Source organism: Ramlibacter montanisoli (assembly GCF_013087525.1).
Classification (GTDB): Bacteria; Pseudomonadota; Gammaproteobacteria; order Burkholderiales; family Burkholderiaceae_C; genus Ramlibacter; species Ramlibacter montanisoli.
The window spans coordinates 55,768-111,992 of the sequence record NZ_JABFCS010000002.1 but is presented as its reverse complement, the minus strand read 5'-3'; the positions used below and the strand labels follow the sequence as shown (position 1 = coordinate 111,992).

48 protein-coding genes and 10 pseudogenes (2 of these 58 only partly in view) are annotated in these 56,225 nt (G+C 69.4%); 36 read left to right on the top strand and 22 right to left on the bottom strand.

Annotated elements, in window-relative coordinates; genetic code table 11:
- The 5 genes and pseudogenes from HK415_RS22785 to HK415_RS22770 all read left to right on the top strand — a co-directional run.
- On the top strand, positions 1-394 hold the 3' end of the coding sequence (locus HK415_RS22785) for an ABC transporter permease (RefSeq protein WP_171563686.1). It extends 686 nt beyond the left edge of the window; the window shows 394 of its 1,080 coding nt (coding positions 687-1,080); its start codon lies beyond the left edge, outside the window; its stop codon occupies positions 392-394.
- Position 395: 1 nt separating this feature from the next.
- A pseudogene (locus HK415_RS22780) lies at positions 396-1,317 on the top strand (ABC transporter permease).
- A 37-nt stretch (positions 1,318-1,354) separates the two neighbouring features.
- Positions 1,355-2,523 (top strand): annotated as a pseudogene (locus HK415_RS22775) (BMP family ABC transporter substrate-binding protein).
- Between the two features lie 145 nt (positions 2,524-2,668).
- Positions 2,669-2,869, top strand: a complete 201-nt coding sequence (locus HK415_RS25760; protein WP_253262379.1) for a hypothetical protein — start codon at positions 2,669-2,671, stop codon at positions 2,867-2,869.
- A 58-nt stretch (positions 2,870-2,927) separates the two neighbouring features.
- Positions 2,928-3,962, top strand: a complete 1,035-nt coding sequence (locus HK415_RS22770) for an adenosine deaminase (protein ID WP_171563685.1) — start codon at positions 2,928-2,930, stop codon at positions 3,960-3,962.
- Positions 3,963-3,968: 6 nt separating this feature from the next.
- On the opposite strand, the pseudogene HK415_RS22765 reads toward HK415_RS22770, so the two are convergent.
- The 3 genes and pseudogenes from HK415_RS22765 to HK415_RS22755 form a co-directional block, all read right to left on the bottom strand.
- A pseudogene (locus HK415_RS22765) lies at positions 3,969-4,606 on the bottom strand (VOC family protein); the annotation flags it as partial.
- 14 nt (positions 4,607-4,620) lie between these two features.
- Positions 4,621-5,595: a tripartite tricarboxylate transporter substrate binding protein gene (locus tag HK415_RS22760; protein WP_171563684.1), complete on the bottom strand. Its 975-nt coding sequence runs from the start codon at positions 5,593-5,595 to the stop codon at positions 4,621-4,623.
- 38 nt (positions 5,596-5,633) lie between these two features.
- Positions 5,634-7,328 (bottom strand): thiamine pyrophosphate-binding protein, encoded by a 1,695-nt coding sequence (locus tag HK415_RS22755; RefSeq protein WP_171563683.1) that lies wholly within the window; start codon positions 7,326-7,328, stop codon positions 5,634-5,636.
- Between the two features lie 207 nt (positions 7,329-7,535).
- Here HK415_RS22755 and HK415_RS22750 point away from each other — a divergent pair, with 207 nt between their 5' ends.
- The 5 genes from HK415_RS22750 to dcd all read left to right on the top strand — a co-directional run bounded on the left by HK415_RS22750 (position 7,536) and on the right by dcd (position 12,706).
- Positions 7,536-8,552 (top strand): hypothetical protein, encoded by a 1,017-nt coding sequence (locus HK415_RS22750; protein WP_171563682.1) that lies wholly within the window; start codon positions 7,536-7,538, stop codon positions 8,550-8,552.
- A 113-nt stretch (positions 8,553-8,665) separates the two neighbouring features.
- Complete coding sequence (locus HK415_RS22745) at positions 8,666-9,739, top strand: BMP family ABC transporter substrate-binding protein (protein WP_171563681.1); 1,074 nt, start codon at positions 8,666-8,668, stop codon at positions 9,737-9,739.
- A gap of 5 nt (positions 9,740-9,744) precedes the next feature.
- Positions 9,745-11,055 (top strand): guanine deaminase, encoded by a 1,311-nt coding sequence (gene guaD, locus HK415_RS22740; protein WP_171563680.1) that lies wholly within the window; start codon positions 9,745-9,747, stop codon positions 11,053-11,055.
- 25 nt (positions 11,056-11,080) lie between these two features.
- Positions 11,081-12,067: a tripartite tricarboxylate transporter substrate-binding protein gene (locus HK415_RS22735; protein ID WP_171563679.1), complete on the top strand. Its 987-nt coding sequence runs from the start codon at positions 11,081-11,083 to the stop codon at positions 12,065-12,067.
- A 72-nt stretch (positions 12,068-12,139) separates the two neighbouring features.
- Positions 12,140-12,706, top strand: a complete 567-nt coding sequence (gene dcd / locus HK415_RS22730) for a dCTP deaminase (protein ID WP_171563678.1) — start codon at positions 12,140-12,142, stop codon at positions 12,704-12,706.
- Positions 12,707-12,709: 3 nt separating this feature from the next.
- On the opposite strand, the pseudogene HK415_RS22725 reads toward dcd, so the two are convergent.
- Positions 12,710-13,612 (bottom strand): annotated as a pseudogene (locus HK415_RS22725) (delta(1)-pyrroline-2-carboxylate reductase family protein).
- A gap of 116 nt (positions 13,613-13,728) precedes the next feature.
- Between HK415_RS22725 and HK415_RS22720 the strand changes: the two are divergent.
- Complete coding sequence (locus tag HK415_RS22720; protein WP_171563677.1) at positions 13,729-14,037, top strand: hypothetical protein; 309 nt, start codon at positions 13,729-13,731, stop codon at positions 14,035-14,037.
- 8 nt (positions 14,038-14,045) lie between these two features.
- A complete protein-coding gene (locus HK415_RS22715) occupies positions 14,046-14,372 on the top strand; it encodes a hypothetical protein (protein ID WP_171563676.1) in 327 nt (108 codons plus the stop codon).
- A gap of 109 nt (positions 14,373-14,481) precedes the next feature.
- On the opposite strand, the gene recJ is transcribed toward HK415_RS22715, so the two are convergent.
- Both recJ and HK415_RS22705 read right to left on the bottom strand, forming a co-directional pair.
- Positions 14,482-16,191: a single-stranded-DNA-specific exonuclease RecJ gene (gene recJ / locus HK415_RS22710; protein WP_171563675.1), complete on the bottom strand. Its 1,710-nt coding sequence runs from the start codon at positions 16,189-16,191 to the stop codon at positions 14,482-14,484.
- Positions 16,188-16,967 (bottom strand): phosphoglycerate mutase, encoded by a 780-nt coding sequence (locus HK415_RS22705; protein ID WP_216370079.1) that lies wholly within the window; start codon positions 16,965-16,967, stop codon positions 16,188-16,190. Before HK415_RS22705 ends, recJ begins: the two co-directional genes overlap by 4 nt.
- A gap of 234 nt (positions 16,968-17,201) precedes the next feature.
- Between HK415_RS22705 and HK415_RS22700 the strand changes: the two genes are divergently transcribed.
- Positions 17,202-18,455, top strand: a complete 1,254-nt coding sequence (locus HK415_RS22700; protein WP_171563674.1) for a lipoprotein-releasing ABC transporter permease subunit — start codon at positions 17,202-17,204, stop codon at positions 18,453-18,455.
- Positions 18,448-19,146, top strand: coding sequence for a lipoprotein-releasing ABC transporter ATP-binding protein LolD (gene lolD / locus HK415_RS22695; protein WP_171563673.1), 699 nt, complete (start codon positions 18,448-18,450; stop codon positions 19,144-19,146). Before HK415_RS22700 ends, lolD begins: the two co-directional genes overlap by 8 nt.
- A gap of 72 nt (positions 19,147-19,218) precedes the next feature.
- Here lolD and HK415_RS27365 read toward each other — a convergent pair whose 3' ends face one another.
- The 5 genes from HK415_RS27365 to HK415_RS27490 are packed head-to-tail and all read right to left on the bottom strand — an operon-like array spanning position 19,219 to position 22,833.
- Complete coding sequence (locus HK415_RS27365) at positions 19,219-19,452, bottom strand: hypothetical protein (RefSeq protein WP_373684671.1); 234 nt, start codon at positions 19,450-19,452, stop codon at positions 19,219-19,221.
- The gene (locus HK415_RS22690; protein WP_373684670.1) at positions 19,362-20,258 is read right to left on the bottom strand and encodes a VWA domain-containing protein; all 897 of its coding nucleotides are present in this window, start codon (positions 20,256-20,258) and stop codon (positions 19,362-19,364) included. Before HK415_RS22690 ends, HK415_RS27365 begins: the two co-directional genes overlap by 91 nt.
- Before the next feature lie 17 nt (positions 20,259-20,275).
- Positions 20,276-21,283 (bottom strand): DUF58 domain-containing protein, encoded by a 1,008-nt coding sequence (locus HK415_RS22685; protein WP_171563672.1) that lies wholly within the window; start codon positions 21,281-21,283, stop codon positions 20,276-20,278.
- Positions 21,264-22,271: an AAA family ATPase gene (locus tag HK415_RS22680; RefSeq protein ID WP_171563671.1), complete on the bottom strand. Its 1,008-nt coding sequence runs from the start codon at positions 22,269-22,271 to the stop codon at positions 21,264-21,266. Before HK415_RS22680 ends, HK415_RS22685 begins: the two co-directional genes overlap by 20 nt.
- A 34-nt stretch (positions 22,272-22,305) precedes the next feature.
- Positions 22,306-22,833, bottom strand: coding sequence for a S1C family serine protease (locus tag HK415_RS27490; protein ID WP_444965412.1), 528 nt, complete (start codon positions 22,831-22,833; stop codon positions 22,306-22,308).
- Positions 22,834-23,433: 600 nt separating this feature from the next.
- On the opposite strand from HK415_RS27490, the pseudogene HK415_RS22670 reads away from it, so the two are divergent.
- Positions 23,434-24,251 (top strand): annotated as a pseudogene (locus HK415_RS22670) (TatD family hydrolase).
- Here HK415_RS22670 and HK415_RS22665 read toward each other — a convergent pair.
- Positions 24,248-25,216, bottom strand: coding sequence for a hypothetical protein (locus HK415_RS22665; RefSeq protein ID WP_171563670.1), 969 nt, complete (start codon positions 25,214-25,216; stop codon positions 24,248-24,250). The pseudogene HK415_RS22670 and the gene HK415_RS22665 sit on opposite strands and share 4 nt — an antisense overlap.
- Positions 25,217-25,427: 211 nt before the next feature.
- On the opposite strand from HK415_RS22665, the gene HK415_RS22660 reads away from it, so the two are divergent.
- The 8 genes and pseudogenes from HK415_RS22660 to HK415_RS22625 all read left to right on the top strand — a co-directional run bounded on the left by HK415_RS22660 (position 25,428) and on the right by HK415_RS22625 (position 34,381).
- Entirely contained in the window at positions 25,428-26,180 is a 753-nt protein-coding gene (locus tag HK415_RS22660) for a spermine/spermidine synthase domain-containing protein (RefSeq protein WP_171563669.1), read from the top strand.
- Positions 26,181-26,193: 13 nt separating this feature from the next.
- Positions 26,194-27,984, top strand: coding sequence for a type IV pilus assembly ATPase TfpB (gene tfpB / locus HK415_RS22655; RefSeq protein WP_171563668.1), 1,791 nt, complete (start codon positions 26,194-26,196; stop codon positions 27,982-27,984).
- Between the two features lie 122 nt (positions 27,985-28,106).
- Positions 28,107-28,595: a tripartite tricarboxylate transporter TctB family protein gene (locus HK415_RS22650; protein ID WP_171563667.1), complete on the top strand. Its 489-nt coding sequence runs from the start codon at positions 28,107-28,109 to the stop codon at positions 28,593-28,595.
- Between the two features lie 15 nt (positions 28,596-28,610).
- The gene (locus tag HK415_RS22645) at positions 28,611-30,122 is read left to right on the top strand and encodes a tripartite tricarboxylate transporter permease (protein WP_171563666.1); all 1,512 of its coding nucleotides are present in this window, start codon (positions 28,611-28,613) and stop codon (positions 30,120-30,122) included.
- 72 nt (positions 30,123-30,194) lie between these two features.
- Positions 30,195-31,480 (top strand): annotated as a pseudogene (locus HK415_RS22640) (DUF3422 family protein).
- A gap of 38 nt (positions 31,481-31,518) precedes the next feature.
- Positions 31,519-32,394 carry a DMT family transporter gene (locus tag HK415_RS22635; protein WP_253262398.1) on the top strand — a complete coding sequence of 292 codons (876 nt, stop codon included), beginning with the start codon at positions 31,519-31,521 and terminating at the stop codon, positions 32,392-32,394.
- A 185-nt stretch (positions 32,395-32,579) separates the two neighbouring features.
- Positions 32,580-33,346, top strand: a pseudogene (locus HK415_RS22630) (fumarylacetoacetate hydrolase family protein).
- 27 nt (positions 33,347-33,373) lie between these two features.
- On the top strand, positions 33,374-34,381 hold the full coding sequence (locus HK415_RS22625) for a 2-dehydropantoate 2-reductase (protein ID WP_171563665.1): 1,008 nt from the start codon (positions 33,374-33,376) through the stop codon (positions 34,379-34,381).
- A 90-nt stretch (positions 34,382-34,471) separates the two neighbouring features.
- Here the strand turns inward: HK415_RS22625 and HK415_RS22620 are convergent, their stop codons facing one another.
- Positions 34,472-35,383, bottom strand: a complete 912-nt coding sequence (locus tag HK415_RS22620; RefSeq protein WP_171563664.1) for a M48 family metalloprotease — start codon at positions 35,381-35,383, stop codon at positions 34,472-34,474.
- Positions 35,380-35,979 carry an SH3 domain-containing protein gene (locus HK415_RS22615; RefSeq protein WP_171563663.1) on the bottom strand — a complete coding sequence of 200 codons (600 nt, stop codon included), beginning with the start codon at positions 35,977-35,979 and terminating at the stop codon, positions 35,380-35,382. Before HK415_RS22615 ends, HK415_RS22620 begins: the two co-directional genes overlap by 4 nt.
- A gap of 34 nt (positions 35,980-36,013) precedes the next feature.
- Here HK415_RS22615 and HK415_RS22610 point away from each other — a divergent pair, with 34 nt between their 5' ends.
- Positions 36,014-36,811 (top strand): SDR family oxidoreductase, encoded by a 798-nt coding sequence (locus HK415_RS22610; RefSeq protein ID WP_171563662.1) that lies wholly within the window; start codon positions 36,014-36,016, stop codon positions 36,809-36,811.
- 31 nt (positions 36,812-36,842) lie between these two features.
- Here HK415_RS22610 and HK415_RS22605 read toward each other — a convergent pair whose 3' ends face one another.
- Positions 36,843-37,493, bottom strand: coding sequence for a GntR family transcriptional regulator (locus HK415_RS22605; RefSeq protein WP_171563661.1), 651 nt, complete (start codon positions 37,491-37,493; stop codon positions 36,843-36,845).
- Between the two features lie 83 nt (positions 37,494-37,576).
- Between HK415_RS22605 and HK415_RS22600 the strand changes: the two genes are divergently transcribed.
- The 8 genes from HK415_RS22600 to HK415_RS22565 are packed head-to-tail and all read left to right on the top strand — an operon-like array spanning position 37,577 to position 44,300.
- A complete protein-coding gene (locus HK415_RS22600) occupies positions 37,577-38,110 on the top strand; it encodes a TRAP transporter small permease (protein WP_171563660.1) in 534 nt (177 codons plus the stop codon).
- Between the two features lie 13 nt (positions 38,111-38,123).
- Positions 38,124-39,413, top strand: a complete 1,290-nt coding sequence (locus HK415_RS22595; RefSeq protein WP_171563659.1) for a TRAP transporter large permease — start codon at positions 38,124-38,126, stop codon at positions 39,411-39,413.
- A 29-nt stretch (positions 39,414-39,442) separates the two neighbouring features.
- The gene (locus HK415_RS22590) at positions 39,443-40,459 is read left to right on the top strand and encodes a TRAP transporter substrate-binding protein (protein ID WP_171563658.1); all 1,017 of its coding nucleotides are present in this window, start codon (positions 39,443-39,445) and stop codon (positions 40,457-40,459) included.
- Positions 40,460-40,461: 2 nt separating this feature from the next.
- Positions 40,462-41,424, top strand: a complete 963-nt coding sequence (locus tag HK415_RS22585) for a C-terminal binding protein (RefSeq protein ID WP_171563657.1) — start codon at positions 40,462-40,464, stop codon at positions 41,422-41,424.
- Between the two features lie 34 nt (positions 41,425-41,458).
- Positions 41,459-42,106 carry an RraA family protein gene (locus tag HK415_RS22580; protein WP_171563656.1) on the top strand — a complete coding sequence of 216 codons (648 nt, stop codon included), beginning with the start codon at positions 41,459-41,461 and terminating at the stop codon, positions 42,104-42,106.
- Positions 42,107-42,120: 14 nt separating this feature from the next.
- The gene (locus HK415_RS22575; protein ID WP_171563655.1) at positions 42,121-43,050 is read left to right on the top strand and encodes a sugar kinase; all 930 of its coding nucleotides are present in this window, start codon (positions 42,121-42,123) and stop codon (positions 43,048-43,050) included.
- Complete coding sequence (locus HK415_RS22570) at positions 43,047-43,799, top strand: SDR family NAD(P)-dependent oxidoreductase (protein ID WP_171563654.1); 753 nt, start codon at positions 43,047-43,049, stop codon at positions 43,797-43,799. The genes HK415_RS22575 and HK415_RS22570 overlap by 4 nt, the downstream gene beginning before the upstream one ends.
- Before the next feature lie 12 nt (positions 43,800-43,811).
- Complete coding sequence (locus HK415_RS22565) at positions 43,812-44,300, top strand: 2,4'-dihydroxyacetophenone dioxygenase family protein (RefSeq protein WP_171563653.1); 489 nt, start codon at positions 43,812-43,814, stop codon at positions 44,298-44,300.
- 47 nt (positions 44,301-44,347) lie between these two features.
- On the opposite strand, the pseudogene HK415_RS22560 reads toward HK415_RS22565, so the two are convergent.
- A pseudogene (locus HK415_RS22560) lies at positions 44,348-45,246 on the bottom strand (DMT family transporter).
- 112 nt (positions 45,247-45,358) lie between these two features.
- Between HK415_RS22560 and HK415_RS22555 the strand changes: the two are divergent.
- The 3 genes from HK415_RS22555 to HK415_RS22545 all read left to right on the top strand — a co-directional run bounded on the left by HK415_RS22555 (position 45,359) and on the right by HK415_RS22545 (position 47,703).
- Entirely contained in the window at positions 45,359-46,342 is a 984-nt protein-coding gene (locus tag HK415_RS22555) for a quinone oxidoreductase family protein (protein ID WP_171563652.1), read from the top strand.
- Entirely contained in the window at positions 46,339-47,133 is a 795-nt protein-coding gene (locus tag HK415_RS22550; protein WP_171563651.1) for an NUDIX hydrolase, read from the top strand. The genes HK415_RS22555 and HK415_RS22550 overlap by 4 nt, the downstream gene beginning before the upstream one ends.
- A gap of 132 nt (positions 47,134-47,265) precedes the next feature.
- A complete protein-coding gene (locus HK415_RS22545; RefSeq protein ID WP_171563650.1) occupies positions 47,266-47,703 on the top strand; it encodes a response regulator in 438 nt (145 codons plus the stop codon).
- Here the strand turns inward: HK415_RS22545 and HK415_RS22540 are convergent.
- The 4 genes and pseudogenes from HK415_RS22540 to HK415_RS22525 all read right to left on the bottom strand — a co-directional run bounded on the left by HK415_RS22540 (position 47,663) and on the right by HK415_RS22525 (position 53,936).
- Entirely contained in the window at positions 47,663-49,330 is a 1,668-nt protein-coding gene (locus tag HK415_RS22540) for a Na/Pi cotransporter family protein (RefSeq protein ID WP_171563649.1), read from the bottom strand. The genes HK415_RS22545 and HK415_RS22540 overlap by 41 nt on opposite strands.
- Positions 49,331-49,425: 95 nt before the next feature.
- Positions 49,426-49,938 carry a signal peptidase II gene (lspA, locus tag HK415_RS22535; RefSeq protein WP_171563648.1) on the bottom strand — a complete coding sequence of 171 codons (513 nt, stop codon included), beginning with the start codon at positions 49,936-49,938 and terminating at the stop codon, positions 49,426-49,428.
- A pseudogene (ileS, locus tag HK415_RS22530) lies at positions 49,938-52,817 on the bottom strand (isoleucine--tRNA ligase). Before ileS ends, lspA begins: the two are co-directional and overlap by 1 nt.
- Before the next feature lie 105 nt (positions 52,818-52,922).
- On the bottom strand, positions 52,923-53,936 hold the full coding sequence (locus HK415_RS22525; protein WP_171563647.1) for a bifunctional riboflavin kinase/FAD synthetase: 1,014 nt from the start codon (positions 53,934-53,936) through the stop codon (positions 52,923-52,925).
- Between the two features lie 155 nt (positions 53,937-54,091).
- Here HK415_RS22525 and HK415_RS22520 point away from each other — a divergent pair, with 155 nt between their 5' ends.
- Positions 54,092-54,652, top strand: a complete 561-nt coding sequence (locus HK415_RS22520; protein WP_171563646.1) for an HNH endonuclease — start codon at positions 54,092-54,094, stop codon at positions 54,650-54,652.
- Between the two features lie 14 nt (positions 54,653-54,666).
- Here HK415_RS22520 and HK415_RS22515 read toward each other — a convergent pair whose 3' ends face one another.
- Complete coding sequence (locus HK415_RS22515; RefSeq protein WP_373684672.1) at positions 54,667-55,884, bottom strand: twin-arginine translocation pathway signal; 1,218 nt, start codon at positions 55,882-55,884, stop codon at positions 54,667-54,669.
- Positions 55,885-56,089: 205 nt separating this feature from the next.
- Positions 56,090-56,225: pseudogene (locus HK415_RS22510) on the bottom strand (acyl-CoA dehydrogenase family protein) (it continues 979 nt past the right edge of the window).

Here is a 56,225-nt window from a genome sequence, read left to right as displayed (position 1 = left end):
GGCACCGGCCGCCGCGCGCTATGCCGGTTTCTCCTCGCGCAAGGCGCTGTGGACCGCGCTGCTGGTGTCGGGCGGCGCCGCCGGACTCGCCGGCGGGCTGGAAGTCGCGGGGCCGATCGGCCAGCTCACGCCCTATGTCCCCGCGGGCTATGGTTTCGCCGCGATCATCGTCGCCTTCGTCGGCCGGCTGCATCCGGTGGGCATGGTGTTCTCCGCCATCCTCATGAGCATGTTCTACATCGGCGGCGAACTCGCGCAGTCGCGCCTGGGCCTGCCGAAGTCGCTCACCGGCGTGTTCCAGGGCCTGCTGCTGTTCACGCTGCTGGCCTGCGACACGCTGATGGCCTACCGCATCCGCCTGTTCCCCGAGTCCGCCACCGCGAAGGCCGCCTGACATGGACAGCTACGCACTCCTGTTCGCCTCCATGCTCAACGCCGGCACCGTGCTGGCGATCGCCGCGCTGGGGCTGTTGATCAACGAGAAGGCCGGCATCGTCAACCTCGGCGCCGAGGGCATGATGCTGTGCGCCGCGATCGCCGGATTCGCCGCGGTGGTGCACACGGGCAGCGACTGGTTCGGCTTCCTCGCCGGCATGGGCGCGGGTGCGCTGCTCGCTGCGGCCTTTGGCCTGCTGGTGATCTGGATGAACACCAACCAGTACGCCACGGGCCTGGCGCTCAGCCTGTTCGGGGCGGGCTTCTCCGCCTTCGCCGGCATCGCCTACGTGCAGGAGAAAAGCGCCCGAGCGGCCGCACTTCTCGCTGCCGCTGCTGGGCGACATCCCGGTGCTGGGGCCCGCGCTGTTCCGCCAGCACCCGATCGTCTATCTCGCCATCGCGCTGGTGGCCTGGCTGGTGTGGTTCCTCTACAAGTCGCGCTCGGGACTGGTGCTGCGCTCGGTGGGCGAGTCGCCCGAATCGGCGCATTCGCTCGGTTATCCGGTGCGCCGCATCCGGCTGATGGCGGTGGTGGCCGGTGGCGCGCTGTGCGGCCTGTCGGGCGCCTACATCTCCATCGTCTACACGCCGCTGTGGGTCGAAGGCATGGTGGCGGGCAAGGGCTGGATCGCCTTGGCGCTCACCACCTTCGCCACCTGGCGTCCGGCACGCGTGTTGCTTGGAGCCTACCTGTTCGGTGGCGTCACCATGCTGCAGTTCCACCTGCAGGGCAGCGGCGTGGAGCTTCCGAGCGAATTCCTCAACATGCTTCCCTACGTGGCCACCATCGTGGTGCTGGCGCTGATCTCCCGCAACCCCGCGTGGATTCGGGTCAACATGCCGGCCTCCCTTGGAAAGCCTTTCTATCCCGGCTCATAATCGCCGTTTCCCCAAAACCGTCCCGCAAGGAACTGGAATGACCGACCTGAAGAAACGTACCCTGCTGCAGGCCGCCGCCCTGGTGGCCGCCGTCGCGGGCCTGTCCGCCTGCAGCAAGCAGGAAACGCCCGCCCCGGCGCCGGCACCCGCGCCCACCGCTGCAGCCCCGGCCGCCGCACCGGCGCCCGCCGCCGCGCCGCTGAAGATCGCCTTCGCCTACGTTGGCCCCGTCGGCGACGGCGGCTGGACCTTCGCGCACGACAACGGCCGCAAGGCGGTGGAGAAGGAGTTCGGCAGCAAGGTCGTCACCAGCTTCGTGGAGAAGGTGCCCGAGTCCGCCGACGCCGAGCGGGTGATCCGCGACATGGTCGGCCAGGGCAACAAGCTGATCTTCGGCACCACCTTCGGCTACATGGAGCCGATGCTCAAGGTCGCCGCCGACCACAAGGACGTGAAGTTCGAGCATGCCACAGGCTACAAGACGGCCGACAACATGCGCACCTACGACAGCCGCACCTACGAAGGCGCGTACATGGCCGGGGTGATCGCGGGCGCCATGACCAAGACCAACACGCTGGGCGTGGTCGGCTCGATCCCCATCCCCGAAGTGGTGCGCAACATCAACAACTTCACCCTCGGCGCGCAGTCGGTGAACCCCAGGGTCAAGACCAAGGTCGTGTGGGTCGGCGACTGGTTCAACCCGCCGAAGGAAACCGAAGCGGCCACCGCGCTGATCAACGGCGGCGCCGACGTGCTGATGCAGAACACCGACTCGTCGGCCGTGCTGCAGACGGCGGAGAAGATGGGCAAGCGCGCCTTCGGCTGGGACAGCGACATGACGGCCTACGGCCCGAAGGCACACCTGGGTTCGGCGGTCATCAACTGGGCGCCGTACTACATCAAGGCCGTGCGTGACGCGCTGGACAACAAGTGGGCGACCGGCCAGACCTGGTGGGGCGTCAAGGAAGGCGCGATCGACATGGTGTCCATCGCGGCCGACGTGCCGGAAGACACCAAGAAGAAGATCGAGACCATCAAGGCCGGCCTGAAGGACGGCAGCTTCCAGATCTGGAAGGGCCCGATCGCCGACAACACCGGCAAGGAAATGCTGGCCAAGGACGCCGCCGCGGACGACAAGTTCCTGGGCGGCATCAACTTCTACGTCAAGGGCGTGAAGGCAAGGTGCCGGGCGGCGACAAGAAGTAAGCGCCTCCTGCCCCCGAAAGGCCGCCGCGTGCGGCCTTTTTCACGTCCGCCCCAGGGGTGCTTCGACCTACGCAAGGGACTGATTGCCGAGCGAGCCCTCACTGCCTATAGTTGGGCTGTATCCATGGGACAAAGGGAGGATCACATGTCCCCTACCCCACCGAAGAGCGAGGACAGGACCCGGGGCGAGCGCAGTGGCGAAGGCTCCGGCACCGCCTTGCGCGCGCTGCGCCGCGACGAGCGACGCAGGAGCAACCAGAACCTCTGGAGCGACAGCGTCATGCCCTCGGAACTGCCGCCGCTGATTCCCGAAGATCCCGCCCCGATCCCTCCCGGCAAGCGCTGAAGCCGGCGCATCACCGCGCTGCTATCGTGCGTGGCTGGATCCTTGCTCGTCCCACGCCATGCACCCTGTTCCCCCCGTCCCCGCCGAAAGGCTGCCGGCCCTGCTGGCCGCGATGCCCAAGGCCGAACTGCACATCCACATCGAGGGCTCCCTCGAACCGGAGCTGATCTTCGCGCTGGCGCGCCGCAACGGCGTGGCGCTGCCCTACGCCGGCGTGGAGGACCTCAGGCGCGCCTACGCCTTCACCAACCTGCAAAGCTTCCTGGACATCTACTACGCCGGCGCCAGCGTGCTGCTGCAGTCGCAGGACTTCTACGACATGGCGTGGGCCTACCTGGAGCGCGCGGCCGCCGACCAGGTGCGGCGCGCCGAGATCTTCTTCGACCCGCAGACGCACACCGCGCGCGGCGTGGCGATGGAAACGGTCATCGACGGCCTCTCGCGGGCCTGCCGCGATGCGAAGCGCATCGGCGTCGACGCTGAACTGATCCTGTGCTTCCTGCGCCACCTGAGCGAGGAAGAGGCCTTCGACACCCTGGAGCAGGCGCTGCCCTTCCGCGACCGGTTCATCGGCGTGGGGCTCGATTCGAGCGAGGTCGGCCATCCGCCGGAGAAGTTCGCGCGCGTGTTCGCCAAGTGCCGCCAGCAGGGCCTGCACCTCGTCGCGCACGCCGGGGAAGAAGGACCGCCGGCCTACGTGTGGGCTGCCCTGGACGTGCTGAAGGTGGAACGCATCGACCACGGCGTGCAGTCGGCCCAGGACCCGGCGCTGATGAAGCGCCTGGCGCAGGACCGCATCCCGCTGACGGTGTGCCCGCTGTCCAACCTGAAGCTGTGCGTGTTCCCGGACCTGGCGCAGCACAACATCCGCCAGCTGCTCGACGCGGGCCTGTGCGCCACGATCAATTCCGACGACCCCGCCTACTTCGGCGGCTACATGAACGCGAACTTCCTGCAGACCTTCGCCGCCACCGGGCTGGACGCGCAGCATGCCTACCGGCTCGCGCGCAACAGCTTCGAAGGCAGCTTCGCGGAGGCTTCAGCGAAGAAACGGTACGTCGAGGAACTGGACGCCGTCTTTGCCGCCGCCTGACGCGTAGCGCAGTTCGACCTCGCACGGGCCTTCACCGCGCGGCCGGGCGGCGTCCTCGGCCAGTTCGATGCGAAAGCCGGCGAACTGCACCTCACGGCCTTGCACCGCCGCTTCGCCGAGGTAGTTGCGATAGCGCGCGACGCTCGCCTGCAGGTCCGCCACCGCGACCTTCACCCGCGCGATGCCGGTCGCGCCGTTGGCATGCTGGCGCACCTCGCCTTCCGGCACGCGCAGCGCGCGCGCGGCGTGAGGTCCGCGCAGAGGAAGGGCAGGTCGCTGGTGGCCGGGCGCGCGCTCTGCCACGCGATCTGCACGCCGTCGGGCCGTGCGCGGCTGCCGGGACGCTCTTCCAGTCCGGAAAGCCCGCGCGCACGGGCGCCAGCCACGGCAGCGTCGATGTCGCGCGGCAGCAGCGCGAAATCGACCAGCCCTTCGCCATGCGCGTCCAGCACGCGCCACCAGCGCTCCTGGGAGGGCGCGTCGTACGCGATCAGCTCGATGTAGGCGCCGTCCGCGAAGACGACCAGCGCGTTGCGTGTGCCGCGCCCGGGGTGCTGGCCACCCGGCACCACCGTGAAGCCGGCCGCGCGGTAGTCCGCCACCACGCGTTCCAGTTCGCGGACCACGATCACCACGTGGTCCAGTGCGAAGCCGGAGTTCACTCTTCCAGCTTCAGTTTCGTGTTGCGCACGAAGGCGCCCCAGCGCTCGTACTCCTGGCGCGCGTGGCGCTCGGCACCGGCGCCGTCGGTGGCCATCACCTCGAAGCCGGCCTGCGTCAGGCGCGTGTGGACTTCGGGCGCATTGAGCGTGGCGCGGAAATCCTCGGTCAGCTTGCGCAGCGTTTCCGGCGGCGTCCCCGCAGGCGCGAAGATGCCGATCCACGAATAGGCCTCGAAGCCGGGGAAGCCGGATTCCGCGACGGTGGGCACGTCGGGCAGGTCGGGCAGGCGTTTCGCGCCGGTCACGGCCAGCGGCTTGATCTTGCCGGCCGCGATCTGGCCCTTGAGCGCGGCATAACTCAGGAGCGTGAGCTGCGACACGTCGCCCAGCACGGCCTGCACCGCCGGCCCGCCGCCACCGTAGGGCACGTGCAGCACGTAGACGCCGGCCTTGCGCTTGATGTCCTCCATCACCAGGTGGTTCATGGAACCCACGCCGGTGGACGCATAGCTGAACTTCGCCGGCTGCCGGCGCGCGTCCTCGAGGAAGCCGCGCAGGTCCTTCGCCTGCACCGAGGCCGAGGCGCCGATCACCAGCGGGAAGCGCACCGCGAGCGTGACGCCGGCGAAGTCCTTGAAGGTGTCGTAGGGCAGCTTCGCCTTGGCGATCGGGTTGATCGCGTGCGTGTCGAAACTCACCAGCAGCGTGTTGCCGTTGGGCGCGGACTTGGCGACGAAGTCGGTCGCGATCTGGCTGGCCGCGCCGGGCTTGTTGTCCACCACCACGGTGCGGCCCATGCGCTTCGCAAGCTCCGGCTGCAGGATGCGCGCGGCGATGTCGGTGCTGCCGCCGGGCGGGAAGGTGACCACCAGCCGCACGGGCGCGTCGGCCTGGGCGAAGGCGCCGGTGCCGAATCCGAGGGCCGCGGTGGCGGCCAGGGCCTGGCGCCGGTTGATGCGGGTGCTGCTCATCGAAGGACCTTTCGTCGTTGAGATTCGAAGCGGCCGGCTCAGCCCATCCACTGGCTGACCGGCACGGCGGTGTCCTGCAGTTCCTGCGACACCACGTCCACCAGCGCCGGGCCGTCGTGCAGCAAGGCCGCCTTGATCGCGCCGTGGACCTCGGCCGGGTCCTCCACGCGCCAGGCCTTCACGCCGAAGGCCTCGGCGACGCGGGCGTGGTCGGTGCGGTTGAAATCCACCGAGAAGTAGCGCTGGCCGTAGCCGGTCTTCTGGCTCGCCTTGATCCAGCCGAACACCGCGTTGGAGAACACGATCATCTTCAGCGGGATGCCGCGCCGCACGATGGTCTCCAGCTCGCCGCAGGTGAAGCCGAAGCTGCCGTCGCCCATCACCGACACCACCGTCGCATCCGGCCGGCCGAACTGCGCGCCGACGGCGGCGGACATGGAGAAGCCCAGGGCGCCGTGCGCGCGATTGGTGATGAAGTGGCGGCCGGCCTGGGGCGCGTTGAAGTAGGCGGAGAAGTAAGGGCAGGGCGTGCCGGGATCGGCGACGACGATCGCGTCCGCCGGCAGCAGCTTGTTCAGCGCATCGACCACGCTCTCGGGCTTGATCGGCCGGTCGCGCGATTCGGCCAGGCCCGCGAAGAAGGCCTGCTTGGCGGCGCGGGCGCGGGCGACCAGCGCGCGGCCGTCGGCCCGGCCGGCAGGGCGGTGCGCGATGCGCGCCCGCACGGCCGCTGCCAGCGCGGCCAGGCCGAGCTTGGCGTCGCCCACCAGCGCGACGTCGGTGCGGTAGTTGGTCGCGATCGTCATCGGGTCGATGTCCAGGTGCAGGATGGCGACCTCGCGCGAGGGCATCTTCCAGTGCTCGGTGGTGGTGGAGCCGGCCCGCGCGCCGATGAACAGCACCAGGTCGGCCTGCGCGATCACCTCGCGCGTGGCTTCGACGCCGCCATTGGTGCCGATCACGCCGACGTTCAGCGGGTGCGCGCCTGGCAGGGTGCCGTTGCCGCTGACGCTGCTGCACACCGGCGCGTCGAGCAAGGTGGCCAGCGTTTCCAGCTCGGTCGTTCCGCCGGAGAGCAGCACGCCGCCGCCGCAGACGAAGACCGGCGCGCGCGCCGCCACCAGCTGGTCCGCCGCGCGCTCCACGTCCCGCGGATCGGGCGCGAAGCGGTAGGCGGGAAAGCGATCGTGCCCGGGCTGCGCCCAGACTTCCGCCGGATCGAGCATGTGCTTCTGCACGTCGTAGGGCAGGCAGATGTGGGTCGCGCCGGGCCGGCCGGTCGTCATGGCGCGGAAGGCGGTGCGCACCGCGTGCGGGATCTGGTCCACCCGGTCGATGGTGGTGTTCCACTTGGTCAGCGGTGCGTACAGCGCCTGCTGGTCCAGCTCGGTCAGCGGGAACTTGCCGCGCGCGCCGACCGACACGTCCGAGGTGATGCCCAGCACGGGGATGGCGGATTCGTTCGCTTCCACCAGTCCCGGCAGCAGGTAGGTCGCGCCGCCGCCGCTCGGCCCTTCGCACACGCCGGGCTGGCCGGTCACGCGGGCATAGCCGTCGGCCATGTAGGCTGCGCTGCGCTCGTCGCGCGTGAGCACGTGGTCAATGCCGTGGTCCAGGCGCGCCATGGCATCGTAGAAGGGCAGGCTGGTGTCGCCGCACAGGCCGAAGATGTGCTTCACGCCGTTGAGCTGCAGCATGCGCACCAGGGCGTCGGCGCCGTTCATCGTGTTCATTCGGTCTCCGGGGAATAACCGTGCTCTTTCAGTATACGAAGCGGGCGCGCATGATCCGGGGCTGCGGGCCTTTGCCAACTTGTTCACGAGCCCCGTCCCGCAGTGCCGGGACTCATCCAAACGGGGGATACAGCGCCGGCCCGTTCCAGTCCAATGGCGCATGGCCGCATCTCCCCGGTCAACGAGCAAGAAGAAGAAAGTCGTCACATGATCAAACCCCGGCTGCGCATGGGACTGGTGGGATTCCCGCGCGAAGAGTACCTGCATGCCCTGCTGCGCACGCGCAGCGCCGTGCTGACGTGGGAGCACGCGAGTGCCGCGGACGCCGACGCCCTGTGGGTCAATGGCGAAGCCGCGCGCTTCCTCTACGACGAACTCGTGAGCGTGGCCCCGGGAGCGACGGCGCCGGCGATGACGCTGGACCTGCAGGCGCTGGACCGGCCGACCTTCTTCACCCTGCCGCTTGCGGACGAACGCATCCGCGTGCCCCTGGTGCTGGACCTGCACTCCGCACCCAGCGTCGACAAGGCCCTGCGCCGCGCGCAGTCGGTGCTGCACCCGCTGGTGATGCAGCTGGCGCTGGGGCACGAGATCGCCGAGCGCCTGCCGGGCCTGACCGGCACGACCTACCACGTCACGCAGCGCGGCCGGCTGGTCGCCGTGGTGAACATGGGCGGCGCGATCGGCCTCGACCTCAACATGCTGCCGCCCCACCTGGAAGGGGCGGAGTGGCGGCCGCTGCCGCGGGCGGCGGGCGGCGTGCCGCCGCAGTTCTTCACCACCAGCTTCGCCGAAGTCCTGTGGAACTACGTGAACCGGGTGGACACCGAGCTGCTGCCGGACCGCTATCGCCGTGCGACCATCTTCTTCCGCGCCATTCCGCGCGTGCCGCAGCGCCTGCTGAAGGAATCGCACTACGCGGTCCTGTCGGAGCTGGGCGCCGAGCCGCACACCTTCCGCCAGCTGCAGCAGAACGTGGGGCTGGCCGAGGACAGCCTGGCGAAGACGCTGGCCGTCCTGTACTACGCCGGCGCGGTCACCACCAACCCGCGGCGCGCCGCCAAGGGTGCGACGCGGCACGTGCGCGAGGCCGAGTCGGAAAGCGAGCTGCGGCAGTCGATGTTCCCGCAGGAGGACTTGCAGCCCTTCTCCGCCTTCCAGGGACGCGCCGGCGAGGAGCGTCCCACGCTTCCGGCGGCGCTGGAGCCCGAGACCCGGCGCTAGCCCCGAAGCCGCGGCCGGCGGGCCCCCGCGGCCCCGAATACAATCGCAGCCATGAGGTCGCGCCCCGGCGGCCTTTTTCTTTTCCACGCTCCGGGGCCATGTAGAGGAACACCATGTACAAAAACCTCGCCGCCATGGCATTGGCGGCCAGTTGCATTGCCTTTCCCTCCCACGCGCAGAAGAACGAGCCGCTGAAGGTCGGCTTCGTGTACGTCGCGCCCCTCACCGATGCCGGCTGGGTGCGCCAGCACGAGGAAGGCCGGCAGGCGGTGCAGGCCGCGCTCGGCACCCGCGTGAAGACTTCCTTCGTGGAGAACGTGCCTGAGGGTCCCGATGCCGAACGCGTCATCCGCGACCTCGCGTCCACAGGCCACAAGCTGATCTTCACGCCGAGCTTCGGTTACATGGAGCCCACGCTGAAGGTCGCCAAGGACTTCCCCGACGTCCGCTTCGAATCCATCACCGGCTACAAGACGGCGGCCAACGTCGCTGCGGCCAATGCGCGCTATTACGAGGGCCGCTATCTGGCCGGCATCGCCGCCGGCCGCATGACGAAGACGAACCAGGCCGGCTACGTCGCGGGCTTCCCCATCCCCGAGGTGCTGCAGGGCATCAACGCCTTCACGCTGGGCATGCGCTCGGTGAACCCGCAGGCGCAGGTGAAGGTGATCTGGCTCAACGCCTGGTTCGACCCCGGCAAGGAGCGCGACGCAGCGATGGCGCTGATGGACCAGGGCGCGGACGTGCTGGCCTTCCACACCGCATCGACGGCGGTGATGGCCGCGGCGCAGGAGCGCGGCAGGCTGGCGGTGGCCTACCACTCCGACATGCGCAAGGTGGCGCCCGACGCCCAGGTGGTCGCCGTGACGCACCAGTGGGGCGACTACTACACGCGCCGCACGAAGGCGGCGCTGGACGGCAGCTGGAAGACCGGCAAGGTCTGGGGCGGCGTGAAGGAAGGGATGATCCGCGTCGGCTACTTCGGCAGCAAGGTGCCCAAGGCGGTGCAGGAGGAGGTGCTGGCGCGCCAGAAGGACATCGCCGCCGGCAAGCTGCGTCCCTTCACGGGCCCGATCGCCGACAACGAAGGCAAGCCGGTGGCGGCCAAGGGCGAGGCCCTGACGGACGAACAGATACTGTCCATGAAGTTTCTCGTATCGGGCGTGCAGGGGAAGGTCGCACAATAAGGCGGATGCACGCGTACCGCGCCGCCCTGCTGAATTTCGCCGACGACGGCTCCGCCCGCTACGAGGAGGACGGCCTGCTCGTAGTGGGGCCGGACGCCGCGGGCCGCAAGGTGATCCGCGCGGCAGGCGCTTACGGGGCGCTGGCGGCGAACTACCCGGGCATCGCGGTCACGCACCTGCCGGGACGCATCCTGGCGCCCGGCTTCATCGACCTGCACGTCCACTTCCCGCAGACCGACGTGATCGGCTCGCCGGCCGAAGGCCTGCTGCCCTGGCTGGAGGACTACACCTTCCCGCACGAAGCGCGCTTCGCGGACCACGCGTATGCGGTGGAGATGGCCGAGGTCTTCCTCGACGAGTTGCTGCGCAACGGCGTGACCAGTGCGCTGGCCTTCTGCACCTCGCATCCGCATTCGGTGGACGCGCTGATGGAGGCGAGCGAACGGCGCGGGCTGCGCATGATGGCCGGCAAGGTGCTGCAGGACCGGCACTCACCCGACGGCGTGCGCGACGACACCGAACAGTCGCTGCTGGACACCGAGGCCCTGATCCGGCGCTGGCACGGGCGCAGCCGGCTCGGCTATGCGATCACGCCACGCTTCGCCCCGAGCTGCAGCGAAGCGCAGCTGCGCGGCGCCGGTGATCTGGCGGCAAGCCATCCCGATGTCTGGATCCAGTCGCACGTCGCCGAGAACAAGGAGGAGATCCGCTGGGCGCGCGAGCTCTTTCCCGCGGCGCGCAGCTATCTGTCGATCTACCAGGACTTCGGGCTGATGCGCGAACGCGCGATCTACGCGCACTGCATCCACTTCGACGACGAGGACCGCGCGCTGATGCGCGACACCGGTGCCGCAGCCGCGGTCAGCCCCACCAGCAACCTGTTCCTGGGCAGCGGCTTCTTCGACTACGAAGGCGCGCTGCGCGTGGGCTTCCGCTTCGGGCTGGCCAGCGACGTCGGCGGCGGCACCAGCTTCAGCCCCTTCCACACCATGCTGGCGGCCTACTACGTCGGCCGGGAAGGGCAGACCAAGCCCGGGATCAGCCTTGGCCCGCAGCACCTCTGGTGGCAGCACACCGCGGGCGCGGCGGAAGCCCTGGGACTTTCGGGCGTGATCGGCAACCTGCGGCCCGGCTGCGAGGCCGACTTCCTGGTGCTCGATCCGCAGGCCACCCCGCTGCTGGCACGCAAGGTGCGCAACGCGCGCAACCTGGACGAGCTGCTGTTCTCGCTGATCGTCCTGGGCGACGACCGGGTGGTGGAACAGGTGGTGGTGGATGGGGTAAGCACCAGCAGGGGCGGGGCTTCGGCTGCATAGACTGTCCCCGCACCAGGGGGAAGCCATGCCGTCGTCCGTGTTCCGCTGCGTTCGCGCGCTCGCCGCCGTTTCGTTCGCGCTGGCCGCGGCCGCCGCCGCTGCCCAGGCCTGGCCCTCGCGGCCGATCACCATGGTGATGCCCTATGCGCCGGGCGGGCCAGGCGACACCATCACGCGCGTGTTCGCCGCGGCCATGCAGAAGACGCTGGGCCAGCAGATCGTGGTGGACAACCCCGCGGGCGCCTCCGGGACCATAGGCACCGCCAAGGTCGCGCGTTCGGCGCCCGACGGCTACACGCTGCTGATGATCCACGTGAGCCACGCCACCAACCTGGCCATGTACAAGGGCCTGCCCTACCACCCGGTGGACGATTTCGAGCCGATCGGCTCGGCCACCAACGGGCCGATGGTGATCGTCACGCGCAACGACTTCCCGGCCAGGGACCTCGACGAGTTCATCGCCTACCTGCGCGCCAACGGCCCGCGGGTGAGCCTCGCGCACGCCGGCGTCGGCTCGGCCTCGCACCTGTGCGGGCTGATGATGATGAGCGCGCTGAACGTGAAGCTCAACGAGATCCCGTACAAGGGGACCGGCCCCGCGCTCAACGACCTGATGGGCGGGCAGGTGGACGTGCTGTGCGACCAGACCTCCGGCACGGTGCCGCCGGTGAAGGCCGGCCGGATCAAGGCCTACGCCGCCGCGGGCAAGGCGCGCCTGCCCTCGCTGCCGGCCGTCCCGGCGATCTCCGAAGCGGGCGTGCAGGGCTTCGACATCAACATCTCCTTCGGCCTGTACGCGCCCAAGGGCACGCCCAGGCCGGTGCTGGATCAACTGACCGCCGCCCTGCAGAAGGCCGTGGCCGACCCCGAGTTGCGGGCCAGGCTGGAGGGCATGGGAATCTCCGCCGTGGGGGTGGAGCAGGCCACCCCCGCGTCGCTGCGCGCCCACCTGCGCCACGAGATCGACACCCTGGGCAGCCTGCTGGTGAAGGCCGGCGTGAAGGCCAACTGACGCACCCCTGCGCGGCGTCAAGGGAAGGCGCCGCGGCGTCCCTCTAAAATGGCCGCCCAGGAGTGCCCCCGAATGACGATCAAGAGCGACAAGTGGATCCGCCGCATGGCGCAGCAGCATGGCCTGATCGAGCCCTTCGAGCCGAACCAGGTCCGCCAGGTGGAAGGCCGCCGCGTCATCAGCTACGGCACCTCCAGCTACGGCTACGACATCCGCTGCGCGCCCGAATTCAAGGTCTTCACCAACATCCACAGCACGGTGGTGGACCCGAAGAACTTCGACGAGAAGAGCTTCGTGGACTTCCACGACGACGTCTGCATCATCCCGCCCAACAGCTTCGCGCTGGCGCGCACGCTGGAGTACTTCCGCATCCCGCGCAACGTGCTCACGATCTGCCTGGGCAAGAGCACCTACGCGCGCTGCGGCATCATCGTCAACGTCACGCCCTTCGAACCCGAATGGGAAGGCTACGTGACCCTGGAGTTCTCCAACACCACGCCGCTGCCCGCCAAGATCTACGCGGGCGAGGGCTGCGCGCAGGTCCTGTTCTTCGAGAGCGACGAGGAATGCGACGTGAGCTACAAGGACCGCGGCGGCAAGTACCAGGGGCAGCAAGGGGTGACGCTGCCGAAGGCCTGACGTCTACGGGGACAGCGCGCAGCGCGCGGCGGCGAGGTCCCAACCCGCCCAGCCGCAACTCTTGAACAGCACCGGGCCGCTTCCACGCGGCCCGTGCGCATCCAGCTCGCGCAGGGCGGGAAAGCGTGTGACGTCCAGCCCCGCCTGAAGCAGGTCGCCCGCTTCGTGATCCGCGTCGCGCGTGTCCACCACGATGCGGCCCCGGGTCGCGACGTGCCGCGTGAGTTCGGGGGCGAGTTCGATCATCTGCGGCGTGAAGGCGCCGACGGCGGCGAGGAACGCGTCTTCGCGTGGCAGCGCGCGCAGGACCACGCCGGACGCGGGCGTGCAGGTGACCACGAGAGGGCATTTCGCCAGCTCGGGATCCGGTGCGGAAATCACGCGCGCCTGTAGTCCGATTTCACGTGCGCGGGAGGCCAACACGTGTGCGCTCGCTTCGAGCGCGAATGGATGAGCACCTCGCGGATGCTCAATCCTTGTGCAAACGCCTCCAGGTGGGCATGCCCCTGGGCCCCTGCACCCACGATCAGGAGGGGGCCCGCGGTGTTGGGCGCAAGCCACTTCGCGGCGAGGAGCGAGACCGCCGCGGTCCTGCGCGCGGTGACGGTCGGACCATCGAGCACCAGCCGGCGCGTCCCCGTTTCCACGTCGAACACCACCACATCCCCCTGGATCGTCGGCGTTTTCGTGCCGGTGTTCGCGGGCGTGAACGTGATCAGCTTGGTGATCGCCACGTCCGCATCGAAGGCCGGCATGACGAACAGGCTGCCACCGCGGGGCAGTGCCCTGCACCAGCCGCGGTGGCACGCGCGCAACAGGATCGTGCAGCACGCGCACGAGCTCGCGTTCCAGGCGCGGGTAGGGCAAGCGCGCGGCGGTGGCGTTCGCATCCAGGAGTTCTGTCATGGGTTCGGGGGCCTCAATGGTCGCGTCAAGATTTTGTCCTACAGCATGTCGAGACTGCCACTCTGGCGCCGGAAAAAGGGCAGGCCTAGGATCCATCCACTCAAGGAAGTTCCGCCATGTCCCACGCCCTCGCCATCGAACCCGGCTTGCAGGAAGAACGCAGCAGGATGTTCTGGATCCTTCTCGGTGCGCTCGCGATGGGGCAGCTGTTCGCCTTCTGGCTCCTGTGCAGCCACCAGGTGCGCAAGGCCGAAGCCCGCCAGAACGAGGTGGTGGTGCAGCAGATGGCCCTGTCGGACTGCCTGCAGTACATCCCCGGCTCGACGATCGCCAGCTGCTCCACGCGCACCGGCGTGAACACGCAGGCGCCCGTGTCGAACGGCACCGTGACCGGCGCGGTGCCGGTCAGTTTCAGCTATCGCTGAGGTTCGCCATGAACACCCTGCAAGCTCTTCGCACGAATCACGTTCCGCCGGGCCACGCCGGCGCGTCGCTGGAAGCCTCGGACGACTTCGAGCAGCTGCCCGCCTCGCCGCGCTACTGTCCCACCGGGCTGCTCGCGACCTTCTCGCTGCTGATGGCGGGCCGCGGCCGCTGCGTCAACACGGACATGATGCTGGGCGACCGCGAATACGCGATGTGGCAGCTGGCCTGCGCCCGCGCCAGCGACGACGCGGAGCTGGCCGCCGTGGCCTCCCGCCTGTTCGGCTACTTCGACGACCCGCAGCACAGCGGCGTGGCGGTGATGGGGACGGCGTAAGGACGTCATCCCCGCGCAGGCGGGGAACCAAGCTCTTGGGAAAGCGGCCATCGGCCGCTTTTTCTTTGGACGCCTTGGGGCCCCGCCTGCGCGGGGATGACGAGAGGCGTCAGTACTCCGCGCCTTCCACCAGGAAGCGCACGCGCCGCGCGCCCTGCCACTCGTCCGCTTCCAGCCGGAACGCGATCTTCACCCTGGCCGGCAGCGGCTCGGTGTGGCCGAACCAGATGCCGTCCACCGGCTGGCCCTGGTGGCGCAGCTTCAGGGCCAGGTGCTTCTCGCCCACCAGCCGCTGCGAGAGGATCTCCACTTCCTCGCTGAACACCGGCGGCGCGAAGCCCTGGCCCCACACCTCCTGGTGCAGCGTGTCGACCAGGTCCGGCCGGCGGTACTCGGGCGCCAGCGGGCCGTCGGTGTGCAGGCTGCGCAGCAGCGTCGCCGCGTCCAGCCATTCCTGCGCGACCTGCGCCAGGGCCTGCTCGAACACGTCCAGGTGCTCCTCGGCGATCGTGCAGCCCGCGGCCATCGCGTGGCCGCCGAAGCGCAGCAGCACGCCGGGGTGGCGCTTGGCCACGAGGTCGAGCGCATCGCGCAGGTGGAAGCCGGGAATCGAGCGGCCGGAACCCTTGAGCTCGTGTTCCTTGCCGGGCGCCTGGCTGGCCGCGAACACGAAGGTCGGCCGGTGCAGCTTGTCCTTGATGCGCGAGGCGACGATGCCCACCACGCCTTCGTGGAAGTCGGGATCGAACACGCAGATCGCCGGCGGCGGCTCCTCGCCTTCGTCGAACAGCGCCTCCGCCATCGCCAGCGCCTGCTCGCGCATGTCGCCTTCGATTTCGCGCCGGTCGCGGTTGATGCCGTCGAGCGCCTGCGCCAGTTCTTCGGCACGCGCGGCATCGTCGGTCAGCAGGCACTCGATGCCCAGCGTCATGTCCGCCAGCCGTCCCGCGGCGTTGATGCGCGGCCCGAGCGCGAAGCCGAAATCGAAAGTGGTGGCGACTTCGGGCTTGCGCGCCGCCGCCTTGAACAGCGCCGCCACGCCGCAGGGCAGGGCGCCGGCGCGGATGCGCTTGAGCCCCTGCGCCACCAGCCGGCGGTTGTTGGCGTCCAGCTTCACCACGTCGGCCACGGTGCCCAGCGCCACCAGCGGCAGCAGGGCATCCAGCTTGGGCTGCGTGCGCTCGTCGAACACGCCGCGCGCGCGCAGCTCGGCGCGCAAGGCCAGCAGCACGTAGAACATGACGCCGACGCCGGCCACCGACTTGCTCTCGAAGCCGCAGCCCGGCTGGTTCGGGTTGACGATCAGCGCGCCTTGCGGCAACTCGGCGCCGGGCAGGTGGTGGTCGGTCACCAGCACCTGCAGGCCGAGTTCCAGCGCCGCCGCCACGCCGTCGATGCTGGCGATGCCGTTGTCCACCGTGATCAGCACGTCGGCGCCCTGCGCCTTCACGCGCTGCGCGATCGGCCGCGTGAGCCCGTAGCCGTCCACCACGCGGTCCGGCACCAGGTAAGCCACGTGCTGCGCACCCAGCAGGCGCAGGCCGCGCACGGCCACCGCGCAGGCCGTGGCGCCGTCGCAGTCGTAGTCCGCGACGATGCACAGCTTGCGGCCGGCGGCAATGGCGTCGGCCAGCAGCTTTGCCGCTTCCGTCGCGCCCTTGAGCGAGGCGGGTGGCAGCAAGCGGCCCAGGCCGTTGTCCAGTTCCTCCTTCACCAGCACGCCGCGGGCGGCGTACAGGCGCGCGAGCAGCGGATGGATGCCGGCCTGCTCCAGCGCCCAGGCGGCTCGCGGCGGGACGTCGCGCGTGATGATCTTCACAGCCCCTCCAGCAATTCGGCCGGGGACGAGGAAGCGAACAGGCCGCGCACGCGCTGCCAGCCGGTGGCGGCGGCCGAGGACCAGGTGCGGGCGGCGGCCTCGCCGCACAGCGTGATGCGCACCGCGCCGCCGCGTTCGTGTTCCGCCAGCAGGCGCGCGCACTCGCGGCCGTCGAGCCGTTGCCAGGCCGCGGCCCAGGCGCGCCAGTCGCCCAGCAGCGCCGCGTCGCGCAGGTAGGGCGTCACCTGCAGGCCGCCGTCGGAGCGCGGCAACTCGCCGTCGGGCAGGGCCCCCGTGGCGCTGACCCAGAAGGAGTTGACCGGCAGCAGCCCGCCGCGCTGGCGCGCGTCGTTCAGCGGCAGGGTGTAGAGGAGCATCTGCATTTCCTGTTGCAGCCGGCGCACCGGCCGCGCGGCATCGCCTGCGGGAAGCCAGCCGTCGATGGTGCGGCCCATCACCCGGTCGAGCGATGCGGTGGGCAGCGTGCGGAAGATCTCGCCGCGCGCCAGCCAGCGCAGCGGCGCATCATAGGCCAGCGCGATGCCGTCCTCCTCGAAATAAGGCTTCATCGCCGCCAGCAGCGCCTGCGAATCCTCGGCGTCCAGCTGCAGCTCCTGCGGGTGGGCCATCACGATGTGGTCGCGGCCCACGCGCCAGTGGCTAGGGCTGATCCAGGCCCAGCCCTCGGTGCCGCTGGCCGTGCCGGAATGGCGCACCTGCAGCGCCGCCAGCGGCACCAGGCCCTCGGCGGGCTCCAGGCCCCAGGCGCGGGCCACGGCGCGTTCGTGGGGCGGAGAGAGGCCTCGGCGTCCCCCTGGTCCGTCGCCTCCACCCCCAGCCGGCGCAGCAGGCGCTGCAGGTTGGGCAACTGGAGCCCGCGCAGGATTTCGGTGCAGCCCCGGCCGAGCACATGGCGAAGGGAACGAGCAAGTGGACGGCGTCTGACACAGCCGTATTGTCGGGGATGCCACAATGCCCGCCGATGGAAAACGAACACTAAAGCCGGCACGATGGCCCTTCCTTACGAACTCGTGCTGGGTTGGCGCTACACCCGCGCCGGCCGCGCCACCCGGCGCAACGGATTCATCTCCTTCATTTCCGGCGTGTCGATGCTCGGGATCTCGCTCGGCGTCGCCGCGCTGATCATCGTGCTGTCGGTGATGAACGGCTTCCAGAAGGAGGTGCGCGACCGCATGCTGAGCGTGGTCTCGCACATCGAGGTCTACGGCCCCGGCGGCGGCGTGCTGCCCGACGTGAACCGCACGCTGTCGGAGGTGCGCGGCAACACCGAAGTGGTGGGAGCGGCGCCCTTCGTGGCGGCGCAGTCGCTGCTGGCGCGCGGCGAGGACATGCGCGGCACCATCGTGCGCGGCATCGACCCCAAGCTGGAGCCCCAGGTCACCGACCTGGCGGCCACCTCGCAGCAGACGCTCAACAAGCTGGTGGCGGGGCAGTTCGGCGTGGTGCTGGGGGCGGAACTGGCGCGCAACCTGGGCGTGCGCGAAGGCGACGCCGTCACCATGATCGCGCCCGGCGGCCAGGTCACGCCGGCCGGCGTGGTGCCGCGCCTGAAGCAGATGACCGTGGTGGGCACCTTCGATTCGGGCCATTTCGAATACGACAGCGGCCTGGTCATGCTGCACCTGGAGGATGCGCAGCGCCTGTTCCGCCTGGAAGGGCCGACCGGCGTGCGGCTGAAGCTGCGCGACCTGAACCGGGCGCGCGAGGTGGCGGCGCAGCTGACCACGCAGCTCTCGGGCGAGTTCCTGGTGCGCGACTGGACGCGGCAGAACCGCACCTGGTTCGCCGCCGTGCAGCTGGAGAAAAGGATGATGTTCATCATCCTGACGCTGATCGTCGCGGTGGCCGCCTTCAACCTGGTGAGCACGCTGGTGATGACGGTGACCGACAAGAAGGCCGACATCGCGATCCTGCGCACGCTGGGCGCGAGCCCCGGCAGCATCATGGGCATCTTCGTCGTGCAGGGCGCGGCCGTCGGCGTGATCGGCACGCTGGCGGGCCTGCTGCTCGGGCTGGGCGTGGCGCTGAACATCGACGTGATCGTGCCGGCCATGGAGCGCGCGCTGAACGCGAGCTTCCTGCCCAAGGACATCTACCTGATCAGCCGCATGCCCAGCGACCCGCAGTACTCCGACATCATGCCGGTGGCCGTGATCTCCCTGGTGCTGTCCTTCGTGGCCACGCTGTATCCGAGCTGGCGCGCCAGCCGCGTCAACCCGGCGGAGGCCCTGCGCTATGAGTAACCGCTACGAGCCCCACACGGGCGTGGTGCTGGCCTGCCAGGGCCTGACCAAGCGCTTCACCGAAGGCGGGCTGGACGTCGAGGTGCTGCGCGGCGTGGACCTGCAGGTGCACGCCGGCGAGACGCTGGCGATCGTCGGTGCCTCCGGTTCCGGCAAGAGCACGCTGCTGCACGTGCTGGGCGGGCTGGACGCGCCGACTTCCGGGTCCGTGCAGCTGATGGGCCAGCAGATGGCCAGCCTCGACCCCGCGCAACAGGGCAAGCTGCGCAACGCACACCTGGGCTTCGTCTACCAGTTCCACCACCTGCTGCCGGAATTCACCGCGCTGGACAACGTCGGCATGCCGCTGCGCATCCGCCGCGAGCCGGTGGAGGTGGTGCACCGCGAAGCCGCCGACATGCTGGCCGCGGTGGGGCTGAAGGAACGCATGAAGCACCGCCCTTCCGAGCTGTCCGGCGGCGAGCGCCAGCGGGTGGCGATCGCGCGGGCGCTGGTGGCGCATCCGGCCTGCGTGCTGGCGGACGAACCGACCGGCAACCTGGACCGCGGCACGGCCGACGTGGTGTTCGCGCTGATGCTGCGCCTCGCGCAGGAGCGCGGCACGGCTTTCGTGATGGTCACGCACGACGAGCAGCTCGCGTCAAGGTGCGGCAGGACCTTGCGGCTGACTTCAGGGAAGCTCGATGCGTAGCTTGGGTTCGCGCAGCGACCCCAACGCCGGGGTGCGCTGCGCGCAGCCCGGCCTACCGAAGGGGGATGACGGTCAGAGGATCCGGTTGAACCACACCAGCGACAACCCGGCCGACAGCAGCGCCAGTGCCGCCGCCGCCAGCGCGAACAGCGCCGAGATCTCGGTTTCCTTCTTCTCGACGGTCAGCTTGGAGCTGAGCGTCTCGTAGACCTTCTTCAGGTCCTGCGCCGTGCCGGCGTAGAAGTACTCGGCCGAGGTCTTGTTGGCGATCGCCTTGAGCGTTTCCTCGTCCAGCCGCACGCGCATCGACCAGCCTTCGAAGCCGATCGTCTCGCCGTCCACCGTGCCGATGCCCACGGTGTACACGCGCACGCCGCGGTCGGCGGCCAGCTTGCCGCTTCCAGCGGGTCCACGCCGGTGGTGCGCTGGCCGTCGGTCAGCATGATGATGGCGGCGGACGGGTAGGAGCCCGGCGTGACCGGGGTGAATTCCTTCTTCTCCTTCTTCTGCCCGTCGATCGCGAAGCCGCGCTGGCGCTCGCGCCCGCTCTGCATGGACTCGAGGTCGATGCCGGCGTCCGGGAACAGCGTGGCCAGCGAGATCACGATGGCGTTGCCGGTGGCCGTGGCGCGCTGCAGCTGGAAGCGGTCGATCGCCGTCACCAGGTCCTCGCGGTTCACGGTGGGCAGCTGCGCCACCTGCGCCGAGCCGGCGAAGGCGACGATGCCGACCTTCACGTGGCGCGGCAGCTCCTGGATGAAGGCCTTGGCGGCGTTCTGCGCCGCCACCAACCGGTTCGGCTGCACGTCGGTCGCCCGCATGCTGCCCGACACGTCCATCGCCAGGATGATGGTCTGCTGGTTGGACGGCAGCGTGACCACCGCCACCGGCCGCCCGGCCGCGACCAGCAGCGCAGCCATCGAGAGCAGGAACAGCGCCGGCGGGATGTGCCGCCGCATCTGCGAGCGCGCGCCCATCGCCTCCTTGACGATGGACAGCGAGGCATAGCGCACCGCCATCTTCTTCTTGCGGCGCAACAGCAGCACGTACAGCCCCACCAGCAGCGGCAGGGCCAGCAGCAGCCACAGGAATTGGGGCCAGAGGAATTGCATCTTGTTCTCCCCGGGGATCAGGCGGCCCTGGCGCGCAGGTGCGCCGGCAGGCCGCCAGAGGACAGTTGGGACCGGCGCTTGCGCATGTCGACGAAGCGCACGATGGCGTCCACCAGGTCGGCGTCGGTGGACAGCTCCAGGGCGTCCACGCTGCTCTTCACCAGGGCTTGCCGCAGTTCGGCTTCGCGCTGCGCCGCGATGCGGGCAAAGCGCTTGCGGAAGGTCGCGTCGTGGGTGTCCACCACCACCTGCTCGCCGGTTTCCGAATCGCGCAGCGTCAGCAGGCCGAGGTCCGGCAGGTCCAGCTCCAGCGGGTCCAGCACGCGCACCGCCACGACCTCATGCCTTTGCGCCAGCTGCGCCAGCGGCTTTTCCCAGCCGGGCTCGCTGATGAAGTCGGACACCACGAAGATCGTGGAGCGGCGCTTGATCATGCTGGCGGCGGACGCCAGCAGTTCGTGCAGGCGCGTCGGGCCGCTCTCGCCGGTGGCCGTGCGGTCCAGCATGCTGTGCAGCAGGTGCAGCACGTGGCGGCGGCCGTTGCGGGTGGGGATCACGGTGTCCACGCCGGAGCCGTACAGCATCGCGCCGACGCGGTTGCCGTGGCGCGTGAGCATCCGCGCCAGCACGGCGACGAATTCGGCGGAGACGTTGCGCTTGCGCAGCTCGCCGGAGCCGAAGTCCACCGAGGGGCTCAGGTCCACCAGGAACCAAGCCGACATCTCGCGGTCCTCGGTGAACACGCGCACGTAGGGCGACTGCATGCGCGCCGTCACGTTCCAGTCGATGTGCCGCACGTCGTCGTGCAGCTGGTATTCGCGCAGGTCCGCCAGGTCCAGGCCGGTGCCGCGCAGCAGCGTGCGGTAGTCGCCCTGCAGCAGGCCGTCGAGGCGGCGGATCACCTTCCACTCCAGCCGGCGCATCACGTGTTCGGCATGGTGCGCCGGGCCCGCCGGGGCGGGCGTGGTGTCGGGGGCAGCGGCCTCTCCGGCCGCCTTCCGGCCCCTAGGCCACCAGCTTTTCATGTTCCAGGGGCTTGGCCGGCGGCGGGATCTTGGACATCACCTTCTGCACCACAGCGTCGGCCGTCATGCCTTCGGACAGCGCCTCGTACGACAGCACCACGCGGTGCCGCAGCACGTCGGGCACCAGGTCCACCATGTCCTCGGGCAGCGCGTAACCGCGGCCGCGCAGCATGGCCAGCGCGCGGGCGCCTTCGGTGAGGTTGATGGTGGCGCGCGGGCTGGCGCCGTAGGTGATGAAGCGGGCCAGGTCCTTCATGCCGTGGCGTTCCGGCGTGCGCGTGGCGGAGACCAGCTTCACGGCGTACTGCACCAGCGAAGGATCGACGTAGACCTGGCGGCATTCGCGCTGCAGGGCGGCCAGCTGCTCGGTGCTCGCCACCGCCGTCACGTCCACGGCGGGGCCGGTGACGCGCTGCACGATCACGAACTCCTCCTCGTCGGTGGGGTAGTCCACCAGCACCTTCATCATGAAGCGGTCGACCTGCGCTTCCGGCAGCGGGTAGGTGCCTTCGGTCTCGATCGGGTTCTGCGTGGCCATCACCAGGAAGGGGCTGGGCACCTTGTGCGTCTCGCCGGCGATGGTCACCTGCCGCTCCTGCATCACTTCCAGCAGCGCGCTCTGCACCTTGGCCGGCGCACGGTTGATCTCGTCGGCCAGCAGCAGGTTGGCGAACACGGGCCCGAGCGAGGTGGAGAAGTCGCCGGTCTTCTGGTTGTAGATGCGCGTGCCCACCAGGTCGGCCGGCACCAGGTCGGGCGTGAACTGGATGCGCTTGAACTGGCCGCGCATGGTGTTGGCCAGGGTCTTCACGGTCAGCGTCTTGGCCAGGCCGGGCACGCCTTCGACCAGCAGGTGGCCCTGGGCGAGCATCGCCACCATCACGCGTTCGAGGAAGCGGTCCTGTCCGACGACGACGCGCTTGACCTCGTAGAGGATCTGTTCCATCAGTTGCGCCGTGGCGCTGTCCGTGCGGCTCGAGTTGTCCATGAAGTCCTGCTGGGAGAAAAAGGGAAGGCGGCCGTCAGAACGGCGGCAGCCCGGCGGCGGAGGCGGCGTTCTCGATCGGCACGGCGAAGCCGATGCCCAGGAAGGTCCGCGCGGAGGTGGGGTTGAGGATGGCGGTGACGATGCCCACCACTTCACCATCCATCGTGACCAGCGGGCCTCCGGAATTGCCCGGATTGGCTGCCGCGTCGAACTGGATCAGGTTCTTCATTTCCTGCTTGCCTTCCGGCGAGCGGAACACCCGGCCCAGCCCCGACACCACCCCGCCCGAGGCGGAGGGGCCGATGCCGAAGGGGAAGCCGACCGCCAGCACCTTGTCGCCCGGTGCGAGGTCGGCGGTGGAGCGCATGGTGGCGGCGATCATGTCGTCGGGGATCTTGGCGGCCTGCAGCACGGCCAGGTCGTTCTCCGCCTGCACGCCGGAGATGGTGGCGGAGGCTTCCAGCCCGTCGTGGAAGATGACCTTGATGCGGTCGGCGCCGTGCACCACGTGCAGGTTGGTCAGGATCACGCCCTTGTCGATGATCACCACGCCGGTGCCCACCCCGTTCTCGACCTCGTCGCCGTCGCCGGTGAGGTCCGCTTCCGCGGGCCCGAGCGGCTTGGGCTTGGCCGTCTTGCGGGCCAGCAGCTTTCTGGTCTTCCTCCTTCAGCCGGCTCTTCTTGATGTAGCTGATCACCCGCACCACCGAGGGCCGGATGTTGTCGTACGCCCGCGCGTACTCGGAAGGCATCACCTGCGTCTCCATCGTCTTCATGACGGCGGCGTTGATGTCTTCCTGCGTCAGGCGGCGCTGCGCCGGCCGCAGCAGCAGGCTGGTGGCCAGGGCGATGCCGAGCAGCAGGATGGCGGCCCACAGAAGGCCTGGACTCGATGGGGAAATGCCGCCGAATCGGCGGCGCCGGGGCGCGGGCACCGCTTGCGCGGCGACGGCCTGGGCATCGGCGGCGGAGGCCTGCGCCTCGCTGGGGCCCGCCGCGGTGCGGGCCGGGCGGCTGGAGCTGTAGAGGGCGGGCCTGCGCATCCGTAATCCTTGGCTGTTCCGGGGAAGCGCCTGGGGCACGCCGATGCAGCCCTGGCGATGAACACACGGTATCACGGTTTGCCGGGCTCTGCACGGGATGCGGCATCATGCCCGGCACGATGTGGATTGATACGCACTGCCACCTGGATGCGGGCGAATTCGCGGGCGACCTGGCAGCGGTCCGCAGCCGCGCGCAGGCGTCCGGCGTGGTGCATTGCGTGCTGCCCGCGGTTGCAGCCGGTAACTTCGAAACGGTGCGCGCGCTGGCCCACCGTTTCGGCGACAGCTATGCGCTGGGCGTCCATCCGCTGTGCACCGGCGAGGCCAGCGAGCAGGACCTGGTGTTGCTCGACCGTGAGCTGGCGGCGCACCGGAATGATCCACGTCTGGTGGCGGTGGGGGAGATCGGCCTGGACTATTTCGTGCCGGGGCTGGATGCGGCCACCCAGGAGCACTTCTATCGCGAGCAGCTCGCGCTGGCGCGCCGCCACGGCCTCCCGGTGCTGCTGCACGTGCGCCGATCGGCCGACCAGCTGCTCAAGGAACTGCGCCGCGTCGAGGTCGCCGGCATCGCCCATGCGTTCAACGGCAGCGCGCAGCAGGCCGCCGAATTCGTGAAGCTGGGCTTCCGGCTGGGCTTCGGCGGAACGGTGACCTATGAGCGCGCCTTGCAGATCCCAAGCTGGCCCGCGAGCTGCCGCTGTCGGCGCTGGTGCTGGAAACCGATGCTCCCGACATCCCGCCGCATTGGCTTTACAGGACGGCGGAGGATCGCGCCGCCGGCGCGACCCAGGGCCGCAACGAGCCGGGCGAGCTGCCCCGCATCGGCGAAGCGCTGGCGCAGTTGCGCGGGCTCGCCCCGGCGGAACTGGCCGCCGCGACGGCCGACAACGCCTGCCAGGCCTTGCCCAAGTTGCGGGCCCTGTTGCGCGGCTAGCCGGCGAGGCCGGGCGGGCGCGTCTTTTCTTCCATGGCCGCCAGCTGGGTGCCCAGCTCCCGGTCATGTTCGCGCAGGCGCTCGATCTGGGCGGCCGCCTGCGTCAGGGCGACCTGCAGTTCGTGGCGCGCGTCGATCGCGGCGATCAGCTCGGTGGGCACCAGCACCCGGTTGACGGCCGCCAGCAGCAGCGGCTCCAGCGCCTCCTGCAACAGGCCGCACGCCGGCTGCACCCTGCCGTGCAGGATGGTGCACAGGGCCGACTGGCCGGCGGCCAGCTGCTCGCTGAGCGCATGGACCCGGCGCGCCTGCCGGCACAGGCGGTGCACCACCTGCAGCCGTTCGTGCATGGCGTGCGCGCGCCGGGCCAGCGCGTCGATCGCGCGGGTGGTCACGGGCGTGTTGGACTGCTTGCGCCGGGCGACCAGGTCCTGGTCCATCTCGGCCAGCCAGTGCGCGCCCTGGCGCACCCGCTTGTGCAGCGAGCCGGACTCGATCACCAGGTCGATCCACATCAGGCGCGAGATCGCGCCTCCGCTGGCGTGGCGCTCCAGGAGGGGCACCACGGCCTGGGCGAGCGCGCCGACCGCCGCCGCGATCGCCTCGCCCTGCTGGACGAAGGTGGGCACCTGGTCGTCGCCGCGGGAGGCCATGAAGTCGAGGGCGGTGGTCGCGGCCTGCAGCGCCTGCAAGGCGGGCTCCATGCCCGACAGGTCCAGGCTGCTGCGCGACTGCTGCAGGCGCTGCCGCACCGCGTCCAGCCGCGGCACCCGCTTGCGCGCCATGGACTCCAGCAGTTCGTGCACGTCGGCGCCGATGGCGGCCGCGGGGCGCCGCTGCGCACGGACCGAGGGGCGGGAGGCGCGATGCTCCTGGATGGGGGCGGGCCGGCTGGACTCCCAGAAGTCCGCCGCCGGGTTGGCGGCGGGTTCGGCCCAGGCGGATTCCGGCATGAAGTCGGTCATTCGGGTGCGGCGTCGGAGTCGACGTTGTCGGTGGGTATGCAACATTCTGTAACCAGCAGGTTCTCGAATCGCGGCGCTGGCGTGAACTGGTTCACGAAACGAGGGCGGCGATGGCTGGCGTGCTGGTGAACCGCGACGAACGGCCCTGCGGGTGCAGCCGGTGGAGGACGGGCCGAACCACGTGAAGTGACCCCGGCCATAATGCGCGGCCGTGAAAGCTGCCGCGCCCAAGCTCCCCGAAGTCAATTTCTCCGACCACGGCGACATCCGCTACCTGCATCTCGGGACCGAATGGGTCCAGGGGTCCATGCGGCTGGACGAGCCCTTCGCCATCGAGCTGGAATACGTCCAGCGGATGATGGCGTGGCTGCTGTTCGTCGAGCCGCAGGCGGTCGCCAGGCGCCATGTCATGCAGCTGGGGCTGGGTGCCGCGGCGCTCACCAAGTTCTGCCACCGCAAGCTGCGGATGAAGACCACGGCCATCGAGCTCAATCCGCAGGTGGTCGCGGCCTGCCGCCTCTGGTTCAAGCTGCCGAAGGACGACAGCCGCCTCTCGGTGATCCTCGGTGACGCGCAGCAGGTGGTGGCGCACGAGCACTGGCGCGGCCAGGTCGATGCGCTGCAGGTGGACCTGTACGACCACGAAGCGGCGGCGCCCGTCCTGGACAGCGAGGACTTCTACCGCGACTGCCGCACGCTGCTCACGGAAGACGGCTGCATGACCGTCAACCTGTTCGGCCGCTCCTCCAGCTACGAGCGCAGCCTGAAGCGCATCCGCGCCGCTTTCGGCGACGAGGCGGTGTGGGCCTTCCGCCCGACGCGCGAGGGCAACACCGTGGTGCTGGCGCTGCGCGAGCCCGTGCATCCCACCCGCGCCCAGCTGTCCTCGCGCGCCGAGGAGATCGAGGCGCGCTGGGGCCTGCCCGCGCGCAAGTGGCTGCGCGTGTTCAAGCAGGCGACCTGAGTACCATGCGGGGATGAGCGCGCAGCCCCGGTCGAAAGTTTCCGCCCGCACCCCGCCCCGCGGCCCGCTGCACTGGCAGCAACTGGTGGAGTGGCTGTCCGAGGACGGCGTGATCTCCGCGGAAGAGGCGCGCCGCACCATCGCCCGCTGCGCGCAGGCCGAAAGCGCGCAGCACCCGCTGGTGCGGCTGGCCGCGGTCTCGATGGCCCGCGCCAGCGACGGCAAGCCCCTGGACATCGAGGACCTCACGCAGTACCTCGCGCGCCGCTCCGACATGGACTACCTGCGGATCGACCCGCTGAAGGTGGACGTGTCCAAGGTGGCGGACACCATGAGCGCGGGGTACGCCGAGCGGCACCGCGTGCTGCCGGTGCAGGTGACGGCGGCCGAGGTGGTCGTCGCGACCTCCGAGCCCTTCCTGAGCGACTGGATCGAGGAAGTCGAGCGGCAGTCGCGCCGCACGGTGCGCCGCGTGGTGTCCAACCCGCAGGACATCCAGCGCTACACCGCGGAGTTCTTCGCGCTGGCCAAGTCGGTGCGCGCCGCCCAGAAGTCGGGCGGCAATTCGGGCGCGGCCAGCTTCGAGCAGCTGGTGGAGCTGGGCAAGAGCAACAAGCAGCTCGATGCCAACGACCAGGGCGTGGTGCAGGTGGTGGACTGGCTGTGGCAGTACGCCTTCGACCAGCGCGCGAGCGACATCCACCTGGAGCCGCGCCGCGAGCAGGGCGTGATCCGGTTCCGGATCGACGGCGTGCTGCACCCGGTGTACCAGATGCCGATCGCGGTGCTCAACGCGATGACGGCCCGCATCAAGCTGCTGGGGCGCATGGACGTGGTGGAGAAGCGCCGCCCGCAGGACGGCCGCATCAAGACGCGCAACCCGCGCGGCGACGAGGTCGAGATGCGCCTGTCGACCCTGCCCACCGCCTTCGGCGAGAAGATGGTGATGCGGATCTTCGATCCCGACACCGCGGTGAAGGACCTCGACGCGCTGGGCTTCTCGCCGCACGACGCCCAGCGCTGGGAACAGCTGGTCAAGCGGCCGCACGGCATCGTGCTGGTCACCGGCCCGACCGGTTCCGGCAAGACCACCACGCTCTATTCCACGCTCAAGCGCATCGCCACCGAGGAAGTGAACGTGAGCACGGTGGAGGACCCGATCGAGATGATCGAGCCCGCCTTCAACCAGACGCAGGTGCAGGTGCAGCTGGACTTCGGCTTCGCCGAGGGCCTGCGCGCCCTGATGCGGCAGGACCCCGACATCATCATGGTGGGCGAGATCCGCGACCTGCAGACCGCGGAGATGGCGGTGCAGGCGGCGCTGACCGGGCACCTGGTCTTCTCCACGCTGCACACCAACGACGCGCCTTCGGCCATCACGCGGCTGATGGAGCTCGGCGTGCCCGCCTACCTGATCAACGCCACCGTGGTGGGCGTGCTCGCGCAGCGGCTGGTGCGCACGCTGTGCCGGCAGTGCCGCGAGCCCGACCAGGCGACCGCCCGCACGGCGCTCGACGAAATCGTCAAGCCCTGGAAGATCACCGGCACCTGGCAGCCCTACCGGCCGGTCGGCTGCGTGGACTGCCGCATGACCGGCTTCCTCGGCCGCATGGGCCTCTATGAGCTGCTGACCGTCAGCGAGGCCCTGAAGGAGCAGGTGACGCGCGAGCCGGCCGGGGCGGCGCTGCGGCGCCAGGCCATCGCCGACGGCATGCGGCCGCTGCGGCTGGCGGGCGCGCTGCGGGTGGCCGAGGGGGTCACCACCATGGAAGAAGTGCTGAGCGCGACGCCGCCCCTGGACTGACGAGTCGGCCGGTTCCGTGTCACCCTTGCAACAGCAGGGTAACCGGTTGTAGGTGGAACCCACATCGGGTGCGGCGCCATTGGCCGCGACAATCCGCCGGTTCTATTCCGACAGGAGACAACATGAAAATCAAGAGCCAGAAGGATTTCTGGTCCGGGTTGATGTTCATGGCGACCGGCATCGCGTTCGCGTGGGGCGCCACCAACTACACGATCGGCGAGGGCGCGCGCATGGGGCCGGGCTACTTCCCCCTCATGCTCGGCATCCTGCTGACGCTGATCGGCCTGTTCATCGTGTTCGAGGCCATGGTGGTCGAGACCGAGGACGGCGAGCCGATCGGCAAGTTCGCCTGGAAGCCGCTGCTGTTCATCATCGGCTCCAACGTGATCTTCGGCATCTGCATCGGCGGCCTGCCCAAGCTCGGGGTGCCGGCGATGGGCCTGATCGTGGGCATCTACGCACTGACCTTCGTCGCCGCGCTCGCGGGCGAGGAGTTCAAGGTCAAGGAAGTGGCCGTGCTGGCCACCGTGCTGGCGGTCATGAGCTACGTGGCCTTCATCCTGCTGCTCAAGCTGCAGTTCCCGGTGTGGCCCAGCTTCCTGACGGCCTGAGCGGAGACAAGAGACATGGACCTGTTTAGCAACCTCGCGCTGGGCTTCGGCGTCGCGTTCACGCCGATCAACCTGCTGTACTGCTTCATCGGCTGCGTGCTGGGCACCGCCATCGGCGTGCTGCCGGGCGTCGGCCCCGTGGCGACCATCGCCATGCTGCTGCCCGCCACCTATGCGCTGCCGCCCGTGTCGGCGCTGATCATGCTGGCCGGCATCTACTACGGCGCCTCCTACGGCGGCTCCACCACGGCCATCCTGGTGAACCTGCCAGGGGAATCGTCCTCGGTGGTGACCATCATCGACGGCTACCAGATGGCAAGGCAGGGCCGCGCAGGCCCTGCGCTGGCAGCCGCCGGCATCGGCTCCTTCTTCGCCGGCTGCGTCGCCACGCTGATCCTGGCCGGCTTCGCCGCGCCGCTGACGGAAGTCGCGTTCAAGTTCGGCCCGGCCGAATACTTCTCGCTGATGGTGCTGGGCCTGATCGGCGCGGTGGTGCTGGCCTCGGGTTCGCTGGTCAAGGCGATCGGCATGATCGTGCTGGGCCTGCTGCTCGGCCTGATCGGCACCGACGTGAACTCCGGCGTCGCGCGCTACTCCTTCGACATCCCGGAACTGACCGACGGCATCGGCTTCATCGTCATCGCCATGGGCGTGTTCGGCTACGGCGAGATCATCTCCAACCTGGGCAAGCACGAGGACGAGCGCCAGGTGTTCACCTCCAAGGTGAAGGGCCTGTTCCCGACCAAGGAAGACTTCAAGCGCATGGCGCCGGCGATCCTGCGCGGCACGGCGCTCGGTTCGGCGCTGGGCATCCTGCCCGGCGGCGGCGCGCTGCTGTCGGCCTTCGCGGCCTACACCATCGAAAAGAAGACCAAGCTGCATCCGGGCGAAGTGCCCTTCGGCAAGGGCAACATCCGCGGCGTCGCCGCCCCGGAATCGGCCAACAACGCCGGCTCGCAGACCTCCTTCATCCCGCTGCTGACGCTGGGCATCCCGCCCAACGCGGTGATGGCGCTGATGGTGGGCGCGATGACCATCCACAACATCCAGCCGGGCCCGCAGGTGATGACCAGCAACCCGCAGCTGTTCTGGGGCCTGATCGCCTCGATGTGGATCGGCAACCTGATGCTGATCATCCTGAACCTGCCGCTGATCGGCATGTGGATCAAGCTGCTGACCGTTCCCTACCGCTGGCTGTTCCCGTCCATCGTGCTGTTCTGCGCCATCGGCGTGTACTCCACGAACAACAACACCTGGGACATCTGGATGGTCGCGATCTTCGGCGTGATCGGCTACCTGTTCATCAAGCTCGGGTGCGAACCGGCGCCGCTGCTGCTCGGATTCATCCTGGGGCCGATGATGGAAGAGAACCTGCGGCGCGCGCTGCTGCTGTCGCGCGGCGACTGGAGCGTGCTGGTCACGCGGCCGCTGTCCGCCGGCCTGCTGGCCGCAGCCTTGCTTCTGATCATCATCGTGGCCTTGCCGGCGGTGAAGAGCAAACGCGAGGAAGCCTTCGTCGAGGAGTGACCGCAGCGCGGTCCCCGCGACACGAGAAGGGCGCCCCACTGGGCGCCCTTTTTCTTGCGCCACAATCCGCGCATGGCCCAGACCACCGCCCACCCGCAGAGGGTGGTGCTGCACAACGAGATCCATGCCCGCCCGCCGGAAGCGATGGCCGCGCCGCTGGCCCTGTCGCACGTCGTCATGTTCGGCGACGCCGCGGCGCGCGAGGCCAGCCGCGCGCACCTGGCCGCCCTGCTGCGCGACCACCACCTGCCGCTGCCCGATGCGCACAGCAACCACGTGCGCATGGAACTCGGCGGCTTTCGCCTGCGCTGGGAACTGCACACGGAGTTCGTGACCTGGACCTTTTCGCGTCCCTTCGACGGCGCGGGCTTCGGCGAGCAGGAGCCGCTGACCGCGGTGCAGGCGGTGCCGCAGGACTGGCTGGCGGCCCTGCCGGGCGAATGCCTCGCGGCGCTGCACCTGTGGGTGCTGCCCGCGCGCGACCTGCACCAGCACGCGCTCACGCGCCTGGTGCTGCGCGAGGAGACGCTGGTGGGCTCCACCGTGGCCGACGGGCACGGGACCGTGCTGACCGATTTCGCGCTGCACGCCGACGGCTTCTCGCGCATGGTGCTGCTGGAGGACGGCATGCCCGCGCGCCGGCTCGGCCGGCTGGTGCAGCGGCTGCTGGAGATCGACACCTACCGCATGGCGGCGCTGCTGGGATTGCCGGCCGCGCGCGAGTCTTCCGCGCTGCTGGGCGTGGCGGAACGCGAACTGGCCTCGTTGGCGGAATCGATCCGCGTCGCCGGCCGCCACGAGGAGCCGCAGCTGCTGGATCGCCTCACGCGCCTGGCCGGCCAGGTCGAGAGCCACTACGCGGCCACCACGCATCGCGCTTTTCCGCCAGCACGGCCTACTTCGAGCTGGTCGACACGCGCCTGCAGGACATTGACGAAAGCAAGCTGGGCGGCCTGCAGACGCTGGGCGAATTCATCGAACGCAGGCTGTCGCCCGCGCGCGCGACCTGCGAATGGTCGGTGCGGCGGCAGGATGCGCTGTCGCAGCGCGTCTCGCGCATCAGCAACCTGCTGCGCACGCGGGTGGAGATCGAGCAGCAGCAAAGCAGCCAGGCCCTGCTGGGCACCATGAACCGGCGGCAGGACCTGCAGCTCAAGCTGCAGGCGACGGTCGAAGGCCTGTCGGTGGCCGCCATCACCTACTACATCGTCGGGCTCGTGAGCTACCTGGCCAAGGGCGCGCAGGCGATCGGCTGGCCGTTCAGCGCGGAAGGCACCGCGGCGGCGGCGATCCCCGTCGTCGCCCTGGGCGTGTGGCTGTCGCTGCGAAGGCTGCACGCGCGCGTGCTGGGGCGCTGAGTGCCGCCCGCGCCGCCGGCCGGCTCGCGCGAGCACGCCTGGCGCGGCCTGGGCCTGGCCTGGCACTGGCCGGCGCCATCGCCTTCAGCGGCAAGGCCATCATCGTCAAGCTCTCCTACCGCTACCAGGTCGATGCGGTGACGCTGATCATGCTGCGCATGCTGTTCGCGCTGCCGCTGTTCGCCGCCATGGCCTGGTGGGCGGGCCGGGGCCGGCCGCCACTGTCGGCGCGCGACTGGGCGCCGGTCGCGGCCCTGGGCTTCTGCGGCTACTACCTCTCCAGCTTCCTCGACTTCGTCGGCCTGCAGTACATCACCGCCTCGCTCGAGCGGCTGATCCTCTACCTCAACCCCACGATGGTGATGCTGTTCGGGTGGCTGCTGTACCGGCGTCCTTGGAAGCGCGCGCAGGTGCTGGGCATGGCGATCAGCTATGCCGGCGTGGCGCTGGTGTTCGGGCAGGAGGTGCGCATCGCCGGCGCCGACGTGGCGCTGGGCAGCGCGCTGGTGTTCGCCAGCACAGTCAGCTACGCGATCTACATGGTGTACAGCGGGCAGGTGGTGCAGAGGCTGGGCGCGCTGCGGCTGGTGGGGCTCGCCACCACCGTGGCCTGCCTGTGCTGCATCGTGCAGTTCCTCGTGCTGCGCCCCATCGACGTCGCGCTGCAGGTGGCGCCGGAGGTGATCTGGCTGTCGCTGCTCAATGCCAGCCTGGGCACCGCCGTGCCGGTGCTGCTGGTGATGATGGCGATCGAGCGCGTCGGCGCCGCGGCGACCGCGCAGGCCGGGATGGTCGGGCCTCTCGCCACCATCTTCATGGGCGTGTGGCTGCTGGGCGAGCCCTTCACCGCCACCCTGGCGGCGGGCACGGCGCTGGTGCTGGCGGGCATCTTCGTGTTCACCCACGGGCGCTGAAGGATCATCAGCTGGAGCTGATGGAAATCATCAAATACTTTCACTATCGCTGATTGTTCGCGGCGCCTAGATTCCCTTCAAGCCCTCGTGGCACCGGTTTTTTCACATCGAAGGAGTTCCATCGTGCCGCCCACCTCCCATCCACCGCCGCCGGCGGACACGCCCCCTTCACCCTAGGAGCCGCCATGCAGCTCCAATGGGTGCGCTTCCTCGAAGGCGACACCGTCCGGTTCGGCACGCTCGAAGGCGAGCGCGTGCGCACCTGGCACGGCAACATGTTCGAGTACCCCGTGCAGGGCGACCGCACGGTCGCCCTGGCCGACGTGCGCCTGCTCATGCCGGTGCAGCCGAGCAAGGTGATCGCCTTGTGGAACAACTTCAAGGCGCTCGGCGAGAAGCTGAACCTCGCCGCGCCGCCCGAGCCGCTCTACCTGGTGAAGACGCCGAACTCCTACCTGGACCCCGGCGGCACCATCCGTCACCCGGGGGCAGCGCCAAGGTGGTGTTCGAAGGCGAACTGGGCATCGTGATCGGCCGCAGCTGCAAGCAGGTGAGCGAGCACCATGCGATGGCGCACGTGTTCGGCTTCACCTGCGCCAACGACGTGACCGTGGCGGACATCCTGCACCGCGACGCATCGTTCGCGCAGTGGGTGCGCGCCAAGGGCTTCGACACCTTCTGCCCGCTCGGGCCGGCGGTGGCCACGGGGCTCGATCCGGCCAAGCTGCGCGTGCGAACGGTGCTCAACGGCGAAGTCCGGCAGGACTACCCCATAGCCGACATGCGCTTTTCCGTCGCCCAGCTGGTGAGCCTGATCTCGCAGGACATGAGCCTGCTGCCGGGCGACGTGATCCTGTGCGGCACCTCGGTCGGCGTCGGCTCCATGAAGCCGGGCAGCACCGTGCAGGTGGAGATTGCGGGCATCGGCACGCTCTCCAACCGCTTCGAATAGAACCCCTCACCCCTCAAAGGAGGGACCATGAAGATCGCAATCATCGGCGCCGGCGCCATCGGCGGCTATGTCGGCGCGAAGCTCGCATTGGCGGGCGAGGACGTCACCTTCCTCGTGCGCGGCGCCAACCTGCAGGCCATCCGCGAGCACGGCATGCGGCTGCTGGCGCACGACGGCAGCGAGCAGGTCGCGCGCAAGGTGCGCGCCACCGACGACTACGGGCAGGCCGGGCCGCAGGACCTCGTGATCCTCGCGACCAAGGCCCACCAGGTGGCCGACGTCGCGCGCGAACTGCCCAAGCTGTGGGGGCCGGACACCGCGGTGGTCACCATGCAGAACGGCATCCCCTTCTGGTACTTCCAGAAGACCGGCTGCGCGCTCGAAGGCAGCACCGTGCACAGCGTCGATGGCGACGGCGAGCTGCTGCGGCGGCTGCCGGCCGAGCGCATCATCGGCTGCGTGGTCTATCCGGCCTCCGAGCTGGTCGCGCCCGGCGTGGTGCGCCACATCGAGGGCGACCGCTTTCCGCTGGGCGAGCTCGATGGCTGCATCACCGAGCGCGTCACGCGCATCTCGGAGTGCTTCACGCGCGCCGGCTTCAAGGCGCCGGTGCTGGAGGACATCCGCTCGGAGATCTGGCTGAAGCTCTGGGGTAACCTCACCTTCAACCCGATCAGCGGCCTCACGCACGCCACCCTGGCGGACATCTGCCAGTACCAGCTGTCGCGGGGCCTGGCCGCGGACATGATGCGCGAGGCGCAGGCGGTGGCCCACAAGCTGGGCATCGCCTTCCGCGTGCCGCTGGACAAGCGCATCGCGGGCGCCGAGAAGGTGGGCCGGCACAAGACCTCGATGCTGCAGGACATCGAGGCCGGGCGCGCGCCGGAGATCGACGCGCTGGTCGGCTCGGTGGCGGAGCTCGCGCGCCTGACGGACACGCCGACGCCGCACATCGACACGGTCTATGCGCTGGTCAAGCTGCTGGCGAAGAACATGGAGAGCGAGCGGGGCCGGGTGCGCATGCAGCCGGCGTGAGAGCTGGGGTTCGCTGCGCTCACCACCAGCCTACGAATCGCGCCGTCCATGTAGGCTGGGGTGAGGCGCAGCCGAACCCCAGCATGCGCATCACCGCTGCTGCATCCGGCGGCCGATCGCCACCGACGGCTTGCCCGAATACGCATCCAGCCGCGACCCCATCGCCAGCTCCAGCCGCTCCAGCCGCGTCTGCGCCGGCGGGTGCGTGCTGAGCGTCAGCGTGAACAGCGGGTTGTCCGGCGCCGCCGTGCGCAGCTGCTGCAGCACGGCCGGCAGTCCGTAGGGATCGAAACCGGCGCGCGCCGCGAGGTGGACGCCCAGACGGTCGGACTCGAACTCGTCGCCCTGGTCGAGGCCGCTGGAGTAGAGGTCGCGTCCCAGCGCCAGCATCTGCTGCGAGATCGCGCCGGTGACGACGTTGTTGGTGCGCACCTGCGAGGCCAGCAGCTGCGTGAGCACGCCCGAGCGCGCCTTCGCCGACAGCGCCTTCAGGTGGTGCTTCTCGGTCACGTGCGTGATCTCGTGCGCGATGATGCCGGCGAGCTCGGCCTCGTCGACGAGGTCCACCACGCCCTTGGTGACGAAGATGTAGCCGCCCGGCGCGGCGAAGGCATTGAAGCCGGGGTCGTCCAGCACGCCGAAGGTCCACGGCAGGTGCGGCCGCGCCGATTGCAGCGAGATCCAGCGTCCCAGGCGGTTCACGTAGCGCTGCAGCGCGGGGTCGCGCACCAGCGGCTTGCTGCCCAGGAGCACGGAGGCCAGCTGCCGGCCGATCTCGATCTCGCGCGGCTCGTCGATGCTGTCCACCGACTGCGAGAGCATCTCGATCAGGTCGTTGGTGGCGGGCGCGCGCTGCGCCGGCTGCGGCGTCGCCAGGCCGGGTGCGATCTGGCGCAGGATGCCGCCGAGCGCGCGCCCCGGGTCCTGCGCGTGCGCGGGCAGCATCAGCAGGCTGGCCGCACAGGCCACGCCGGCGAGGAGGAAGCGGGCGGGCTGTTTCATGGCGATTGCTGCTGGCCGGGGTTGAAGGAGCCGGGGGTGGGGGACACGCGGGCGGGAAAGCCGGACGGCGCGGACGCCGGCAGCGGATCGACAGCCACCGTCCGCCACGCGGAGCGGTCGGCGAAGGAGCGCGCGTCGGATTCGCTGGCGCGCATGCCTTCCATCTGGCTCACCGCAGCGGGATTGGGGTTCGCCTGTGCCAGGTCCTCGGCGCCCAGGCCGCGGATGCCGGCGGTGGTGGCGGTCTGCGTGGTGCGCGTGCCGCCGCCGCCGAAGAGGCTGGTCACGCCGCGCAGCGCGCCGCCCAGCAGGTTGCCGCCGCCGCCCGCCTGCGCCGCCGACGTGGCCGGGCCGACGTCGAACAGGTGGACCCAGCCGGTGGCGCCGCCGGCGGTGCGCACCTGCACCCAGGGACCGCGGCGCTCGCTGGTGCGGGTGAGCGGCTCCTGCGCGGGCAGCGAGGCGATGCTGCGGCCCGTCTCGGCCGGCGCGTCGCGCAGTTCGGTGGCGCGTCGGGTGACCGCCGCTTCCTGGGCCCAGGCGGAGGGAAGGAGTGCGAAGGCGAGGGCGACGGCCCGCAAGGTGGTGCGTATCATTCGCGGTTCATTCCTTTACGACTGCAGGCATTCTATGAACTTGGGCATCTCGGGCAAATGGGCGCTGGTCTGCGGCGCGAGCAAGGGGCTGGGCTTCGGCTGCGCGCAGGCACTGGCGCGTGAAGGAGTTCACGTCGTGATCGTCGCGCGCACCGCCGACTCCCTCAATGCGGCGGCGGACAAGCTGCGCGCCGACCCGGAGGTGCCCAAGGGCACGCAGGTCGAAGCCATCGCCGCGGACATCGCCACGCCCGAAGGCCGCGCCAAGGTCTTCGCCTTCCGCAAGGACTTCGACATCCTGGTCAACAACGCCGGCGGCCCGCCGCCCGGCAACTTCCGCGATTGGAGCCGCGAGGACTGGCTCAAGGCGATCGACGCCAACATGCTTGCGCCCATCGAGCTGATCAAGTCCTTGGTGGACGGCATGGCGCAGCGCGGCTTCGGCCGCGTGGTCAACATCACCTCGGGCGCGGTGAAGGCGCCGATCGGCACGCTGGGCCTGTCCAACGGCGCGCGCAGCGGCCTCACGGGCTTCGTCGCGGGCCTCGCGCGCGAGACCAAGCTGGCCTCCGCCAACGTGACCATCAACAACCTGATGCCGGGCGCCTTCGACACCGACCGCCTGCGTGGCAACTTCGCGGGCCTGGCCCAGAAGACCGGCCAGTCCGTGGAGCAGATCGTCGATGCGCGCAAGAAAGGCGTGCCCGCGCAGCGCTTCGGCACCTCGGAGGAATTCGGCGCGATCTGCGCCTTCCTGTGCAGCCAGCAGGCGGCCTACATCGTCGGCCAGAACGTGCTGGTCGACGGCGGCGCCTTCCCGGGCACCTTCTGAGCGGGATACGGGCCGGCCCTGCGGCCCGCGTTCAGTCCACCCCGCAGGCCGCGATGTAGCGCGCCTCGTTCTCCAGCACGTGCGTCTCCAGCATGCGGCAGGCGCCCTCGAGGTCGCCGCGCTCGAGCGCGCGCACCAGCACCTCGTGGCTGTCCACCATGTTGCTGATCGGCGAGCGCTGGCGCAGGGCAGTGAGCTGGAAGCGGATCAGTTCGTAGGCGGCGCGCAGGTAGGGATTGGGGCAGCACGCCAGCAGCTCGAAGTGGAAGTTCATGTCCAGCCGTGACAGCGGCGCCAGGTCGCCGCTGCGTTCGGCCACTTCCATCTCCGCGACCAGGCGCTTGAGGCCCTGCAGCAGTTCCTTGCGGTGCGTGGCGTAGGCCTCGCGCAGCGCCGCCACCTCGATCATGGCGCGGTAGCGGCACAACTGGCCGACCTGTTCCGGCGTCAGGCGGAACACGAAGGTGCCGCGCTGCGGCTGGATCTCCACCAGCCCTTCCATCTTCAGCCGCACCAGTGCCTCGCGGATCGGCGTCTTGCTGATGCCCATGCGCGCCGCCAACTGTGCTTCGGACACCTGCTGGCCCAGCTTGAGTTCACCCGCGACGATGCCTTCGCGCAGGCGTTCGTACGCCAAGTCCGTCAGAAGCTGCGGCCGTTCGACGAGGAGGGGTGCATTCATAGGTTCATGGCCTAGGGTTTCTTCGGATGCCAGATCTGAGATATTAGATACGATCCGCGACCATCCGACAACTGGAGCGCGTGATGGAAAACCCCGAGCAGCCGCAGGCGCCGGCGGGAAGGTGGGAGCAGCTGTTCCTCTCGGCCAACCGCTGGGTGCTGATCCTGCTGCTGGCGGCGATGGCCACCCTGGTCATCGCCAACGTGATTTCGCGCTACGTGTTCCTGCACTCCTTCACCTGGGTGGAAGAGGCCTCGCGCTACCTGATGATCTGGACCGCCTTCCTCGGGGCCGGCCTGGCGCTGCGCGTCGGCGGCCACATCGCCGTGGACACGCTGCCGGCGGCGCTGCCGCCCAAGGGCGCGCGCTGGCTGCGCTCGCTGCTGGTGGCGGTGGTCGGCCTGACGCTGGTGGTGCTGGCCTGGCTGGGCGTGGAGTACGCCATGTTCGGCTGGGAACAGGAGACGCCGGTGCTGGGCTGGTCCTTCGGCATGGTCTACCTCGCCATCCCGATCGGTGCCGCGCTGATGCTCGCGCACCTGGTGCTGGTGGCGCGCCGCTGGATCACGACCGGCGAGTGGGAACACATCGACGGCTTCGATCCGCAGGCGCTGTGAGGAAGCGGCATCCATGAGCGCGGTCCTCACCTTCTGCTTCCTCGGGATGATGATCCTGGGGGCGCCGATCGCCTTCGCGATGCTGATCGCGGGGCTGGCGGCGGTCTGGATGAAACCGGGCATGACGCCCCTGGTGGTGATCCAGAACATGTTCAGCGGCCTCGACAGCTTCCCGCTGCTGGCCATCCCCTTCTTCATCCTCGCGGCCGAACTGATGTCCGGCGGCGCGCTGACCGACGTGCTGCTGCACCTGGCCGCGCGCCTGGTGGGACGCCGGCGCGGCGGCCTGGGCCACGCCAACATCCTCACGCTGACCTTCTTCTCCGGCATCAGCGGCTCGGCGCTGGCGGATGCGGCGGGACCGGGCGCGATGCTGATCAAGATGATGCGCAAGGCCGGCTACAGCGACGCCTACGCCGCCGCGCTGACCGCCTCGGTGGCGATCGTCGGGCCGATCATCCCGCCCTCGATCATCATGATCATCTACGCGCTGACCGACAACAGCGTCACCATCACCGGCCTGTTCCTGGCCGGCGTGGTGCCGGGCCTGCTGATCGCGGGATCGCTGGCCGTCGTCAACCACATGGTCAGCGTGAAGCGGAACTACCGCTCGAGCGAGGACCTGATCGACCGCACGCCGATCCTGCGGCTGGTGCTGCGCGCGCTGCCGGCGCTGGTGCTGCCCTTCATCATCCTGGGCGGCATCCACTTCGGCGTGTTCACGCCGACCGAGGCCTCCGCCGCCGCCGTGCTCTACGCGCTGCTGGTCGGACGCTTCGTGTACGGCACGCTGCGCTTCGACATGCTGCCGGCCATCCTGTTCCGCACGGCGCTGATGACGGCGTCGATCATGTTCATCGTCGCGGCATCCGCGGTGCTGGCCTGGGTGCTGACGGTGGGACAGATCCCGCAGACGGTCACCTCCTGGGTGGCCAGCCTGCAGCTGTCGCCGGTGGCGCTGCTGCTGGCGATCAACGTGCTGCTGCTGCTGGTGGGCATCTTCATCGAGCCGCTGCCGGGCGTGATGATCATGGTGCCCATCCTGGCGCCGCTGGCCGACGCCGCCGGCCTGAACCCGCTGCACTTCGCGATCGTGGTGATCGTGAACCTCACGCTCGGGATGATCACGCCGCCGGTGGGCGGCCTCCTCTTCGTCACCTCCATCGTCTCCGGCGTGCCCATGGGCCGCATGGTGCGCGAGGCGCGGCCCATGCTGGTCGCGCTGCTGGTGGTGCTGGGACTCCTCACTTTCTTCCCCGCGTTGTCGACATGGCTGCCGGGCCTGATGGGCTACAGGAACTAAGCCTGCACTATTTCTACAGGAGACGATCCATGAACTCGAAACGTTTGACGCTCGCGGCCATGGCGGCCATCGCGTGCGCCGCCTTCACCGCACTGCCCGCGCACGCGCAGAAGGTGATCAAGTACGCGCACTTCCAGCCGGCCAAGGCCGACCAGCCCAAGCACGTCGCCGCTCAGGCCTTCAAGGAGCACGTGGAGAAGGCCAGCAACGGCTCGCTGAAGGTCGAGATCTACCCGGCCGGCCAGCTGGGCACCGCGCAGCAGATGATGGAAGGCCTGCGCCTGGGCACCGTGGAACTGGCGGTCGTGCACGACGGCGGCATCCCCGGCGTCTACAAGACCTTCAACATCTTCGGCCTGCCCTACCTGTTCAACGACCACGCCCACGCCTACCGCGTGCTGGAAGGCCAGTTCGGCAAGGACCTGGCCGAGGACATGCGCAAGAAGACCGGCATCAAGCTGATGGCCTACGCCGACAACGGCATCCGCCACTTCACCAACTCCAAGCGCCCGATCAAGACGCCCGAGGACATGAAGGGCCTGAAGATGCGCGTGCAGCCCAGCCCGGTGTTCGTGAAGCTGGTCGAATCGCTTGGCGGCAGTCCCACGGCGATCGACTGGGGCGAGCTGCCCGCCGCGCTGGCGCAAGGCACGGCGGACGGCCAGGAGAACGGCGTGACCAACATCCTCGCGGCCAGCCTGTTCCAGCACCAGAAGCACGTGACGCTGGACGGCCACGTCTACAGCCTGCACGCCTACCTGGTCAGCGACCGCTTCTACAACGGCCTGACCGCCGCCGAGAAGAAGGCCGTGGACGAGGGCGTGCAGAAGGCCAAGAAGATCCACAACGACATGACGCGCGAGCAGGACCTGTCGGCCAAGAAGGTGCTGAGCGAGAAGGGCATGACCGTCACCGAGCTGACGCCGGCCGAAGTGGACCGCTTCCGCAAGATGTCGCAGCCGGCCGTGAAGGCCTACCTGGATGCCGACGTCAGCAAGGAGTGGACCGAGAAGCTGCTCAAGGCGGCCGACAGCACCCGCAAGTGAGCATGCAGGCGCAGGCAGCCGCGGCGACGCTGCGCGTCGTCGCGCTGGACGACGGCTACGCCGCGTACGACCAGGAAGAGGCGCTGATGGCCGAGGCCGGCGCGCGCTTCGAGCTGCGCCCCTGCCGCCGCGACACGGCGGCGGCGGCGCAGTCGGTGCGCGGCGCCGACATCGTGCTGGTGCGCGAGTCGCCGGTGCCGCGCGAGGTGATAGCCGCCATGGACCGCTGCCGGGCGATCATCCGCTACGGCATCGGCGTGGACAACATCGACATGGCGGCGGCGCGCGAGCGCCGCATCGCCGTGGCCAACGTGCCGGACTACGGCATCGACGAGGTGAGCAGCCAGGCGGTGGCGCTGGCGCTGGCGGTGGTGCGCCGCATCCAGCTGCACGACGCCGAAGTGCGGTCCGGCCGCTGGTCCACCGGCGTGCTGAAACCCATGTACCGCCTGCGCGGGCGCACGCTGGGCCTGGTGGGCTATGGCCGCATCGCCCGCATGACGCAGGAGAAGCTCGCCGGATTCGGCTTCGGCCGCATCCTGGTGAACGACCCGCATGCACAGCTGCCGCCGGGCACCGAAGCAGCCAGCGTCGACGAGATCTGCCGCGAAGCCGACCTGATTTCCCTGCACGCGCCGATGAAGCCGGAGACGCGGCACCTGATCGACGAGCGCCGCCTCGCGCTGATGCGTCCCACCGCCATTCTGGTGAACACGGCGCGCGGCGGGCTGGTGGACATCGAAGCGCTGTACCGCGCGCTGGCCTCCGGCCGCATCCTGGGCGCGGGGCTGGACGTGTTCGAGCACGAGCCGCCGGACCCGAAGCACCCGCTGTTCGCGCTGGACAACGTGGTGGTGACCAACCACATCGGCTGGTACAGCGAGGAAGCGATGCGCGAGCTGCAGCTGAAGACGGCGCAGGAAGCGGTGCGCGTGCTGCGCGGCGAACCCCCAAGCACTGGCTGAACCGCTGGTGAAGATTTTCCGAATGGAGCGAAGAATGAAAGAACTGATCGCAGGATTCCAGACCGTGGCCGTGGCCTCCGTGGCCGACGCGGTGGACAAGGTGTGCGGCAAGCGCGGCTACATGCACAGCAGCATCAAGCCCCGCATCAACGACAAGCGCGTGGTGGGCCCGGCGGCCACCGTGCTGGAAGCGGCCACCGACGAATTCCTGCCGCCGACGCACGCGCTGGACCTGATCGACGAGGCGCCGGCGGGCAGCGTGATCGTGATCTCGATCGCCGGCGGCGAGTCCGAAGTGGCGGTGTGGGGCGGCCTGATGACCGCGGGCGCCTACGCCAACGGCCACGCCGGTGCCATCCTCGACGGCGGCGTGCGCGACATCCCGGAGATCCGCCGCGACTACGACTTCCCGGTGTTCGCCCGTTCGGTGAGCCCTGGCACCACGCTGGGCCGCTACAAGACGGTCGCCTCGCAGGTGCCGGTGGAAGTCGGTGGCATCATCGTGCATCCCGGCGACCTGATCGTTGCCGACATCGACGGCGTGGTGGTGGTGCCCAAGGACAAGGCGGCCGAGGTGCTGGCCATGGCCGTCGAGATCGACGCCCGCGAGCTGGAGCAGGCCAAGCTGATCGTGGCGGAGAAGTCGCTGCGCAAGGGACTCGCCAAGTACGGCCGCATTTGAAGGAGGAATCGCCGGTGCAGACCGACATCCTGGCCCTGGGCGAGCCCATGGTCGAATTCAACCAGACCGGCGAAGGCGGCGGCCGGATGTACCTGCAGGGCTTCGGCGGCGACACCTCCAACGCGGCCATCGCGGCCGCCCGCCAGGGCGCGCAGGTGGGCTACCTCTCCGCGGTCGGCGACGACGTCTATGGCCGCATGCTGCGCGAACTGTGGCAGCGCGAGGGCGTGGACCATGCCGGCGTGCGGACCGACGCGGAGGCCTTCACCGCCGCCTACTTCGTGACGCACGACGCGCAGGGCCACCATTTCAGCTTCTTCCGCAAGGGCTCGGCGGCCAGCCGCATGAAGCCGCAGGACCTGCCGCGCGAGCGCATCGCGTCCGCGCGCGTGCTGCACCTTTCCGGCATCTCCGCGGCGATCTCCGACAGCGCCTGCGACACCTGCTTCGCGGCGGTGGACATCGCCCGCACCGCCGGCGTGCAGGTGTCCTTCGACACCAACCTGCGCCTGAAGCTGTGGCCGATCGCCCGCGCGCGCGCCGTGATGCGCGAGCTCATCCGCCTGAGCGACATCTGCCTGCCCAGCATGGAGGACGTGCAGGCGATCAGCGGGCTGCAGGCGCCCGAGGCGCTGCTCGACTTCTGCCTCCAGCTGGGCGCGAAGGTGGTCGCGCTCAAGATGGGCGCGCAGGGCGCGCTGGTCACCGACGGCAAGCAGCGCTGGCAGCTGCCGCCGCACCGCTGCACGCCGGTGGACGCCACCGGCGCGGGCGACACCTTCGGCGGCGCGCTGCTGGCGCGCCTGGTCGCCGGCGATGCGCTGCGCGACGCGGCCCGCTACGCGGTGGTGGCGGCGGCATTGTCCACCGAAGGCTATGGTGCGGTGGAACCGATCCCGCGCGCCGAACAGGTCCGCGCAGCACTGAAGGAATATCCCGCATGAACGCGCACGCGAGCTACGCGCCTGGCCTGTTCGCCGGCCGCCAGGTGCTGGTGGTGGGCGGTACTTCCGGCATCGGTGCCGGCATCGCCGCCGCCTTCCGGCAGGCCGGCGCGCAGGTGCAGGTGACGGGTGCCACGCGTGCCGACGTTCAAGGCGCGGCAGCCGACGAGACCCTGGCCGGATGCACGCACGTTGAACTCGACGTGCGCGACGACGCGGCCGTGCGCGCCTGCGTGGACGCACTGCCGCGCCTCGACGTGCTGGTCAACTGCGCCGGCATCCTGCGGCGCGGCGACGAGCTGGACCCCGCGGTGTTCGCGCAGGTCGTGGACATCAACCTCAACGGCAGCATGCGCGCCTGCGCGGCCGCGCGCGCCAAGCTCAAGGCCGGCGGCGGCGGCTGCATCGTCAACACCGCGTCCATGCTCAGCTTCTTCGGCGGCGGCCTGGTGCCCGGTTACTCGGCGAGCAAGGGCGGCGTCGCGCAGATGACCAAGTCGCTGGCGATCGCCTATGCGGCCGACGGCATCCGCGTCAACGCCATCGCGCCCGGCTGGATCGCCACGCGCCTGACCGGTGCGCTGCAGGAGGACCCGGCGCGCAGCCAGGCGATCCTCGGGCGCACGCCGCTGGCGCGCTGGGGCCGGCCGGAGGACGTGGCCGGTGCCGTGCTGTTCCTCGCCTCGCCGGCCGCCGGCTTCGTCACCGGCGTGGTGCTGCCGGTCGACGGCGGCTACCTCGTTTCCTGAAAGGACCTGCGCATGATCTTCCAGCTTCCCGGCATCCGCCCCGAGATCGCCGAGCAGGCCATTCCCGAGGACGAGCGCGTCTGGGTGCCGCAGGCCAAGGACGTGTGGTTCCGCCCGCTGCTGCTCAACACCGTGACCGGCAGCTGGTGCAACCTGCTGCGCGTGCGCAAGTCGGGCGTGCTCTCGCGGCACATCCATCCCTCGTGGGTGACGGGCCTGGTGCTCAAGGGCGCCTGGCGCTACCTGGAGCACGACTGGGTCGCGCGCGAGGGCTCCTTCGTGTACGAGCCACCCGGCGAGATCCACACGCTGGTGGTGGACGAGGCGAGCGGCGCGCAGGAGATGATCACCTTCTTCAACATCCACGGTGCCATGGTGTACGTGGACGAGAAGGGCGCGGTCACCGGCTACGAGGACGTGCACTCCAAGATCGACCTGTGCCGCCGGCATTACGAGGCCTGCGGCCTGGGTGCCGCCTTCGTCGACCAGTACATCCGCTGAAGCGCGCGTCCGGCGGTGCCCGGCGGGCAAGCGCAGGAATCCGCGGTTCAGCGTTTCGACGAAACGAGGATTCCGCCCACGATGAGCACGAAGGCCGCTGCATGGTAGAGCTGCGGCGGTTCGCCGAGGAATGCAGCGGAGAACAAGGCTGCGAACAGCGGCGTGAGGTTGGAGAAGAAGCCCGCGATGTTGGGCCCACGCGTTGCACGCCGAGTCCCCACGCGCGGTACGCGACGATCGCCGGCCCGACCGCGATGTACACCAGCGCGAGCAGCAGCGGCACCCCCCACTGGATGGCCTGCGTGCCCACCGCCGACTCGGTCGCTGCGAACATGCCCGACCACGCGAGCCCGGGCACCAGCTGCGCCATCAGGAACGCTGCCCAGTCGCGGCGCACTTCGGGTGCGTCGCCCGGCCGCGTGAGCAGCCAGCTGTACAGCGCCCAGGCGGCGGTGGCCAGCAGCATGTAGAGGTCGCCGGCGACGAAACGCACCTGCGCGAGGTGCGCGGGCTCGCCGCGCGCCAGCACGACCAGAACGCCGGCGATCGACAGCACCGCGCCCACGAGCTGCCGCTGCGTGATGCGCTGGTGGAAGAAGGCCGCGCCCAGTCCGAGCATGAAGGCGGGCATGCTGGAACCCACCAGCGTGACGTTGACCGGCGTCGAGGTCTTCACCGCGAGGTACTGCAGCGCGTTGTAGCAGCCCACGCCCAGCAGGCCCAGCACTGCGTAGCGGCGCATGCCGGCCCAGACCGGGCTGTCGGCGCGCAGCACCCGCCACGCCAGCGGCAGCAGCAGGAGGAAGGCGAGCGCCCAGCGCAGGAAGTTGAGCGTGAGCGGCGGCACCAGCGGCGCCACCAGCCGGCCGACGACGGCATTGCCCGCCCAGAGCACCGGTGGCAGCGTGAGGAGCAGGGCGGTGGAGAAGGTGAGGCGCTGGTTCATCGCTGCAGCGGGCGACTGTAGCCGAGGGCCGCGCCTGTCCCTGCCGGGGCGGGACCGGCGGATTCGTGGCACGATGCGCGGCATTCCCAGGTCACAGCAACAGGAGACTCACGTGAGCAAAGCGGTCCAGATCCGCCAGCATGGCGGCCCCGAGCAGATGGAACTGGCGGACGTGCAGGTGGGCGATCCCGGCCCCGGCGAGATCCGCATCCGCCACAAGGCCGTCGGCCTGAACTTCATCGACGTGTACCACCGCACCGGCCTGTACCAGCTGCCGATGCCGGCGACGCTGGGCATGGAAGGCTCCGGCATCGTCGAGGCCGTGGGCCAGGGCGTCACGCACCTGAAGGCCGGCGACCGCGCCGCCTATGCCAGCCAGCCGCCCGGCTCCTACTCCGAAGTGCGGGTGATGCCGGCCAAGACCGTGTGCAAGCTGCCCGATGCGATCGACTTCGACACCGGCGCCGCCATGATGCTCAAGGGCCTGACGGCGCAGTACCTGCTCAAGCGCACGCAGCCCCAGGGTGGCCTGAAGGAAGGCGACTTCGTGCTGTTCCATGCGGCGGCCGGCGGCGTCGGCCTGATCGCCGTGCAGTGGGCCAAGGCCATGGGCCTGCGCCTGATCGGCACGGCCGGCAGCGACGAGAAATGCCAGCTGGCCAAGTCGCTCGGCGCCGAGTTCATGGTGAACTACAGCAAGGAAGACTTCAAGGACAAGGTCAAGGAGATCACCGGCGGCAAGGGCGTGAAGGTGGTGTACGACTCGGTCGGCAAGGACACCTGGGACAAGTCGCTGGACTGCCTGTCGCCCTTCGGCCTGATGGCCAGCTTCGGCAATGCCTCCGGTCCGGTGCCGCCGTTCGCCCCCGGCATCCTGGGCGTGAAGGGTTCGCTCTACGTCACGCGCCAGACACTGTTCACGCACATCGCCACGCGCGAGGCCACGCAGCAGATGGCGGACGACCTGTTCGCCGCCGTCACCAGCGGCAAGGTGAAGATCCGCATCGACCAGAAGTTCCCGCTGGCGCAGGTGCGCGAGGCGCACCAGGCGCTGGAAGCGCGCAAGACCACCGGCTGCACCATCCTCACCCTGTGACCCGCCTGCAGCCGGCGCCCGCCTGGCGCGACCGGCTGCGCGCGGCGGCGCACGCGCCGCCGCTGCGTCCGCGCGTGCCCCTGTGGTGCGCCGGCGAGCGCATCGGCTCGGTCGAGCCCGACCTGTTCGGGCGCGCCGGCCTGGCAGCCGGCGCCGTGCTGCGCGCGGACGCGGCACGTGGCGGCTGGATGCTGGAGGGCGAACCCACGGCCTCGCTGGCGCACATCGCCGAAGTGCTGCGCGACACGGGCCTGGCCCACGCCTGGCGCGACGAACAGCTGGCGGTGCGCGGCGACGGCGGCACGCTGGTCGGCACGGTCGAACGCGCGGCGGTGCGCCCGCTGGGGATCGCAACGCATGCGGTGCACCTCACGGCCGTGGACGATGCGGGACAGGTCTGGCTGCAGCAGCGCGCCTTCGACAAGCCGACCGACCCGGGACTGTGGGACACGCTGGTGGGCGGCATGGTGCCGGCCAGCGACAGCGTCGAACAGGCGCTGGAACGCGAGACCTGGGAAGAGGCCGGGCTGCGCGTGCCGCAGTTGCGCGAACTGCGCCATGGCGGACGGGTCACCACGCAGCGGCCCTTCGCCGAGCTCGCACACGGTTACGTGGTCGAGGCCCTGGACTGGTACGCTGCAAGGCTGCCGGCGGGCGTGGTGCCCGCCAACCAGGACGGCGAGGTCGCCGGCTTCCGCGTGATGGCGGCCGACGAGCTCACGCAAAGGCTGGAGGCCGGCGAGTTCACCGTCGACGCGGCGCTGATCCTGCTGGCCGCGTACGGGGCGTGATCGGCGCTCCTGAGTTGCCCTTTCCTACAGCAGCATGGCTTGGCCGCTTTCAGCACCGCTGACGTGCCGAACCTAGAGTCCTGTCCCATGAGGCGGCCCTGAGGCCGTCCCCTGCACCCTGGAGAAGCAGCAATGACGTTTCGCGCCTACATCGTCGAGGACAGCTCGACGATCCGGGACAACCTCATCGAAACCCTGAAGGAGCTCGCGCAGGTCGAGCCCGTCGGCACCACCGAATCGGAGCACGAGGCGAAGCGCTGGCTGTGCCACAACGAGTGGGACCTCGCGGTGATCGACCTGTTCCTGCGCGAAGGCAGCGGCATGAACGTGCTGGACGCCTGCCGCAAGCGCAAGGCCGGGCAGAAGGTGGTGGTGCTCAGCAACCATTCCTCGCGCGACGTGCGCTGGCGCTGCATGCAGCTGGGCGCGGACGCGGTGTTCGACAAGTCGACCGAGCTGGAGATGCTGGTGGACTATTGCGCGCGCCTGAAGGGCGAACGCGCGGGCGGCCAGGCGCCGGCCGCGGCGGCTACAACGCCCGCGACGGTTCTTCCGGCAACACCTGCCTGAAGCGGGTGGGCGACAGCGCCCCGGCCGAATCCAGGATGGGATAGGCGATCGAGCAGATGTGCGAGTTGATCCGCTTGAGGTCGCTGATCAGGTCGAGGTGCAGCGAGCTGGTCTCGATGCTCTGCACGGTGTTCTCGGTCAGGCGCGTCAGGTGCGTGCCCGCATAGGCGCGCTCCAGGTCGCGGAAGCGCGCCTTTTCCTCCAGCAGCTTCTGCGCGTCGCGCACCGAGCCGTTGAGGAACACGCTCATGCCCAGCCGCAGGTTGTCCACCAGGCGCGCATGCAGCTCGCAGATCTCCGCCATGCCGGCGTCGGAGAAGTTGCGCCCCTTCTTGATCTTCTTGTCCTCGATGTCCAGCAGCACGCGCTCGATGATGTCGCCGATCTGCTCCATGTTGATCGTGAAGCTGATGATGTCCGTCCAGCGCTTGCTTTCCTCCTCGCCCAGCGCCTCGCGTGAGATCTTGGTCAGGTAGTACTTGATCGCGGAATAGAGCTGGTCGACCGTGTCGTCCATGCGCCGCAACTCCTCGGCCAGGCGCAGGTCGTTGTCCTTGATCACGCGCAGCATGCCCAGCAGCATGGTCTCCACGATGTCGGCCTGGTGCAGCGCTTCGCGTGCGGCATTGGAGATCGCCAGCGAGGGCGTGGCCAGTGCCGACGGGTCCAGGTGGTGCGGCCGGCCGGCGACCATGTTGCGGTCCGGCTTGGGCAGCCACTGCTCGACCCAGCGCGCGACGATGTGGGTGAAGGCCAGGAAGATCAGCGCGATCAGCACGTTGAACACCAGGTGGTACAGCACCACCACCGTCGCGGGCTCGGGCAGGTAGGGCTTGAGCGTGCGGATCCAGAAGGCGGCGAAGGGCGCGGCCATGATCACGCCGACGATCTTGAACACCAGGTTGCCGATCGGCACCTGCCGCACTTCGACGCTGGACTTGGCGGTGGCCAGCACGCCGAGCAGGCCGCTGCCGAGGTTGGCGCCCAGCGTCAGGCCGAGCGCGACGTCCAGCGGGATGGCGCCGGAGGCGGCGAGCGTGGCCGTGAGCAGCACGATGGCCAGGCTGGAATAGGCGATGACGGCCAGCACCGCGCCGACCGTGATCTCCAGCAGGATGTCGCTGGAGAGGGTCAGCAGCAGCGCCTGCACCGCCGGGGACTTGACCATGATGGCGGTCGACTCCGACACCAGCCGCAGCGCCAGCAGCATCAGCCCCAGGCCGATCAGCACGCGGCCGAAGCGCCCGAGCGGCGTGGCCTGGCGCGTGATGAACAGCACCACGCCGACGAAGATGAACAGGGGCGACAGCCAGGACAGGTCGAAGGAGAACACCACCGTCATCAGGCTGGTGCCGACGTCGGCCCCCAGCATGACGGCCAGCGCCGTGGGCAGGGCCACCAGGCCCTGGCCGACGAAGGAGGAGACGATCAGCGCGGTGGCGGTGCTGGACTGCACCAGGGCCGTGACCCCGAGTCCGGCCATGGCGGCGGCCGGGCGGGTGTCGATGCTGCGCGCGAGGACCTGCCGCAGGTTGCCGCCGAAGACCCGGAGGATGCCGGTGCGAACGAGATACGTGCCCCAGACCAGCAGCGCCACGGCTGCCAGCAGGTTCAGCAGATGCTTCATGTTTGAAACAATGATACGCCGCACCCCGGCCTTGGGGGCTCAGGGTCAATCCCGTCAGCGGCGCGGGAAGCCCTCCCGCTGCGCCGGAACAACGGTCAGCGGGAACGCCGCACGCGCAGCAGCTCGTCGAGCACCAGGCAGACGGCGCCGACGGTGATGCCGGCGTCGGCCACGTTGAAGGCCGGGAAGTACCAGCCGCCCCAGTGGAACTGCAGGAAGTCCACCACGTAGCCGTGCAGCAGGCGGTCGATCACGTTGCCTACGGCGCCGCCCAGGATGCAGGCCAGGGCGAAGGAGAACAGCTTCTGCCCCGGGTGGGTGCGCAGCAGGTACACGATGAAGACCGTCGCCGCCACCCCGATGCCGGTGAACAGCCAGCGCTGCCAGCCCGATGCCGCCGCCAGGAAGGAGAAGGCGGCCCCGGTGTTGTGCGCCCGCACGAGGTTAAAGAAGGGCGTGATGTAGGTCGAATCGCCGTGCTTGTAGTGCCCCAGGATCAATACTTTCGTGAGCTGGTCGACGATCAGGATGATCAGGGCCAGGCCCAGCCAGGGCAGCATGCTGCCCGTGGCCGAACCGCGCAGGGAGAGGGTGTCGCCGCGGGCCATCAGGCGTGCACCCGCGCTTCGCCGGCGCCGAACAGGTTGCTCACGCAGCGGCCGCACAGCGCCGGATGGGCGGCGTCGCTGCCGACGTCGTCGCGCCAGTGCCAGCAGCGGTCGCACTTCTGGCCCTGCGACGCCTCGACCCCGATGGACAAGTCGCCGTCAGCCAGGGGAACAGGGTCCAAAGCAACTTTAGACGTAATGAAGACAAACTTCAGGTCGTCGCCCAGCGACTGCAGCAAGGCCAAGTCCTTGGCGTTGGCCCGCACGGCCAGATTGGCCTGCAATGACGAGCCCACTTTCCCTTCTGCTCTCAAGTCCTCGATGAACTTGTTGGCAACGTTCCGGATCTCGCGGATGCGGTTCCACTTGGCCAGCAGCGCGGCGTCCGGGCCGCCGATCTCGGCGTACTCCTCCAGGAAGATCGAGTCGGAGCCGCCGAACACCTTCCACGCTTCTTCCGCGGTGAAGCTGAGGAAAGGCGCCATCCAGCGCAGCATGGCGTGCGTGATGTTCCATAGGACCGTCTGCGCGCTGCGGCGGGCGTGCGACTTGGGCGCCGTCGTGTAAAGACGGTCCTTGAGCACGTCAAGGTAGAAGGCGCCGAGGTCTTCGGAGCAGTACACCTGCAGCTTGGCCACCACCGGGTGGAACTCGTACACCTCGTAGTGCGCCAGCACCTCCGCCTGGAACTCGGCGGCGCGCGACAGGGCGTAGCGGTCGATCTCCAGCAGTTCCGACTGCGGCACCGCGTCCTTGGCGGGATCGAAGTCGCTGACGTTGGCCAGCAGGAAGCGCAGCGTGTTGCGGATGCGGCGGTAGGCGTCCACCACGCGGGCGAGGATCTTGTCGTCGCCGGCGATGTCGCCCGAGTAGTCGGAGGCCGCCACCCACAGGCGGATGATCTCGGCGCCCAGCTTGCCGCTGACCTGCTGCGGCTCGATGCCGTTGCCCAGCGACTTGCTCATCTTGCGGCCCTGGCTGTCCACCGTGAAGCCGTGCGTGAGCAGGCCGCGGTAGGGCGCGCGGCCGTACATGGCGGCGGCGGTGAGCAGCGAGGAGTGGAACCAGCCGCGGTGCTGGTCGTGCCCTTCCAGGTAGAGATCGGCCTCCGGGCCGTTCTCGTGCGCGGCACCCGCGTGCGAGCCCTTGAGCACCGTGGTGTGCGTCGTGCCCGAGTCGAACCAGACTTCCAGGATGTCCTGGCTCTTGGTGTACTGGGGCGCGTCGGCCGCGGCACCGACCTTGGCCAGGATCTCCTCCGTGGAGGCCTTGCTCCAGGCTTCGATGCCGCCCGCATCCACCATGCCGGCGGCGACGTCGAGGATCTCCATCGTCTTCGGATGCAGCTCGCCCGAGTCCTTGTGCAGGAAGAAGGGCAGGGGCACGCCCCAGCTGCGCTGGCGGCTGATGCACCAGTCGGGCCGGCCGGCGATCATGTCGCGCAGGCGCGCCTTGCCGTTCTCCGGATAGAAGCTGGTGTCCTCGATCGCGCGCAGCGCCATGTTGCGCAGCGTCTCGGGCGCCTTGTCCCTGGTGAACACGCCCTCGCCCTCGTCGCGGATGAACCACTGGGCGGCGGCGCGGTAGATCACCGGCGTCTTGTGGCGCCAGCAGTGCGGGTAGCTGTGGGTGATGTTCTCGGTGGTGAACAGCCGGCCCGCCTTGTCCAGCGTGTCGATGATGTGCGGCACGGCCTTCCAGATGTTCTCGCCGCCGAACAGGGCGAAGTCCTTCGCGTAGGCGCCGTTGCCCTGCACCGGGTTGAGGATGTCGTCGTACTTCATCCCGTGCGCGACGCAGCTGTTGAAGTCGTCCAGGCCGTAGGCAGGCGAGGAGTGCACGATGCCGGTGCCGTCTTCGGCGGTGGCGTAGTCGGCCAGGTAGATGGGCGAGAGGCGCCGGTAGCCCGGGTCGACGTCGTACAGCGGATGGCGGAACTCCAGGCCGCCGAGGTTCTTGCCCTCGGTGGTGGCCAACACCTTGCCCTCCAGCTTGTAGCGCGCCAGCGCCTTCTCCACCAGCACCTCGGCCAGGATCAGCTTGCCGCGCGGCGTGCGTGTCGACCAGCGCGTAGACGATCTCCGGGTTGAGGTTCAGTGCCTGGTTGGCGGGGATGGTCCAGGCGGTGGTGGTCCAGATGACCGCGAAGACGTCTTCGCTCCCTCCCCCTCCGGGGAGGGCTGGGGTGGGGGCGCTACCCCGAATGCCGCGTACACCTTCGCCGCATCGTTCGCCTTGAACCCGACATCCAGCGTCTGCGACTTCTTGTCCGCGTACTCGATCTCGAATTCCGCCAGCGACGAACCGCAGTCGAAGCACCAGTACACGGGCTTCAGCCCGCGGTACACGAAGCCGCGCTCGACCACGCGCTTGAAGGCGCGGATCTCGTCGGCCTCGTTGGAGAAGTCCATCGTCTTGTAGGGATGGTCCCAGTCGCCCAGCACGCCCAGGCGCTTGAAGTCGGCCATCTGGATGCCGATCTGCTCGGTGGCGAAGGCGCGGCTTTTCGCCTGCATCTCGTCGCGCGGCAGGTTGCGGCCGAACTTCTTCTCGATCGCGTTCTCGATCGGCAGGCCGTGGCAGTCCCAGCCCGGCACGTAGGCCGCGTCCAGCCCCTTGAGCTGGCGCGACTTGACGATCATGTCCTTGAGGATCTTGTTGACCGCGTGCCCCATGTGGATCTGGCCGTTCGCATAGGGCGGGCCGTCGTGCAGGATGAACTTCTGCCGGCCGGCGCGCGCCACGCGCAGGCGCTTGTACAGGCCCTGGTCCTCCCACTCCTTGACCCAGCCCGGCTCGCGCTTGGGCAGGTCGCCGCGCATGGGGAAGGGCGTGTCGGGCAGGTTGAGGGTGGCGCGGTAGTCGGTCTTGTCGGTCATGGAAAGCCTCGGACGGCGGAAAGTGTCATGCCGGGCCTGACCCGGCATCCACGCTCGTGGAGCGTGGGATGGGTTGCGGGGCCAGCCCGCAATGACATGCCGTCGCTAAATTCGGTCGCGCGTGGTCTGCCGCCGGGTTTCGGCGTGCGTGGAGGCGAAGAAGGCCCGCGCCGCGTCGTCGCAGTCGCGCGCGATGCCCGCCTTCAGGGCATCGAGACCGTCGTAGCGCAGCTCGTCGTGCAGTTTGTGCAGCAGTTCCACGCGGATGATTTTACCGTACGCCCCCTCCTCGCCGAGGCTGGCCGGCCATTGCAGGCAATGGGTCTCCAGCAGCACCCGCCCGCCGTTGACGTCGGTCGGATCCAGCGAGGGCCGGATGCCCAGGTTGGCGACGCCCTCCAGCGGGCCGCCCTCCAGCCCGTGGACCATCACGGCGAAGATGCCGCTGGCCGCCGGCTTCCAGTGGGCGAAGCGCAGGTTCAGGGTCTTGAAGCCCAGCGTGCGACCGAGCTTGCGGCCGTGGACCACGTGGCCGCTGATCGAGTACGGCCGGCCGAGCAGGGCGGCGGTGCCGGCCATGTCGCCGCGGGCCAGGGCCTCCCGGACCGCAGAGCTCGACACGCGCAGGCCGTGGACCTCGTAGCTGTTCATCCGGGCCACGTCGAAGCCCATGCGGCTGCTGGCCGAATCCAGCATGGCGTAGTCGCCGGCGCGCCTGGCGCCGAAGCGGAAATCGTCCCCGACCAGCATGTATTTCGCCCCCAGGCCCTGCACCAGCACCTCCGAGATGAAGGATTCCGGCTGCTGGCCCGACAGGCGCGCGTCGAACTTGAGGATCACGCACTGGTCCACGCCGCACTTGCGCAGCTCGGTGAGCTTGTCGCGCAGGGTGGCGATCCGGGCGGGCGCGAGCTCCGGCTTGCGGTGCAGGGCGGCGAAATAGTCGCGCGGATGCGGCTCGAAGGTGAGCACGCAGCTGGGCACGCCCCGGTGGCGGGCCTCGTTGTTCAGCAGCGCCAGCATGGCCTGGTGGCCCCGGTGCACGCCGTCGAAGTTGCCGATCGTGACCGCGCAGGCCTTGGCGATCTGGGGGTGGTGGAAGCCGCGCAGGATCTGCATCTGGGGTGATATCTTTTTGATAGCAGTGGGGGTCCGTTGGACGGCGCCAACGCACGCATGGCCTGCTACAAGCGGGTCACGAAAACACGGTATATTGTCTCTCACGCCTGGCTAATGGCGCTGTCGGTCTGTTCGTCGTTGAATGGAGGCGCGTTTTGAAGGTCTTGAAGCTGTCCGCCCAGGGGCTTCCACAGTCGTGGATCTCGCTGGAGCAGGCCGTGCTGCACTATGCCGCCGACCAGGTGCGCTGGGAGGCCGGGGCGGACGTTGCCGTGTTCCGCGGGGGCGTCAATGCCGCCAGCGGGCTGCAGTCGATCATCACGGTCAACAGCATCATCGGCACCAAGGGCGTGCCGAACATCAACCCCTTCGAGCTGAAACCGGGCTTGACCAACGGCAAGCTGTTCGCCCGCGACCGGAACGTGTGCGCCTACTGCGGCGACGATTTCCACGAGGAAGAACTCACGCGCGAGCACATCATCCCCTTCGCCCAGAACGGCAAGGACCACTGGATGAACGTGGTGACGGCCTGCCGGGCCTGCAACCACCGCAAGGGCAGCCGCACGCCGGAACAGGCGGGCATGTCGCTGCTGTACGCCCCCTACGTGCCCAGCCTGTGGGAGGACTTCATCCTGCGCAACCGCCGCATCCTGGCGGACCAGATGGAATTCCTGATGGCGCACCTGCCAAAGAATTCACGCTTGCACGACGCGTAGCGGCGCTCAGTAGGTCAGCTCAGCACCGACACCTCGTTGTTCGCCGTCGGCCACGTCCGCCCGACCACCTTCTCCCCGTTGAACTCCGCGACCACCGCACGCTGCGGGCCGGTGGGCTTGATGCGCGAAGCGGAAACCCCGGCGCCCGGGAGCGCCCCCGGCGGCGGGCTCTGGCCGTCGAAGGCCATGCGGTCGCGGCCCGGGTCGAAGTAGCCGCGCGGGCGGGTGAGGATCACCAGCGAAGGGCCGGCCCGGTCGGTCTCGGGGATGCGCTCCGGTCGCAGGTTGATCACGCTGGTGGAGCGCGGGAAGGGGCTGCGGTAGATGTGCGTCGTGGCATAGCCCGCGGCGGCGACCACGAACTCGTAGGGCGTGTTCCGGTCGGCCTGGAAGGACCAGCGGCCGCTCGCATCGATCACCTCGTCGAGCACGGCGCCACCGCGGCGTTCGCCGCTGGCGGGATCGACCGCGTACACCACCAGCCGCGCGCCGGGGATCGGCAGGTTGTTCTGGAAGTTGCCGCTGGCCGGATCGGTGGAGGACACGCCCAGGCCCGTCACCTTGCCGGCGAGCACGATGCGCTCTTCCGGCACGATGGACAGCGTCGCCGGCGCCTTGCCGGTGATGAAGCGGTAGGTCGCCTCGAAGGCCGCGGGCGAGAACGAAGTCTCGCGGTGGTCCACGCGCGGCAGCACCACGTTGCTCGCGCCCTTGAGCGCGGGGCCGTCGAAGGTGACGCCGGTCTGCAAGTTGCGGTCGCCGATCCACTGGCCCGTGGGCTGGGCGAACTTGTCGTTGTTGTCCGAGCGGATCGTGAGCCACTTCACGGGGCCCGTGACCTCGTCGCCGGCTGCGTTCTTGGGCGCATTCAGCCCCTGCAGGAAGGGGCCGTTGCCCGCGAACTCGCTGCCGGGCGCGCGCCCGGGCACGTTCCACACGCCGTGGTTGGGCACGCCACCCAGGATGGCGTGGCTCACCTTCGCGGCGCCGCCGCCGTTCTGGATGTAGTTGCGGATGGCATTGCCGCCGCGCGAATTGCCGATCAGCACCACCTGCGCGGCGCCGGTCGCCTGCAGCACCTTGTCCACCTCCGAGCGCAGGTAGGCCATGTGTTCCGCCGTGGACGTGCGCCCCGGCTGCGCGCGCGTGTCGTCGTCGCGCGCCAGCGGATAGGGCAGGTCGATCGCGTGCAGCCGGTCGCGCGGCCAGCCGTTGGACTCGAAGCGCCACATCGTGGTCTGCCACAGAGCGGCGGTGTCCCCGTTGCCGTGGACGAAGACGATGGGCGGATGCGCGGTCATGGAAGGGCCGGTGGCACAGGCGGTGGTAAGGAGCGCGCCCGAAAGCGCGAGGAAGTGGCGGCGGGTCGTCATGTTCTTTTGTCTCCTGCAAATGAAAACGCCCGCTGCGGGCGGGCGTTTACCGGGATTCTCCCTGTCAGGCGAAAACGCCTGCGGTGTCCTGCATCCTTTCGGACACCTCGCCCAGATGGTGCAGCGTGTCGCCGAAGGCCGCTCCAGCTGCGTGAGCTTCTTGAAGTAGTGGCTGCCCACATACTCGTCGGTCACGCCGA

Excerpts from the sequence above, each read along its gene's own strand:
- HK415_RS22540 (WP_171563649.1), bottom strand. The coding sequence starts at position 49,330 with ATGAAGCATCTGCTGAACCTGCTGGCAGCCGTGGCGCTGCTGGTCTGG.
- HK415_RS22720 (WP_171563677.1), top strand. The coding sequence starts at position 13,729 with ATGTCCCACGCCCTCGCCATCGAACCCGGCTTGCAGGAAGAACGCAGC.
- HK415_RS22645 (WP_171563666.1), top strand. The coding sequence starts at position 28,611 with ATGGACCTGTTTAGCAACCTCGCGCTGGGCTTCGGCGTCGCGTTCACG.
- HK415_RS22605 (WP_171563661.1), bottom strand. The coding sequence starts at position 37,493 with ATGAATGCACCCCTCCTCGTCGAACGGCCGCAGCTTCTGACGGACTTG.
- HK415_RS22585 (WP_171563657.1), top strand. The coding sequence starts at position 40,462 with ATGCAGGCGCAGGCAGCCGCGGCGACGCTGCGCGTCGTCGCGCTGGAC.
- HK415_RS22745 (WP_171563681.1), top strand. The coding sequence starts at position 8,666 with ATGTACAAAAACCTCGCCGCCATGGCATTGGCGGCCAGTTGCATTGCC.
- HK415_RS22690 (WP_373684670.1), bottom strand. The coding sequence starts at position 20,258 with ATGCAATTCCTCTGGCCCCAATTCCTGTGGCTGCTGCTGGCCCTGCCG.
- lolD (WP_171563673.1), top strand. The coding sequence starts at position 18,448 with ATGAGTAACCGCTACGAGCCCCACACGGGCGTGGTGCTGGCCTGCCAG.
- HK415_RS22570 (WP_171563654.1), top strand. The coding sequence starts at position 43,047 with ATGAACGCGCACGCGAGCTACGCGCCTGGCCTGTTCGCCGGCCGCCAG.
- HK415_RS22715 (WP_171563676.1), top strand. The coding sequence starts at position 14,046 with ATGAACACCCTGCAAGCTCTTCGCACGAATCACGTTCCGCCGGGCCAC.
- HK415_RS22625 (WP_171563665.1), top strand. The coding sequence starts at position 33,374 with ATGAAGATCGCAATCATCGGCGCCGGCGCCATCGGCGGCTATGTCGGC.
- HK415_RS22680 (WP_171563671.1), bottom strand. The coding sequence starts at position 22,271 with ATGGACAACTCGAGCCGCACGGACAGCGCCACGGCGCAACTGATGGAA.
- guaD (WP_171563680.1), top strand. The coding sequence starts at position 9,745 with ATGCACGCGTACCGCGCCGCCCTGCTGAATTTCGCCGACGACGGCTCC.
- HK415_RS22650 (WP_171563667.1), top strand. The coding sequence starts at position 28,107 with ATGAAAATCAAGAGCCAGAAGGATTTCTGGTCCGGGTTGATGTTCATG.
- HK415_RS22760 (WP_171563684.1), bottom strand. The coding sequence starts at position 5,595 with ATGAGCAGCACCCGCATCAACCGGCGCCAGGCCCTGGCCGCCACCGCG.
- HK415_RS22615 (WP_171563663.1), bottom strand. The coding sequence starts at position 35,979 with ATGATACGCACCACCTTGCGGGCCGTCGCCCTCGCCTTCGCACTCCTT.
- HK415_RS25760 (WP_253262379.1), top strand. The coding sequence starts at position 2,669 with ATGTCCCCTACCCCACCGAAGAGCGAGGACAGGACCCGGGGCGAGCGC.
- HK415_RS22665 (WP_171563670.1), bottom strand. The coding sequence starts at position 25,216 with ATGACCGACTTCATGCCGGAATCCGCCTGGGCCGAACCCGCCGCCAAC.
- HK415_RS22685 (WP_171563672.1), bottom strand. The coding sequence starts at position 21,283 with ATGAAAAGCTGGTGGCCTAGGGGCCGGAAGGCGGCCGGAGAGGCCGCT.
- HK415_RS22565 (WP_171563653.1), top strand. The coding sequence starts at position 43,812 with ATGATCTTCCAGCTTCCCGGCATCCGCCCCGAGATCGCCGAGCAGGCC.
- lspA (WP_171563648.1), bottom strand. The coding sequence starts at position 49,938 with ATGGCCCGCGGCGACACCCTCTCCCTGCGCGGTTCGGCCACGGGCAGC.
- HK415_RS22755 (WP_171563683.1), bottom strand. The coding sequence starts at position 7,328 with ATGAACACGATGAACGGCGCCGACGCCCTGGTGCGCATGCTGCAGCTC.
- HK415_RS22580 (WP_171563656.1), top strand. The coding sequence starts at position 41,459 with ATGAAAGAACTGATCGCAGGATTCCAGACCGTGGCCGTGGCCTCCGTG.
- HK415_RS22545 (WP_171563650.1), top strand. The coding sequence starts at position 47,266 with ATGACGTTTCGCGCCTACATCGTCGAGGACAGCTCGACGATCCGGGAC.
- HK415_RS22590 (WP_171563658.1), top strand. The coding sequence starts at position 39,443 with ATGAACTCGAAACGTTTGACGCTCGCGGCCATGGCGGCCATCGCGTGC.
- HK415_RS22600 (WP_171563660.1), top strand. The coding sequence starts at position 37,577 with ATGGAAAACCCCGAGCAGCCGCAGGCGCCGGCGGGAAGGTGGGAGCAG.
- tfpB (WP_171563668.1), top strand. The coding sequence starts at position 26,194 with ATGAGCGCGCAGCCCCGGTCGAAAGTTTCCGCCCGCACCCCGCCCCGC.
- HK415_RS22595 (WP_171563659.1), top strand. The coding sequence starts at position 38,124 with ATGAGCGCGGTCCTCACCTTCTGCTTCCTCGGGATGATGATCCTGGGG.
- HK415_RS22735 (WP_171563679.1), top strand. The coding sequence starts at position 11,081 with ATGCCGTCGTCCGTGTTCCGCTGCGTTCGCGCGCTCGCCGCCGTTTCG.
- HK415_RS22515 (WP_373684672.1), bottom strand. The coding sequence starts at position 55,884 with ATGTGGCGCTTCGAGTCCAACGGCTGGCCGCGCGACCGGCTGCACGCG.
- HK415_RS22700 (WP_171563674.1), top strand. The coding sequence starts at position 17,202 with ATGGCCCTTCCTTACGAACTCGTGCTGGGTTGGCGCTACACCCGCGCC.
- HK415_RS22620 (WP_171563664.1), bottom strand. The coding sequence starts at position 35,383 with ATGAAACAGCCCGCCCGCTTCCTCCTCGCCGGCGTGGCCTGTGCGGCC.
- HK415_RS27365 (WP_373684671.1), bottom strand. The coding sequence starts at position 19,452 with ATGCGCGTGCGGCTGGACGAGGAAACGCTCAAGGCGATCGCCAACAAG.
- HK415_RS22770 (WP_171563685.1), top strand. The coding sequence starts at position 2,928 with ATGCACCCTGTTCCCCCCGTCCCCGCCGAAAGGCTGCCGGCCCTGCTG.
- HK415_RS22525 (WP_171563647.1), bottom strand. The coding sequence starts at position 53,936 with ATGCAGATCCTGCGCGGCTTCCACCACCCCCAGATCGCCAAGGCCTGC.
- dcd (WP_171563678.1), top strand. The coding sequence starts at position 12,140 with ATGACGATCAAGAGCGACAAGTGGATCCGCCGCATGGCGCAGCAGCAT.
- HK415_RS22750 (WP_171563682.1), top strand. The coding sequence starts at position 7,536 with ATGATCAAACCCCGGCTGCGCATGGGACTGGTGGGATTCCCGCGCGAA.
- HK415_RS22610 (WP_171563662.1), top strand. The coding sequence starts at position 36,014 with ATGAACTTGGGCATCTCGGGCAAATGGGCGCTGGTCTGCGGCGCGAGC.